The sequence below is a fragment of the Rhizobium sp. SVR5-2C genome, assembly GCF_056755115.1.
Map to the genome: position 1 here is coordinate 1 of NZ_JBNDHT010000010.1, position 55,433 is coordinate 55,433.

57 protein-coding genes and 5 pseudogenes (1 of these 62 running past the window's edge) are annotated in these 55,433 nt (G+C 58.4%); 26 read left to right on the top strand and 36 right to left on the bottom strand.

Features of this window, described 5'->3' with window-relative positions:
* Positions 1–264: 264 nt before the first annotated feature.
* Positions 265–724, top strand: a pseudogene (locus tag ACPYOI_RS04665) (IS6 family transposase); the annotation flags it as partial.
* Between the two features lie 45 nt (positions 725–769).
* Here ACPYOI_RS04665 and ACPYOI_RS04670 read toward each other — a convergent pair.
* From ACPYOI_RS04670 to ACPYOI_RS04685, 4 genes are all read right to left on the bottom strand, one after another.
* Entirely contained in the window at positions 770–874 is a 105-nt protein-coding gene (locus tag ACPYOI_RS04670; RefSeq protein WP_481418755.1) for a glycosyl hydrolase 108 family protein, read from the bottom strand.
* 362 nt (positions 875–1,236) lie between these two features.
* The gene (locus tag ACPYOI_RS04675; protein WP_481418754.1) at positions 1,237–1,419 is read right to left on the bottom strand and encodes a hypothetical protein; all 183 of its coding nucleotides are present in this window, start codon (positions 1,417–1,419) and stop codon (positions 1,237–1,239) included.
* A 373-nt stretch (positions 1,420–1,792) separates the two neighbouring features.
* Entirely contained in the window at positions 1,793–3,445 is a 1,653-nt protein-coding gene (locus ACPYOI_RS04680; RefSeq protein ID WP_481418753.1) for a heparinase II/III family protein, read from the bottom strand.
* A gap of 209 nt (positions 3,446–3,654) precedes the next feature.
* Positions 3,655–4,122 carry a hypothetical protein gene (locus tag ACPYOI_RS04685; RefSeq protein WP_481422579.1) on the bottom strand — a complete coding sequence of 156 codons (468 nt, stop codon included), beginning with the start codon at positions 4,120–4,122 and terminating at the stop codon, positions 3,655–3,657.
* 11 nt (positions 4,123–4,133) lie between these two features.
* Here ACPYOI_RS04685 and ACPYOI_RS04690 point away from each other — a divergent pair, with 11 nt between their 5' ends.
* Both ACPYOI_RS04690 and ACPYOI_RS04695 read left to right on the top strand, forming a co-directional pair.
* A complete protein-coding gene (locus tag ACPYOI_RS04690) occupies positions 4,134–4,307 on the top strand; it encodes a hypothetical protein (protein ID WP_481418751.1) in 174 nt (57 codons plus the stop codon).
* 209 nt (positions 4,308–4,516) lie between these two features.
* Positions 4,517–4,972, top strand: a complete 456-nt coding sequence (locus ACPYOI_RS04695) for a YybH family protein (protein ID WP_481418750.1) — start codon at positions 4,517–4,519, stop codon at positions 4,970–4,972.
* 62 nt (positions 4,973–5,034) lie between these two features.
* Here the strand turns inward: ACPYOI_RS04695 and ACPYOI_RS04700 are convergent.
* The 12 genes and pseudogenes from ACPYOI_RS04700 to ACPYOI_RS04755 all read right to left on the bottom strand — a co-directional run.
* Positions 5,035–5,817: pseudogene (locus tag ACPYOI_RS04700) on the bottom strand (sugar phosphate isomerase/epimerase family protein); the annotation flags it as partial.
* Positions 5,818–5,875: 58 nt separating this feature from the next.
* Positions 5,876–7,600 carry an FAD-dependent oxidoreductase gene (locus ACPYOI_RS04705; RefSeq protein ID WP_481422580.1) on the bottom strand — a complete coding sequence of 575 codons (1,725 nt, stop codon included), beginning with the start codon at positions 7,598–7,600 and terminating at the stop codon, positions 5,876–5,878.
* A gap of 57 nt (positions 7,601–7,657) precedes the next feature.
* Positions 7,658–8,380, bottom strand: a complete 723-nt coding sequence (locus tag ACPYOI_RS04710; protein ID WP_481418756.1) for an amino acid ABC transporter ATP-binding protein — start codon at positions 8,378–8,380, stop codon at positions 7,658–7,660.
* Between the two features lie 75 nt (positions 8,381–8,455).
* Positions 8,456–9,100 carry an amino acid ABC transporter permease gene (locus ACPYOI_RS04715; RefSeq protein ID WP_481422581.1) on the bottom strand — a complete coding sequence of 215 codons (645 nt, stop codon included), beginning with the start codon at positions 9,098–9,100 and terminating at the stop codon, positions 8,456–8,458.
* Between the two features lie 12 nt (positions 9,101–9,112).
* Complete coding sequence (locus ACPYOI_RS04720) at positions 9,113–9,781, bottom strand: amino acid ABC transporter permease (RefSeq protein ID WP_481418747.1); 669 nt, start codon at positions 9,779–9,781, stop codon at positions 9,113–9,115.
* Positions 9,782–9,802: 21 nt separating this feature from the next.
* Positions 9,803–10,630 carry an aldo/keto reductase gene (locus ACPYOI_RS04725; protein ID WP_481422582.1) on the bottom strand — a complete coding sequence of 276 codons (828 nt, stop codon included), beginning with the start codon at positions 10,628–10,630 and terminating at the stop codon, positions 9,803–9,805.
* Positions 10,627–11,454, bottom strand: coding sequence for a sugar phosphate isomerase/epimerase family protein (locus ACPYOI_RS04730; protein WP_481422583.1), 828 nt, complete (start codon positions 11,452–11,454; stop codon positions 10,627–10,629). The genes ACPYOI_RS04725 and ACPYOI_RS04730 overlap by 4 nt, the downstream gene beginning before the upstream one ends.
* A complete protein-coding gene (locus ACPYOI_RS04735) occupies positions 11,451–12,512 on the bottom strand; it encodes a Gfo/Idh/MocA family protein (RefSeq protein ID WP_481418744.1) in 1,062 nt (353 codons plus the stop codon). Before ACPYOI_RS04735 ends, ACPYOI_RS04730 begins: the two co-directional genes overlap by 4 nt.
* Positions 12,509–12,943, bottom strand: a complete 435-nt coding sequence (aroQ, locus tag ACPYOI_RS04740; protein ID WP_481422584.1) for a type II 3-dehydroquinate dehydratase — start codon at positions 12,941–12,943, stop codon at positions 12,509–12,511. Before aroQ ends, ACPYOI_RS04735 begins: the two co-directional genes overlap by 4 nt.
* Positions 12,944–13,036: 93 nt before the next feature.
* A complete protein-coding gene (locus ACPYOI_RS04745; RefSeq protein WP_481418742.1) occupies positions 13,037–13,870 on the bottom strand; it encodes a transporter substrate-binding domain-containing protein in 834 nt (277 codons plus the stop codon).
* A 266-nt stretch (positions 13,871–14,136) separates the two neighbouring features.
* The gene (locus ACPYOI_RS04750) at positions 14,137–15,042 is read right to left on the bottom strand and encodes an NAD-dependent epimerase/dehydratase family protein (protein WP_481418741.1); all 906 of its coding nucleotides are present in this window, start codon (positions 15,040–15,042) and stop codon (positions 14,137–14,139) included.
* Complete coding sequence (locus ACPYOI_RS04755) at positions 15,039–15,737, bottom strand: hypothetical protein (protein WP_481418740.1); 699 nt, start codon at positions 15,735–15,737, stop codon at positions 15,039–15,041. The genes ACPYOI_RS04750 and ACPYOI_RS04755 overlap by 4 nt, the downstream gene beginning before the upstream one ends.
* A gap of 158 nt (positions 15,738–15,895) precedes the next feature.
* Here ACPYOI_RS04755 and ACPYOI_RS04760 point away from each other — a divergent pair, with 158 nt between their 5' ends.
* From ACPYOI_RS04760 to ACPYOI_RS04770, 3 genes are all read left to right on the top strand, one after another.
* Positions 15,896–16,633 (top strand): SDR family NAD(P)-dependent oxidoreductase, encoded by a 738-nt coding sequence (locus tag ACPYOI_RS04760; RefSeq protein ID WP_481418739.1) that lies wholly within the window; start codon positions 15,896–15,898, stop codon positions 16,631–16,633.
* Between the two features lie 9 nt (positions 16,634–16,642).
* Entirely contained in the window at positions 16,643–17,461 is an 819-nt protein-coding gene (locus tag ACPYOI_RS04765) for a sugar phosphate isomerase/epimerase family protein (RefSeq protein ID WP_481422585.1), read from the top strand.
* Positions 17,462–17,582: 121 nt separating this feature from the next.
* The gene (locus ACPYOI_RS04770; protein ID WP_481418737.1) at positions 17,583–18,296 is read left to right on the top strand and encodes a GntR family transcriptional regulator; all 714 of its coding nucleotides are present in this window, start codon (positions 17,583–17,585) and stop codon (positions 18,294–18,296) included.
* Between the two features lie 28 nt (positions 18,297–18,324).
* Here ACPYOI_RS04770 and ACPYOI_RS04775 read toward each other — a convergent pair whose 3' ends face one another.
* Together ACPYOI_RS04775 and ACPYOI_RS04780 are read right to left on the bottom strand one after the other, a co-directional pair.
* A complete protein-coding gene (locus ACPYOI_RS04775; protein ID WP_481422586.1) occupies positions 18,325–19,497 on the bottom strand; it encodes a M24 family metallopeptidase in 1,173 nt (390 codons plus the stop codon).
* Complete coding sequence (locus ACPYOI_RS04780) at positions 19,494–20,339, bottom strand: sugar phosphate isomerase/epimerase family protein (RefSeq protein ID WP_481418735.1); 846 nt, start codon at positions 20,337–20,339, stop codon at positions 19,494–19,496. Before ACPYOI_RS04780 ends, ACPYOI_RS04775 begins: the two co-directional genes overlap by 4 nt.
* Positions 20,340–20,535: 196 nt before the next feature.
* On the opposite strand from ACPYOI_RS04780, the gene ACPYOI_RS04785 reads away from it, so the two are divergent.
* Both ACPYOI_RS04785 and ACPYOI_RS04790 read left to right on the top strand, forming a co-directional pair.
* Entirely contained in the window at positions 20,536–21,534 is a 999-nt protein-coding gene (locus ACPYOI_RS04785) for an alcohol dehydrogenase catalytic domain-containing protein (protein WP_481422587.1), read from the top strand.
* A gap of 91 nt (positions 21,535–21,625) precedes the next feature.
* Complete coding sequence (locus ACPYOI_RS04790; RefSeq protein WP_481418733.1) at positions 21,626–22,327, top strand: GntR family transcriptional regulator; 702 nt, start codon at positions 21,626–21,628, stop codon at positions 22,325–22,327.
* Positions 22,328–22,365: 38 nt separating this feature from the next.
* On the opposite strand, the gene ACPYOI_RS04795 is transcribed toward ACPYOI_RS04790, so the two are convergent.
* The 5 genes from ACPYOI_RS04795 to ACPYOI_RS04815 form a co-directional block, all read right to left on the bottom strand.
* Positions 22,366–23,355 (bottom strand): 2-hydroxyacid dehydrogenase, encoded by a 990-nt coding sequence (locus tag ACPYOI_RS04795; RefSeq protein ID WP_481418732.1) that lies wholly within the window; start codon positions 23,353–23,355, stop codon positions 22,366–22,368.
* Positions 23,352–24,260, bottom strand: coding sequence for an amidohydrolase family protein (locus ACPYOI_RS04800; RefSeq protein WP_481422588.1), 909 nt, complete (start codon positions 24,258–24,260; stop codon positions 23,352–23,354). The genes ACPYOI_RS04795 and ACPYOI_RS04800 overlap by 4 nt, the downstream gene beginning before the upstream one ends.
* Positions 24,257–25,594, bottom strand: coding sequence for an MFS transporter (locus ACPYOI_RS04805; protein WP_481418730.1), 1,338 nt, complete (start codon positions 25,592–25,594; stop codon positions 24,257–24,259). Before ACPYOI_RS04805 ends, ACPYOI_RS04800 begins: the two co-directional genes overlap by 4 nt.
* 129 nt (positions 25,595–25,723) lie before the next feature.
* The gene (locus tag ACPYOI_RS04810) at positions 25,724–26,413 is read right to left on the bottom strand and encodes an RraA family protein (RefSeq protein WP_481418729.1); all 690 of its coding nucleotides are present in this window, start codon (positions 26,411–26,413) and stop codon (positions 25,724–25,726) included.
* A gap of 28 nt (positions 26,414–26,441) precedes the next feature.
* Positions 26,442–27,314, bottom strand: coding sequence for an NAD(P)-dependent oxidoreductase (locus ACPYOI_RS04815; protein WP_481418728.1), 873 nt, complete (start codon positions 27,312–27,314; stop codon positions 26,442–26,444).
* Between the two features lie 261 nt (positions 27,315–27,575).
* Here ACPYOI_RS04815 and ACPYOI_RS04820 point away from each other — a divergent pair, with 261 nt between their 5' ends.
* Complete coding sequence (locus ACPYOI_RS04820) at positions 27,576–28,526, top strand: LysR family transcriptional regulator (RefSeq protein ID WP_481418727.1); 951 nt, start codon at positions 27,576–27,578, stop codon at positions 28,524–28,526.
* A 353-nt stretch (positions 28,527–28,879) separates the two neighbouring features.
* Positions 28,880–29,917, top strand: a complete 1,038-nt coding sequence (locus ACPYOI_RS04825) for an IS110 family RNA-guided transposase (protein WP_481422589.1) — start codon at positions 28,880–28,882, stop codon at positions 29,915–29,917.
* A gap of 607 nt (positions 29,918–30,524) precedes the next feature.
* Here ACPYOI_RS04825 and ACPYOI_RS04830 read toward each other — a convergent pair.
* From ACPYOI_RS04830 to cynR, 4 genes are all read right to left on the bottom strand, one after another.
* Positions 30,525–30,782 (bottom strand): carboxymuconolactone decarboxylase family protein, encoded by a 258-nt coding sequence (locus ACPYOI_RS04830; RefSeq protein WP_481422590.1) that lies wholly within the window; start codon positions 30,780–30,782, stop codon positions 30,525–30,527.
* On the bottom strand, positions 30,779–31,060 hold the full coding sequence (locus ACPYOI_RS04835; protein WP_481422591.1) for a carboxymuconolactone decarboxylase family protein: 282 nt from the start codon (positions 31,058–31,060) through the stop codon (positions 30,779–30,781). Before ACPYOI_RS04835 ends, ACPYOI_RS04830 begins: the two co-directional genes overlap by 4 nt.
* 274 nt (positions 31,061–31,334) lie before the next feature.
* Positions 31,335–32,354 carry an MBL fold metallo-hydrolase gene (locus ACPYOI_RS04840; RefSeq protein WP_481422592.1) on the bottom strand — a complete coding sequence of 340 codons (1,020 nt, stop codon included), beginning with the start codon at positions 32,352–32,354 and terminating at the stop codon, positions 31,335–31,337.
* Between the two features lie 611 nt (positions 32,355–32,965).
* Positions 32,966–33,853: a transcriptional regulator CynR gene (cynR, locus tag ACPYOI_RS04845; RefSeq protein WP_481422593.1), complete on the bottom strand. Its 888-nt coding sequence runs from the start codon at positions 33,851–33,853 to the stop codon at positions 32,966–32,968.
* A gap of 543 nt (positions 33,854–34,396) precedes the next feature.
* On the opposite strand from cynR, the gene ACPYOI_RS04850 reads away from it, so the two are divergent.
* Positions 34,397–35,047 carry an HD domain-containing protein gene (locus ACPYOI_RS04850; RefSeq protein ID WP_481422594.1) on the top strand — a complete coding sequence of 217 codons (651 nt, stop codon included), beginning with the start codon at positions 34,397–34,399 and terminating at the stop codon, positions 35,045–35,047.
* Here the strand turns inward: ACPYOI_RS04850 and ACPYOI_RS04855 are convergent.
* Positions 35,019–36,011 carry a GlxA family transcriptional regulator gene (locus ACPYOI_RS04855; protein ID WP_481422595.1) on the bottom strand — a complete coding sequence of 331 codons (993 nt, stop codon included), beginning with the start codon at positions 36,009–36,011 and terminating at the stop codon, positions 35,019–35,021. The two genes, ACPYOI_RS04850 and ACPYOI_RS04855, sit on opposite strands and share 29 nt — an antisense overlap.
* 701 nt (positions 36,012–36,712) lie before the next feature.
* Here ACPYOI_RS04855 and ACPYOI_RS04860 point away from each other — a divergent pair.
* The 4 genes from ACPYOI_RS04860 to ACPYOI_RS04875 all read left to right on the top strand — a co-directional run bounded on the left by ACPYOI_RS04860 (position 36,713) and on the right by ACPYOI_RS04875 (position 39,221).
* The gene (locus ACPYOI_RS04860; RefSeq protein ID WP_481422596.1) at positions 36,713–37,132 is read left to right on the top strand and encodes a DUF5602 domain-containing protein; all 420 of its coding nucleotides are present in this window, start codon (positions 36,713–36,715) and stop codon (positions 37,130–37,132) included.
* 110 nt (positions 37,133–37,242) lie between these two features.
* A complete protein-coding gene (locus tag ACPYOI_RS04865) occupies positions 37,243–37,668 on the top strand; it encodes a plastocyanin/azurin family copper-binding protein (RefSeq protein ID WP_481422597.1) in 426 nt (141 codons plus the stop codon).
* 231 nt (positions 37,669–37,899) lie between these two features.
* Positions 37,900–38,586, top strand: coding sequence for a sigma-70 family RNA polymerase sigma factor (locus tag ACPYOI_RS04870; RefSeq protein WP_481422598.1), 687 nt, complete (start codon positions 37,900–37,902; stop codon positions 38,584–38,586).
* On the top strand, positions 38,583–39,221 hold the full coding sequence (locus tag ACPYOI_RS04875) for an NrsF family protein (protein WP_481422599.1): 639 nt from the start codon (positions 38,583–38,585) through the stop codon (positions 39,219–39,221). Before ACPYOI_RS04870 ends, ACPYOI_RS04875 begins: the two co-directional genes overlap by 4 nt.
* A gap of 192 nt (positions 39,222–39,413) precedes the next feature.
* Here the strand turns inward: ACPYOI_RS04875 and ACPYOI_RS04880 are convergent.
* Positions 39,414–40,337 (bottom strand): annotated as a pseudogene (locus tag ACPYOI_RS04880) (DUF1403 family protein).
* A gap of 164 nt (positions 40,338–40,501) precedes the next feature.
* Positions 40,502–41,371: a LysR substrate-binding domain-containing protein gene (locus tag ACPYOI_RS04885; protein ID WP_481422600.1), complete on the bottom strand. Its 870-nt coding sequence runs from the start codon at positions 41,369–41,371 to the stop codon at positions 40,502–40,504.
* 103 nt (positions 41,372–41,474) lie between these two features.
* Between ACPYOI_RS04885 and ACPYOI_RS04890 the strand changes: the two genes are divergently transcribed.
* Positions 41,475–42,347 carry an urea carboxylase-associated family protein gene (locus ACPYOI_RS04890; protein ID WP_481422601.1) on the top strand — a complete coding sequence of 291 codons (873 nt, stop codon included), beginning with the start codon at positions 41,475–41,477 and terminating at the stop codon, positions 42,345–42,347.
* A gap of 182 nt (positions 42,348–42,529) precedes the next feature.
* Here ACPYOI_RS04890 and ctlX read toward each other — a convergent pair whose 3' ends face one another.
* Positions 42,530–43,468, bottom strand: coding sequence for a citrulline utilization hydrolase CtlX (gene ctlX / locus ACPYOI_RS04895; RefSeq protein WP_481422602.1), 939 nt, complete (start codon positions 43,466–43,468; stop codon positions 42,530–42,532).
* A gap of 7 nt (positions 43,469–43,475) precedes the next feature.
* Positions 43,476–44,525 (bottom strand): ornithine cyclodeaminase, encoded by a 1,050-nt coding sequence (locus ACPYOI_RS04900; RefSeq protein ID WP_481422603.1) that lies wholly within the window; start codon positions 44,523–44,525, stop codon positions 43,476–43,478.
* Between the two features lie 201 nt (positions 44,526–44,726).
* Between ACPYOI_RS04900 and ACPYOI_RS04905 the strand changes: the two genes are divergently transcribed.
* The 6 genes from ACPYOI_RS04905 to ACPYOI_RS04930 all read left to right on the top strand — a co-directional run bounded on the left by ACPYOI_RS04905 (position 44,727) and on the right by ACPYOI_RS04930 (position 49,780).
* Entirely contained in the window at positions 44,727–45,653 is a 927-nt protein-coding gene (locus ACPYOI_RS04905; protein WP_481422604.1) for a LysR substrate-binding domain-containing protein, read from the top strand.
* A gap of 174 nt (positions 45,654–45,827) precedes the next feature.
* Complete coding sequence (locus tag ACPYOI_RS04910; protein ID WP_481422638.1) at positions 45,828–46,598, top strand: ABC transporter ATP-binding protein; 771 nt, start codon at positions 45,828–45,830, stop codon at positions 46,596–46,598.
* A gap of 44 nt (positions 46,599–46,642) precedes the next feature.
* Positions 46,643–47,410 (top strand): transporter substrate-binding domain-containing protein, encoded by a 768-nt coding sequence (locus ACPYOI_RS04915; protein WP_481422605.1) that lies wholly within the window; start codon positions 46,643–46,645, stop codon positions 47,408–47,410.
* A 4-nt stretch (positions 47,411–47,414) separates the two neighbouring features.
* On the top strand, positions 47,415–48,104 hold the full coding sequence (locus ACPYOI_RS04920; protein WP_481422606.1) for an ABC transporter permease: 690 nt from the start codon (positions 47,415–47,417) through the stop codon (positions 48,102–48,104).
* Positions 48,101–48,796, top strand: a complete 696-nt coding sequence (locus ACPYOI_RS04925) for an ABC transporter permease (RefSeq protein WP_481422607.1) — start codon at positions 48,101–48,103, stop codon at positions 48,794–48,796. The genes ACPYOI_RS04920 and ACPYOI_RS04925 overlap by 4 nt, the downstream gene beginning before the upstream one ends.
* A 24-nt stretch (positions 48,797–48,820) precedes the next feature.
* Positions 48,821–49,780 carry an arginase family protein gene (locus tag ACPYOI_RS04930; protein WP_481422608.1) on the top strand — a complete coding sequence of 320 codons (960 nt, stop codon included), beginning with the start codon at positions 48,821–48,823 and terminating at the stop codon, positions 49,778–49,780.
* 162 nt (positions 49,781–49,942) lie between these two features.
* On the opposite strand, the gene ACPYOI_RS04935 is transcribed toward ACPYOI_RS04930, so the two are convergent.
* Complete coding sequence (locus ACPYOI_RS04935; RefSeq protein ID WP_481422609.1) at positions 49,943–50,398, bottom strand: Lrp/AsnC family transcriptional regulator; 456 nt, start codon at positions 50,396–50,398, stop codon at positions 49,943–49,945.
* Between the two features lie 462 nt (positions 50,399–50,860).
* On the opposite strand from ACPYOI_RS04935, the pseudogene ACPYOI_RS04940 reads away from it, so the two are divergent.
* The 3 genes and pseudogenes from ACPYOI_RS04940 to ACPYOI_RS04950 all read left to right on the top strand — a co-directional run bounded on the left by ACPYOI_RS04940 (position 50,861) and on the right by ACPYOI_RS04950 (position 53,295).
* A pseudogene (locus ACPYOI_RS04940) lies at positions 50,861–51,624 on the top strand (IS5 family transposase).
* Between the two features lie 86 nt (positions 51,625–51,710).
* A protein-coding gene (locus ACPYOI_RS04945; protein WP_481422610.1) for an IS5 family transposase occupies positions 51,711–52,447 on the top strand; the annotation gives its coding sequence in 2 pieces (ribosomal slippage) (positions 51,711–52,047 and positions 52,047–52,447; 738 coding nt in all).
* Positions 52,448–52,537: 90 nt separating this feature from the next.
* Positions 52,538–53,295 (top strand): IS5 family transposase gene (locus tag ACPYOI_RS04950; RefSeq protein WP_481422611.1). Its coding sequence is split into 2 segments (ribosomal slippage): positions 52,538–52,874 and positions 52,874–53,295, totalling 759 coding nucleotides; the frame shifts between segments, so codons are not numbered across the junction.
* 8 nt (positions 53,296–53,303) lie between these two features.
* Here the strand turns inward: ACPYOI_RS04950 and ACPYOI_RS04955 are convergent.
* Entirely contained in the window at positions 53,304–53,546 is a 243-nt protein-coding gene (locus ACPYOI_RS04955) for a carboxymuconolactone decarboxylase family protein (protein WP_481422612.1), read from the bottom strand.
* 186 nt (positions 53,547–53,732) lie between these two features.
* Positions 53,733–54,089: a hypothetical protein gene (locus ACPYOI_RS04960; protein ID WP_481422613.1), complete on the bottom strand. Its 357-nt coding sequence runs from the start codon at positions 54,087–54,089 to the stop codon at positions 53,733–53,735.
* Between the two features lie 144 nt (positions 54,090–54,233).
* Here ACPYOI_RS04960 and trxA point away from each other — a divergent pair.
* A pseudogene (gene trxA / locus ACPYOI_RS04965) lies at positions 54,234–54,556 on the top strand (thioredoxin).
* Positions 54,557–54,834: 278 nt separating this feature from the next.
* Here trxA and ACPYOI_RS04970 read toward each other — a convergent pair.
* Positions 54,835–55,433: the final stretch of an aspartate ammonia-lyase gene (locus ACPYOI_RS04970; RefSeq protein WP_481422614.1), read on the bottom strand. Its footprint extends 943 nt past the window's final position; the window shows 599 of its 1,542 coding nt (coding positions 944–1,542); its start codon lies beyond the right edge, outside the window; it ends in the stop codon at positions 54,835–54,837.

The window sequence follows — 55,433 nt, forward strand, 5'->3', positions numbered from 1 at the left end:
TCTGTCCTTCAGCTCTCCAACCTACGCTCTGGAGCATCGAACGATACTTGGCTCGATGGGCTTCGGGAAAGTACAAGCCCTTCCGTAGGCACAAGCGGCGATCCCGACATTGGCTTTTGCGCATCGCGCAGCGCCAACCTCGGCTGTTCGCCCATTGGCCTCTGCTTCATGGATACGGCCGAACAATGGGAGCCGGATGATGCGAGAGTATCACGTCCGGTTCTGAGAGAGCGCGGGGTGAAACTCCCCTGCGCCACTCGCCTGGTCGTGACGATCGGCGGGAGAAGACATTGGCTCTGGCGCGCCGTCGATCAGGACGGTTACGTGCTCGACGAGATCGTCCAGACCCGCCGCAACACCAAGGCTGCTAAACGCCTGCTGATCCGGCTGATGAAGAACCAGGGAGGCCTGTCGAAGCGCATTGTCGCCGACAAGCTTCGCTCCTAGGGCGCGGCACAGCGTCAGATCATGCCCACGGTCGAGCATCGACCGCTCAAGGGGCTGAACAATCGCGCCGAAAAATTCGCATTTGCCACTGCGAAAACGGGAACGGCTGATGCAACGGTTTCGCTCGCCAGGCGCGCTGCAACGCTTCACAAGCGTCTTCTCGGCAGTCCGAAATCTCTTCGTGCCGCCGCGCTCGAAACACTCAGCTATCGCTGTCCATCTACACCGCCTCAGGGCGATCGCACATTGGAAGGCCGTGGCCGAGACAGTTGCCTGACCCACACGTCTTGTCGAACGCGTACTTCAAGAACTTAACCTGACATCACCCGCCGCCGGGATCCTTCGGATTGTTGGAATAGCCGCCTTCGATGATAAGCACCTTGGCGAGAGAGCGCGCGAATTCATTTGCGCGGTCGAGGACCTGCATTGTTGATCTCCAAAAATATGATGATGTGTCGGACAGAGACGTGTCCGGTGGATATTAACCGGACGCTATCCTTGCCGGATCATTGCGGTGGATCGATCGACATGCGCCGATCAAGTTGTCGGCGCTCGTGAACCCCAGCGCGGCACCAGGAGACCCGGCAACCCACCAACAACCCTATGCCGGGTCTCCTTCACGGAGCTGCGTAGAGGTTTTGGCGGTTCATTTCTGGTTCCTTTTGGCAACAAAAAAGGCCCCCGCGAGGGAGCCTTATAGAAGCAAGGCAGCAGACATGCTGCTCGTGAGATGACCAGCCTAGCGGGTGGTAATAGCCCCGCCGATAACTGCGCCGAGCGCGAAAGCTGCTACTGGATACCAAAGCCCATCGCTGTGGCGTCGATACCCATGGCGGTGTTCGTGATACCCGCGATATCCGTGGTAGTAGCCGCGGCGACCGTGTTCACGGTGAACGTAGCGGTCATGCCGATCGCGACTGACGGAGCCGTGATGTGGCCGCCGGTGATGGTCGTCGCGGACCTGAACCACATCGATATTTTCAACGATTACAGGACGAATAGACTGCAAGGGAGCGGCAGAGACAGACGTCAAAGAAGTGGCGCCGATGCAAATCGCGACGATCCCGGTGCAAACTGCTTTCATCACATTCATTTCAATTCCTTCGCTATTTTTGCGGAGGGACGTTGGACCTGCGCTTATTAACGTAAGGTGAACACGCCCTCCCTGCGGCAAAAGGAGACTCAGTAGCACCCCAGACTTTCTGCCGGGTCTCCGCCTCCCCGGAACCTCGAGGCCGCGTAGAGTTTTGAGCTGTTGATTGACTTTCCGATGTGGGAAAAGAAAAGCCGCCCAAAGGACGACTTTCGTTCGTCTCAATTTTGAGTTCGATTCAGACGAGGCGCGCTACGAGGATGAAGCATCAAGATTGATTTGCCATGTGATGTTAAGGTCTCTCCCATGGCAGATCGCGCGAACGACGGTGGTAGCCATCTTCTCGAGATATTTTAGGCTTATCCAGCCAAGCGGCGGATCTTCTTGCCCCCTGACACTTTCGACTCGGCATCCGTCCTGCTCAACCCGGCCGACAATGCGCTTTCCATTGGCAAGCGGCAGTTCAAAACCGTGATCGGTCATCGACGGAATAAGATCGGGAGGAAAGACAAGCGTACTGACAAAGTCTCTGGCGTTGTCGGACGTAATCGCGTCCGCAATAACGAGGGATCGAGCTGGCGCATAGGTGATCTTCCGCGCCTGCGTGAACCCAAGATTTGGGAAGTCGGCAGCGCCCGACACCATGAAGTCGTTTTTCCCGACTTCCAAGGGTTTCAAGCTCGATCCATTGAGTTTTACGTCATCCGGCGTCTGCGGCTTGCCAGCGATGCTGATGGTATTGTGTGCGGCTGCGCTCTTGAAGTAGTTCCGGTAAGCGTTCTTGTTATAGGAGAACTTTCCGCTGTCTACGAAGATTTGCCGGCCGTGTTCAAACAGCTCAAAACTCAGGTTGTCGGCGTGCTTGTGCCCACTTTTGACATCATTCATGCCGGTAACAAAGAGCATGGAGTCATGCTGCGGCGGATTTGACCGGATAACAATGTAACCAGATTTTGACCAGTCGCGTACTGAGAACTCTTTCCCGTTATCCATTCTGACGGCATCCTTGTCCGGAGCCTTTAAGGGAACACCTCTACCTTCCGTGTCACCAACCTGTACGACATTGCCATCCGGAAAAATAAGGTAAGGCCATGCTTCATGGGCTAGGTCTAACTTCCGCCGCAGATCAGGCAAGTTGAACCTGTCGGCGCCACCGACGTTCTCGATCGCAGTCAAAGCGAACCTATGATACTGGGGCGAATTTTCCCGATGTATCCCCTCGTCCGTGAACTGGCTGCCAGCGATCTTGGCATACATCTTCGCGGCAAATGCTCGCCCCCTACGGCACTCGGAAAGATCGGCGAACTCTTGGCAGAGCATGTCGAGGCCGACAGTTTGAAAGAGCCCATGGTTGCCGGAGCTTATGAAATCCTCTTCCTGCAAGCGGTTCGCATGAACCACTGCTAGTTTCCGAAGGATGCTTCGGTCTTCCGAGGAGGGGTTCCACTCACCCATTACGATCTGTTCTTCAAGGAAAGCCAAATGCATGGCTCTTAGACCCGCTGCCATGTCGTACCAACTGAACTTGGTCGTTTTGCCTTCAACCAAATGAAAGTAATACCAGTCACGGATGTAGGTCATGGTCTCGTCGAGGTACGCCGCATTGCCGGTTTTCGAATACCGATCAAGAATCGGATCCGTCATTCTCCACGCATGGAGGTGAAAGCGCCAATTCCTGTCGCGGAACGGATCTGCGTCCCAGTCCAATGGTAGGCTGAGCGGCCATGATGCGAGGTCCCGCCGGGGCTTGAAGCCTGTAGCCTTCTGTTGCCCGTAATCCGTCGGAATGTTGAGCGATATCGAATTCAAAGTGATTGGCATATCTTTTGGAGCAGGCTCCCCACCGGTGCCGGAAGCCGCTACGAACAAGCCAACAGTGGTGGCAATGAAAGAGAGTTTTCGCATTGGCTTACCATGCCCCGAGACATGCCTCCCCTTTTTTACACAAACGCAACGACAGGCAACAGCTTCAGGCAATCACGATTGCTCGATTATGTTTGCCGGATAGATGAATACCTCTAGGCGGCCGTAATCCTGCTCAACCTTACGGATTTAGCCAGCGGCGGCTGGATGAGACCTGTTCGGAACGATGACCGCTGTTGGCAAACCAGACTTTACTCACCATCTTCGCTCTCCCCCGTTAAAGGAGTCGGCCACACTACCGCGTCTGCCGCCGCCTGCGCGTCCTCAACTGTGTCTGCTGCATCGATCGCCGCTTTTGTCGCCCGGCGAGCGTTTCGGATTGCTGCGCCGATAGGCAGCCACGCGTCATACATCCTCGCAACGAGCGTCGCCACGGTGAGATACGCCTTCGCTTGCGCGGCGGAACGGCTGCCGAAGTTCACGATTACTATCAGCAGTTCCTTCAAGAGAACGACAGGCTGATGGTGTCCGAGTTGACGCACAACCATAAGCACGAGCGATACCACAAAGACACGGGCAGCTGGATCGAAGCAAATCCTCCATTCCGATAACTCTAAGAAATTCCCAAAGCCTCTGTGGACACCGAGAAACTTGCCTTTGGCGAGCGCTTGAGCGAACTTCTCATGCCATGCGTTTTTCAGATGGCATGGCTTAACCATGGGAGCGTCTCATGAAAGACGACGAGATCGAGCGCCTGGCGAAGCTATTGTGGGAACAAGAAAATCCATCGAAGCCGTGGCTCACGCCAGCGTCGCGGAGCGTGCTCGTGCAGGATGTAGTGACCGGTGCCTCCGAAGAGGATCGAGAGCGCTACAGAAACAGAGTCAGAAACGGCGAAAGATGAGCCTTCGCCGTGGCGAAGTAGAATAGCCGAACTCCAACAAACGTCGGAGTACACGCTCCTTCAGAAGCGTCAGTTCGGCCACCATGCGTTGCCCGTGGCGATGCGATTAGGAATTAACCGCAGCGTTGTTTGCTCTGACCAGGCTGCCGGTATAAAGTTGTGCCCATAGGCCAAGAACAAGTGCCGGAATCGCCCAAGGGAGGACTTCGATGCGCTACTTTCTAGTGTCTTTTTGTTTCATCGCACTCGTTATCGGCGCTGGTGAACCTGCCGGTGCCCAGACAGCTCAATCAAGCATAGAGGCGAACATTGCCGACTTCGTCGCCAAGTTTTCCGCTAAGGATGCGAAAGGCCTGGGTCAACACTATACCGAAGACGCAGTAGCGTTTCCCCCCAACGAGAACCGGGTCGCCGGCCGCGAAAGCATTCAGACGATGTGGCAGGGCTGGATTGATGCCGGATTGACCGATTTGACACTGAAAGCGGCGCAGGTCGAGGAGAGTGGCAATTTCGCGTATGAGGAGGGCACCTACTCGATCAAAATCCCCGGCAAGGACGGCAAGACCAGCGAGGAAACCGGCAAATACATTGTCGTATGGAAGAAGGGCGACGACGGCGAATGGCGACTGCATCGGGATATCTGGAATACGAACCCTGCTAAGTAGGGTTCATGCGCGGTCGCTCGGGCTCATCATCGCCATTGCTTGGTTGAAGCTTGGTGCCGGGCTACCGATCGGTATCCATCGAGCGCGATCGCATTCGTGGATCCGCCGCGGAACTGGTCGTTGAAAATCTCAAGCGAAAGATAATCGTCGTAACCGGTTGCGGAGACGGCCTTCATGAAGTCAAGGACCGGCAAGTCGCCTTCGCCGGGCATATTGCGGAAATGGCGGCTCCAATAAAGCAGATCCATGTCGATCAACGGCGCATCGGCAAGCTGGACGATGAAGATTTTCTCCTTTGGAATTGACCGGATGGAGTTGACGTCGATCCTGCGGGAAAGCGTGTGGAAGCTATCGAGGATCAGGCCGATATTCGGATGATCGGCGCGGCGGACGATTTCCCATGCGTCACGGTGATCATGGATGTGGCGCCCCCAGGCGAGGGCTTCGAAACCGACCCGCATTCCGCGTTTGGCAGCGCGCTCGCCGAGCTCGTGGAAGTCGGCGGCGGCACGGTCGATCCCGCCGATTGCAACGGGCGACACGTTCGAGCAGACAAGGACCAGATCCGCGCCCATCTCCTGCATGAGGTCGAATTTGCGCTCGGCGCGATCGAAAGTTCTCGTCCTGAAGGGCTCGGGCATGCCCTCGAAGTCACGGAATGGCTGGAAGAGTGTGATCTCGAGCCCAAAATCTCGTACCATCCGGCCGACATTCCGCGGACTTTCATCAAAAATCAGGAAATCGTTTTCGAATATCTCGACGCCGTCAAAACCAGCCTTCGCGATCGCTTCGAGCTTCTCTTTCAGATCACCGCTGATCGACACGGTCGCAATGGACGTCTTCATAGCGTTTTCTCCATCCTAGCTGTGACTGCACATCAGGCTCGCGGATATCGCCGCAGCGTCATGCGCTTGTCTTCGAACGGACCGCCCGCCGCGCTGCATCGCGCCCGCTCAAAGCACCGAAGACGATGGCAGGCCCAAGCGTGATCCCCGGGCCGGGATAGGCGCCGCCCATGATCGACTGCAGGTCGTTTCCGCAGGCATAAAGACCTTCGATTGCCGTCCCGTCGCGGCGCAAAAGCCGACCGTCTTCGTCTCCGACGAGGCCTGTCGCCGATCCGATATCGCCCGGCCACAGACGGACCGCGTAAAAGGGAGGGGTTTCAAGTCGACCAAGGCTCGGGTTCGGTCCGTGTGTGGGATCGCCGTTGGCCTTTTCATAGACCGTCGTGCCCCGCGAAAAGTCGGGATCGATCCCGGTTTTCGCATAGGCATTCATGCGCACCACACTGTCTTTCAGACCAACGGCATCGATACCGAGCCCGGCTGCCAGCTCTTCCGGTGTTCTTCCCTCGGTGAGATAGCCGTCGGCAAGGAAAGGCTGGATGTCGGCCCCTCCGGGACGGATCATTCCCAGTCCGTATTTTTTCAGTGCCTTGGCATCGGCGACAAGATAGGCCGGTATATGGCTGCCATCCCTGTTGAGCGCGTACATCGCCGAGACAAAGCGGTGATAACTGGTGCTTTCATTGACGAACCGACGACCGTCGCGCCCCACCGAAATGATGCCAGGTTTGGACCGGTCGAAGACGAAGTGCGGGAAGATCGCCATCGATCCATCCTTGCGGCGCCGCCGCGACACCGGCGCCCAGAAGCAGGGCTGCTGCGCCGTATCGCCGTGATAGGCACCAGCGGCAAAGGCAAGCTCATGCAGCATGCCTTTGCTTCCTGGTGCGGCAGGGCTGAATTCCGGCTGCGGGTCGGGCAGTTTTTCGCGACGCAGCCGCTCGTGCTGCGCAAATCCGCCCGAGGCCAGGATCGTTCCACCCCCCACCCTGATTGTCCGTTCGGTTCCGTTCTGGCGCAGCGTCAGTCCATTGACGCCCTTATCGTTCATAGAGAAGGCGGTTGTTTCGGCTTCCGTGAGGATGTCGACGTCAAGTTCCAGGGCGGCAGTCAGCATACGCCCGATCAGCGCATTTCCCATGACGAGGCGCGTGCCGCGGCCAAAACGTAGCCTGCCGATGTAATACCGGGCGATCAGCTGCGCCGAATAGGCTGTCGATTTCAACGATTTCCCGAGTTTCAGCAAATGGGCAATGTCGTCACGATCGATGATCATGCCGCCAAGCACTGTGAATTCCGGAATCGCCGGACGGATCAGTTTCAGGTTTGCACCAAGACGGGCCGCTTCGAACGGCACCGGCTCCAGCGCTCGACCGAAAGTGGAGGCGCCATCCAGTTCAGCCATGTAATCCGGGTGGAAGGGACGGGCCCGAAACAATACGCCCGCCTTGTCTTCAAGGGCGTCGATAACACCAGGCCCAGCGCGCAGAAAGGCATCGCGGAGTGCTGCCGCACTTTGATTGCCGACGGCGCGATCCAGGAAACTCGATACTTTGTCGTAGCTGTCCTTCGCACCGATCGCATCCGAGTGGCGTGTCAGCGGTATCCAGGTCGTTCCCGCTGAAAAGGCAGAAGTCCCCCCAAGATATTCGCAGCTTTCAACAAGTAGCACGCGCGCGCCCTCCAGTGCTGCAAAGATCGCGGCGGAGAGTCCCCCGGCCCCTCCCCCAAGAACAGCCACGTCATAGGTTTGACCGGTTTCAGCCAATGTCCGGTGCATGCGATGCCTCCCGCATCTCAAATGTCGCGTGAATTTTCAGACGATGCCGGCAAGCCTTCAGTGATGGGCGAGAATTTCGCCGAGGAAAGCTCGCGTCCGCTTGTGCTTAGGTGCCCGGAAGAAATTTTCGGGATCGTTTTCCTCGACGATCTCGCCGTCGGCCATGAAGATGACCCGATCGGCGACCTGGCGCGCGAAACCCATTTCGTGGGTCACGCAGATCATCGTCATTCCGTCACGGGCGAGCCCGACCATGGTGTCGAGAACTTCCTTGACCATTTCAGGATCGAGCGCCGATGTCGGTTCATCGAACAGCATGGCCTTTGGCTCCATGCACAATGCTCGGGCGATGGCAACGCGCTGTTGCTGTCCGCCCGACAGTTGCGCTGGATACTTGTGAGCCTGATCGCCGATACGAACGCGATCAAGATATTTGCGAGCTGTGGCTTCGGCATCGGCCCGCGACAGTTTTCGCACCCGCATCGGCGCGAGCGTGCAGTTTTCCAGGACCGTCTTGTGCGGGAAGAGATTGAATTGCTGAAACACCATACCGACTTCGCGGCGCACCGCGTCCACGGCCTTCTGGTCATCCTTCACGCGATGTCCCGCCACAAGGATCTCACCGCCCTGGCTTGCTTCCAGGCGATTGATGCAGCGGATCAGGGTTGACTTTCCCGACCCGGACGGACCGCAAAGCACGATCTTCTCACCCTTTGAGACAGTCAGGCTGACCTTCTTGAGTGCGTGAAAGGCGCCGTACCACTTTTCCACCTCGTGCATGACCACCATGGGCTGGTTGGTGTTCTGCTCGCTCGCGGCGCTGATCGACTTGGTATTGGTCACGATTGTTCCTTTCTATTTGGAGGCGATGGCGGCCATGCGCCGCTCGATGCCACGGCCCCACAGGGATAGCGGCCAGCACATCACGAAATACAGCGCACCCACGACGGCAAAGACGAGGAGCGGTTTGTAAATCTGGTTTGAGACGATCGAACCGGCACGCGTGAGCTCGATGAATCCGACGATCGCAGCAAGCGACGTGCCCTTCAGAAGCTGCACGAGAAAACCGACGGTCGCCGGCAGCGACAATCTGAATGCCTGGGGCATGATCACATCGACCATCAGGCTGCGCGTATGGAGACCGAGCGCATCGGCGGCTTCCGTCTGGCCTTTCGGAACGGCTTGTATGGCACCCCGCCAGATATCGCCGAGAAACGCAGAAGCGTGGGCGGTGAGCGCGATGCTGACGGCACCCCAGGCCGGCAAATCGAAGCCAAGCAGCGGAAGGCTGAAGTAAGCAACGAACAATTGCATCAACAGTGGCGTGCCCTGGAAAAGGCCGATCCAGCCGATGGCAAGCATACGGATCCAAAAGACCTTCGACACGCGCGCCAGCGCCACGACGATACCGAACGCAATACCACCCACAAAGCCGATTGCCGTGAGGATAAGCGTCCAGCCAAGCCCTTGCAGAAGGTAGGTAATTTCCTGCATTCCCATCTCGCGTCCTCCTCAACGTTGTGGATAGTTGAAGGCCCGGTGGCCGATTGCCGCCAGGAGCCACATGGTGACCAGCGAGATCACCAGGTAGATGCCTGTCAGCGTGAAATACGTTTCGAAACTGCGGAAGGTCTCGGCCTCGATCCGCTGCCCGACGGAGGTCAATTCGTAGGCGGAGATCGAGGTGCAGATCGCCGTTGTCAGGGTCAGCAGGATGAATTGACCGGCCAATGACGGGTAGATGGCACGAAGGGCGGGTTTGAGGATGATCAGCCGGAAGATCTCGTGCTTGTGCAACCCGAGCGCCAGCCCCGCTTCGGTCTGCCCTTTTGGAATGCTTTCGACGCCGCCACGAATGATTTCAATCGCATAGGCGCCGCCGTTCAAGCCCAAGGCAAGGATGGCGGTGACGGTAGGGTTCAACCTGATGCCGGCGAGCGGCAATGCGAAGAAAATGAAGTAGATCTGGACGAGAAACGGCGTGTTGCGTGTCACCTCGACAAAGGCCGTAACCAGAAAAGAGGGCACCCGCATGTGGGATCTAAGGATCACGACGCCGAACACGCCGATGATGGTAGCGATGGCCATGCCGGTAACGGCGAGAAACAGGGTTCCCAATGCGCCGAAGGCCAGGCTTTGCCAAACGTCGGTGACCACGCTGAAATCAAGTGTCATTCTCATCCCTCCCCGCGAGCTTGCGGCTCAATCCCATTCCGGTTCCCAATCGAAGCGGGTATAGCGCTCGCCACGGGCAAGGCCGTGGATCGCCGCCATGTCTTCCGGCGAAAGCTCGAAATCGAAAATGTCGCGGTTGGACTGGATGTTTTCGAGCCTGGACGATCGCGGGATCGCTCCGACATTGGCCTGCTGGATATGCCAGCGCAGGGTGATCTGGCCGGCCGACTTGCCGTATTTTCGGCCAAGGTCATTCAGGAGGTCGGAGGAAAAGACCTTGCCGCGCGCGATCGGTTGGTAGGCGTTCAGCAGCATGTCGGCCTGGCGCATGCGCGACAGCAGTTTTTCCTGCGACAGGAACGGATGATACTCAACCTGATTGCAGAACAGCTCGGCCTTGTGCACATCGAGCGCTTCATTCAACAGGGCGAAGGTGAAGTTGCTGACGCCGATCAATCGGGTCTTGCCTCGTGCCTTGGCCTCAGCATAGGCGGCCAGCGTCTCGCCGAGCGGGGACTCCTTGCTCGGCCAGTGGACCAGCAGAAGGTCGACCTGATCCAATCCCAGCCTTTCGAGACTTTCGTCGACGCGGCGCGCGACGGTTTCGGGCGCCAGATCGTTGAACCAGATCTTGGTGGTGATGAAGAGTTCGTTCCTGGGCACGCCGCTGGCGCGCACCGCCCGGCCGACCTCGACCTCGTTGCCATAACGGATCGCCGTATCGATCTGGCGGTAGCCGAGTTCGATCGCCGTGCGGATTGCGGCCTCGCCTTCCGGTCCTTTCAGCTCGAATGTGCCGAAGCCGAGTGCAGGCACGGCCTCGCCTTGAATTGTTTTGGTTGTCGGATCGATCATTTTACATTCCTGGTATCGGTTGGATTCAACACGTTCAGCGAAGCCATTCTTGCTCGCTTTGCCCAGATTGCCGGCGACAATCCGGCGGACTGGCGATCATTCGGGATCTCGACTGCGATCGGCAGATCCGCGGGAAGTGCCGCAAACATTGCACCAAGATCGAGCGCGCCGTCACCCGGCATCAGCCTCGCGTGACGGGCCGTGTAGTTCAGCGCCTCGCGGCTATCCGGGATTTCGGCGGGCGCATCACAGATCTGGGCGTAATGCAGCCATTCCCGGGGTACGGCGGCAATCTCGTCCACGCGCGTCCTGGACCTCGAGACGTGGAGTGCGTCGATGATGACGCCCTGATTGGGCTGGCCGGCCGCCTGCAGCACCCGCAGCGCCGCGGCAAGGTCGCGAAGTTCTGACTGAGGCATGAATTCGAGATTTATGGAGAGGCCGAAATCGCTCGCCGCCTCACAAAGGGCGACGAAGGACGCCGTCAGGCGCGCCTCATCCGGATCATCGCCGGCAACGAGAACGGCCTGTGCTCCAAGGCGAGCGGAACATTCGAGAAACGGCAGAAGCGGATCGGGATCAAAGTCCGCAGCGAGGCGAACGATCTCTATGTCGAAAACACCGATACCGCTGTCTTCGATGAGATTTCGTAGCGACCGTAGCCTTGCGGGGTCGTCCATCAGTGGGAAGGCGAGCCCTCCGGGTAGCGCCGGAAGAAGGCGGAATCCCACATAGTCATAGCCTGCATCGGCGGCCGCCCGCACGGATTCTTCCGGCCCGGTACCGAGGCATGTGAGAAAGGAAAGCGATAGTTTTCTGGTCATGCCGCAACCTTGCCCGCAGCGAGCATTTCAGTGAGCGTAACCGTTCGGTCCTCGCGCGCCGCCAGGTCGACCGCAAGGGTTCCGGCAAGCGTCGCCATGCCGTCGCGCGCGGTAATGAGCGGCGCTGCTTTACCATTGATGACATCGACGAAATGATCGAGCTGATTGACATAGGTCAGCGATCCGTCACCCGGACGATGCTCGCGAACCAGCGGATGCTGCCAATGCTCATTCTCGTTGGCATGGCGCCAGAGATACATGTCCGACACCGAAAGTGCCGCCTTCCGGCCTGTCAGAAACAGGCATGGCCCGGGCTGCGTCGGATGATAGAGTGCCTGGCCCGACGTATACTCCCAAGCCCAGGGGCTGACGGCGCCGTCCGAGATGAGGAACGTGCCAAGGGCACCGTTGACGAAGCGGATCGAAATGCTGGCCGTGTCTTCAACCTCGAAGCCACGTCGCGCGGACGAGGTAAAGGCGCGGATGCTTTCGATTTCGCCCACCAGATGGCGCAGCACGTCGATATCATGGATCAGGTTGATGAGCAGAACACCGCCACCGATCTTTCGGCGCCATTCGGTGTTGAAATAGTCGTCGGGCTTGTCGAACAGGGTCATGCCATTGACGGCAACGAGCGGGCCGAGTTCGCCTTTCTCGATCGCCTGCTTGGCAGCACGGATATCGGGACTGTGGCGGCGCTGATGTCCAACCAGAACTGGAACGCCCGACCGTTCGGATGCTTCGACGATGCGCGCAGCCGACGCAATGCTTTCTGCAATCGGCTTTTCGACCATGCACGGGATACCGCGCGAGATGCAGGCAAGTGCCGCCGGCGCATGAAGGTGGTTCGGCAAAGCGATAACAGCACCGTCCGGTTTCGTTTCGTCCAGCATGCGATCGAAATCGGTGAAGTGCGGCACGCCAAGGCGGTTTGCCAGTTGCGCGGCCTCCGGCGCCGGATCGCAGATCGCGACAATCTCGGCAGTGCGGTGCGAATTCAGAAGATCGGCATGTTCGCGGCCGATGAGGCCGGCACCCATAAGAGCAATACGCGTCATGCTATCATCTCCGCCATTGCGCGCAAGGCGAGGCGGTAGCCGTAGGCTCCGAAACCGGCCATGACCGCGGTTGCCGTCACTGACACCAGCGACTTGTGATAGATCGCTTCGCGCTGATGTACGTTTGAAATGTGAAGTTCGATCTTCGGGCCGCTGAACATCTTCAGGGCATCGAGGATGGCGATAGAGGTAAAGGTGTGGGCGGCTGGATTAATGATGATTCCGGCGGCCTGCTCGCGGGCGGCATGGATCGCCTCGATGATCTCGCCTTCGAAATTCGACTGGCGAAAATCGATGGAAATTCCAAGCTCGGCAGCGTCCGACCTGCACCAGCTTCGGATCTCGTCCAAAGTGGTATGACCGTAAATTTCCGGCTCGCGCTGGCCGAGCAGATTGAGGTTCGGCCCGTTTAATATGAAGATATTCCGCATAGAAAGTTTCCCGCTGCTGAACGGGTACGCGGCCGGCGAACGTGGCCGCGCACTCTTTTTGTCACGATCTCGATGAAAAGGGTTCAGCCGTGCTTATTGGACGGTGAACGGCACACCTTCGAGCGTCTTGGGGAAGTCAGGCAGCTTGTCATCGCCAAGCCACTTCTTGTTGATGGCCTCGAGGCGGCCGTCAGCGCGGATCTTGTCGATGAACTGGTTCAGCCAGGCGTTGATCTCCTTGTCGCCAAGCTTGGTCGTCACGCCCATCCATTGCTCGTTGAAGACCACCTTCTGCTCGAAATCGTTGCCAGGTGCAGCCTTGTCCAGATTGAGCTTGTAGGTCGTGTTGCCGCCAATGGCATCGACCTGGCCGGACACCAGCGCCTGCATGTTGGACGCATCGTCATCAAAGCGGCGGATATTCGGGATGTCGCCGAGTGCCGCGGTGATCGCCTTGTCCTGCGCAGCCCCGCGCGGCACGCCGATGCGAAGATCCTTGGCGTCCTGAATGGTGGTGATCTTGTTCTTCGCACTGGACAGAAGGATGATCTTCAAGCCGGCATAAGGCTCAGAGAACTGCACGGCTTTGGCACGATCGGGATACATGCCCATCACGGCCATCTGCAGATCGACCTTGCCGGTCAAGAGGTTCGGAATGCGTGCGGGAACAGCGTTCGGAACGAACTCGACCTTGACCCCCAGCTCCTCGGCAATCAGCCGTCCGACTTCGACATCGTATCCGATGTTCTTGCCGGAAGCGTCGATGGAGCCCCAGGGAGCCTGCTCGCCCATGACGCCGATGCGGACGACGCCCGCTTCCTTGATTTTTTCCAGCGCCTGAGCCTGTGCACCGGATGCCGCAAGCGCCATGCCAACGCCGGCCACGAGGGCGAGTGCAGTGGTCCGGAATGAGAATTTACCCAACATGAAATGTCCTCCTTCGATTTGATGCTGTGGTGGATTCGAAACGGCAAAACTCCTCTTTCGCCATTCCACGCAGTTGCCCGCGCCTTCATTAGCCAACCGGATCGTTGCAACACTGCACTTACGGAAACGGAGTTGGCCAAATTCAAGATGATGACAGAGCCGGTGCCTCACCGACTGCGAGACAGAGAGGCGCGCATGGCGCATGTCTTTCTGCATGCGCCTGAGCCAGGACGGCCTCGTTTCGATACTGTGGTGCCGAGCCGCCATCAGGACCTCGTCGCCATCGCTCGGTAATGGGCGATCGTTTCCGAAATGCCCTGTCGCAGCGGCGTGAATGGTATCGCCCCAAGCACTGTTTCGTTGTCCGTCGGGGCCATGTTCGGCGCCATCGGCACGACGGGTCCTGCATAGTCGATCTTCGCACCCTCAATCTCCGCGAGGATTGCCGCGATCACATCAGGCACATCTTCCGTCGCGCCGCCCAGGGTGAGCGCATGCGCGCCTTCAAACGGCCGGGTTGCAGCCGCTGCAAAGGCAGCCGCGACATCGGCGACATAAACCAGATCCTGCAGACCCGAATATCCGATCGTGTAGGCGTTGCCGGCAACCGCCTCCCGGCAGGCAAGCGTCGGGCCGGCGGTGAGCCCGCTCTCGCGCCCGGGACCGTAGACGACCGTTGGGCGCAGGCCGATGCTTGCAATGCCTGCGTCCCGCCAATAAGCGCGCGCGCTTCCTTCGCAGGCCAGCTTGAACGCACCATATTGCGTGACCGGATAGGGTGCCGCTCCGTCATCCGGGCCGAATACCGCTGCGCTGCTTGCGTAGGCGATACGGCGAATTCCATTGGCCTTGGCCGCTTCAAAGACATTCAGCGTGCCGATCAGATTGACTTTGGCGCCGAGAACGGGATCGTTCATACAGGCAGGGGTCAATAAAGCTGCAAGATGGATGATGGAGGAGCAGCCGCGAGCCGCTTCGGCAAGCGCCGCACCATCGGTGATATCGCCTTGGAACCAGTCGACGCGCTCCGCCACTTCGCCGGCAATCTCCCGCAAGATGCGCCGATCGGTCGTGCGATCGAAGATGCGAACCTCATGACCCTGCCCTGCCAGCGCCTTCAGGATCCAGCCGCCTAGGAAACCGGCGCCGCCGGTGAGCAATATCGGGCTCATGCGGACGCCTTCATATTTTCGGCCGTCAAAGAGAAGGCGGTTTCGTAGATGTTGCTGATCGGAGCGGTCAGGACGCCACTGGCGATTGCCAGCTGCTCGGCTTGCGGCAAGGCGGATCGCAGGCCCGGGCTCGACGATCCCTCGATGAGGATCACGACGTCGAAGCCGCTTTCGTTCATCTCTTCGCGGAGCTCGGTTTCGCGTGTGCGCACGCTCGAAACCTCGTTTCGGGAAACACCGATATGAACGCAGGACACGCCGTCTAGCGTCAGGATGTGTTGAGCAAGCGACTGGGCTTCGGCCCTCAACCGCTCTTCAGCACCGTCTCCCGACAGGTCCAGGCGGACCGTCGCCATGCTGCCGCCATCGCCATAACCGGCCGTTGCAATTTTTTCACAGGCGACCCGCAGGAAATTCTGGAAACTCGGAGCGATCTTCGCCGTCCACGGCGTCGGGTTGTTGAGACGTTCGAGGTAGGCCGGAGACCGGAAAGTATCGAGGCTCTCTCCAGCATAGATAGTTCCGAAGACATGACGCGAGGCGCCGGGCGCCTGCAAACGCTTGCCCATCGTGAAGCCGGGAATCGATAGGCGCTCCGGCATATGCTCGCGGGTGTGCCACTCGATATAGGTACGATCTGCGCCTTCGGCGATGTCATGCCACATCGCAAGAAAGGCGGAGCCCTTTAATCCCATTCCTACCTCCTCCGACATGCCACTTCTGGTTTTCACCAGCTTGACAATCACGTCATTTCCAACTCATGTAGGATACTAGAATGTTAGTATGTTGCAAAAGTCAAGCGCGTCGTTGTCGATTGACCAAGATGGGCGAATGAAAGGTGGAGGACGTCACAATGGAAAAAGAAGCTGCACGCGTCGCAATCGTGACAGGAGGAGCCGGCGGTCTCGGGTTTCCGATTTCAGCTCGCCTGGCGGCGAAAGGCCACAAGGTCGCTCTTTGGGATATCGATCGCGAACGCGTCGAAGCGGCAGCTGCAAAACTGCCGGGTGCCCGGGGTTATGTCGTCGACGTGACGGATCCGGCTGCGGTCGACGCCGCAACGGCACAAGTCGCCGCCGACATGGGTCCACTCGGTATTCTCGTCACCGCTGCTGGCCACAATGGACCGGTGGAAAGCTTCGAGAAATATCCGCGCGACGGCTGGCGATTCGTGATGTCGCTCAATCTTGATGCGGTCTTCCATTGCTGCCAGTCAGCAGTCCGCGAAATGTTGAAGACAGGTTACGGTCGAATCGTCAATATTGCCTCGATCGCCGGGAAGGAAGGTAACCCCAATGCCGTGGCTTACTCGGCATCGAAAGCCGGCGTGATCGGCCTGACGAAATCGGTCGGTAAGGAACTGGCGACGACTGAGATCCGCGTCAATTGCGTTGCGCCCGCTGCCATCGAAACCGAGATGATGAACCAGCTGACGCCTGAGTTCATCGCCTATGTAACGTCCAAGATTCCTGTCGGCCGCCTTGGTCAGGCAGATGAGGTCGCAGCCCTGGTTTCATGGCTTGCATCCGAAGAATGCTCCTTCTCGACGGGGGCGGTCTTCGACGTCTCCGGCGGCCGCGCAACCTATTGAGATCAGACCATGTACAAACGATATCCTCTCTCGCTTGCCTTCCTCACCGTATTCGGCTGCCCGCCCATCGAACATGTGAAGGTCGCTGCGGCATCCGGCTACGATATGGCCGGTTTGCGACTGATCGCCCCGCATGGACTGGATCTCGCCCACCCGATCGTCGGAAACCGGCCGTTGATCCGCGAGATCATACAGGCGGGCGATGACCTCGGCATCTCCTATTATGACGGTGAAGTCTTTACGTTGTTGCCGCAGACCGACGTCGAAAGCTGGCTACCCGTGATCGAGACGGCTGCCGAATTCGGCATCCCCGTCATGCAGATCACCTGCGAGGACCCAGACCTGTCCCGGGCGGGCGACAAGCTCGGCCAGATCGCCGATGCGGCGGCAAGCCACGACATGAAGATGGCGATCGAATTCATGCGCTGGCGCTCGACAGCGACAATCCAGGATGCCGCCCGTCTCGCAGCCGCATCCGGTCGAGACAATGTCGGCATTCTTCTCGATGCGCTGCATCTGTCGCGCTCCGGCGGAAATCCCACTGATGTCGCAGCCCTGCCGGAAGGGCTGGTTCTCTACCTTCAGCTCTGTGATGCACCCGCCCAACAGCCGGCCGACAACGCCGCCTGCATATCCGAGGCAAGGACCGCGCGCATGTTTCCGGGCGATGGCGGCCTTTGGCTGAATGAGCTCATGTCGGTCCTTCCACGGGACATCGTCATCAGTGTCGAAACACCTCACAAGGGTGATTCAGCGTTGAGTTTTGGTGAGCGTGCCGAAAAGGGGATGGCAGCAACGCGCCGTTTTCTGGATGCCCTTCAGAGCTAACGGGCGACGGCGGACTGGTTTCGGAGTATTGCAACTCTAGGGATTGGCATCGTAGAGAATCGGCGATGCTCTGCGGATGGTCGCCTGATGCGATCGATAGAACAGATTGGGAGGCGCGGGAATGGAGTTGAGACCAAAATCCTCGCTGGGCGCTCGTGTGACCGAGCGGTTGCGACGAGCCATCGTCGACGGAGAGCTCGAACTAGGGGATGCGCTATCCGAGGATAAGCTGGCGACAACCCTTGGCGTCAGCAGAAGCCCGGTCAAAGAGGCGTTTGCGACGCTCGAGCAACAGGGGCTGATCGATGTGCGCCCGCAAAGGGGCAGCTTCGTCTTCATGCCGACGCGCGAAGACACCCAGAACCTTTGCGAATTCCGCAAGACGATTGAACTCGAAGCGCTGAGCCTTGCAATGCAGCGGCGCCGGGACGAAACACTCGCAGCCATGCGCGCTGCTGCCGAAGACATGAGCGCTGCCTGCGAAGCCGGCGACAGCTTGCGCAGTGTTCGTGCCGACGACCGCTTTCATGAAGTGTCGCTGGAATATTGCGGCAATCCCTATCTCATCAATGCCTATCGCCTGGTGTCGAGCAAGGTTGCGGCCCTACGCTCGCATCGGTCGACGCTCCCGACCCGAAAGCAGGCAAGCGCCGAACATCTTGTTATCGTCGAGATGCTGGAAGCCGGGCAGATGAAGAAGGCGCTGGACAACCTCCGCACGCACATCCTGATGATGGTAGAGCGCTACAATACGGAGACGGAGCCAGGCAGGGCCACAGGCGGCCGCGCCGCCCGCAGCCCGACACTGGACCATATCGGACCGCTTCCTGATTAAGCGGTCCGGCTCGGCCTTTATAGGCCGATCAATGGCCGCATCGGTTCCAGCCTCGTCCGGCGTCACCGAAGGCTTTCCATCCGGACTCGGTGACGGCCACTGTATCTTCGAGCTTGATGAAACCGAGGCGCGGATGCTGCCAGGTGGTTTCGATCGACAAGACCATGCCCGTTTCCAGCGCCAGCGCTCGGTGCGCGGCCGGATAGGGAATCGGCCCGTCGTCGAGAAGCCTTGGCGCCTCGTGGGAAATCAAACCCATTCCATGCGCAACAAAGCTCATGCGCCCGTCGCGCTCGGATGAGAGGAACGGTGCGGTCGCGGCGAAAATCTCCTGGCCGATCGCACCGGTACGGATCGGGCGGCGAGCCGCCTGCTGGATCTCCTCGATGAATGCCAACGCGTCTTCCAGTTCCGACGAAGGTTCGCCGAGAATACCCATGCGGCAAAGATCGCCGATATAGCCGTGATAGTTTCCGCCCGAATCGAGCGACACGATATCGCCTGCCTGCACCCGCTGCTCGGACGGCGCCCGATTGAGGCTGTTGCCGGCAGTGATCAGGCAATATTCGAAAAGCAGGCCGCGTTGCGTTTCCTCTCGGCGCAGGATATCGACGATATCGTGCTTAGTCTGCCCCGGCTCAATCTTGGAAAACGTCGCCAGCATGGCGTCAATCACGCCCTCGGAAGCGTGTCTAAGATGATCAAGCTCGGGTGCGGTCTTGATTGCGCGCAACGTCTCCAGGACTTCGACGCAATCGGAAATCGCCGCCTGCGGACAAGCGGAACGAAGGATCTGAAACGCATCGGCAGGCAGAAAACCCAGTTCCGCGCCGATGGCTGATGGCGAGATGCCGCAAGCGCTCATCCGGTCAAGGCAATAACGCATCGCATCGGCCGATCCCCGTGCCTTCAGATCGAGATCAGGCCAGAAGCGGCCGAGATCGCGCTCGTAGACCTCATTGGGATTGCCGATATAGGTGGCAAGGTCGGGGCGGCCCCGCGGATAGATCAGGATCGGTAGATAACGGCTGAGACCCGTCGCATCCATGTAATCGAACATGAAGAAGCGATAGCCGCCAAGCAGATATTGGACATTATGCTTGGATGATACGAGGAGGACGTCGAGGCCCCTCTCCTCCATCAACCGGTCGAGCAATCCACTATCGAATGGCGGCGTTGCCGCGGGTTGCAGAGCATTCATTGTCCACTCTCATTTCTTTCCGTTATTCGGGCAGTATCGAGTTGCTCCATCCATGCCCTGCAGACGTTCAAAGTTCTCCTGCTCCAAGCTAGGGGCCCCAAGGCCTTCAGCTGCGAATGGTTCGGCACCTCGACACTGACGATCAGGTCGTCGGGCAAGGCATTGACGAGGCCGGAGACATCGATGCCGCCCTCACCTGGCAAGAGGCGCGCCTGTCGTGCGGTAAACAGCAATTCTTCGCGGCTTGTCGGAATGTCGGCAGGTGCGTCGCAGATCTGGAAATAACTCATGCGGGCCGGATCGATGGCGGCGATATCGGCAAGCTTGGTCGCAGAGCGCGCGACGTGGATGAGGTCGATCAACATCTCTGCGTTGTCGCGTGCTGCGTTGGCGACGATCCGGCTGGCTGCGGCGGCATTGTTGAGTGCCGTCCAGGGGGTGAATTCGAGATTGACGGTCAGGCCATATTGCGCTGCCGCATCGCATAGCTGCCCGTAAGTCTCGGTCATTCGCGCTTCATCGGGATCATCCCCGGCGACGACGATCGTACGGGCGCCGACCTCTGCGGAAGCTTCGAGCATCGGAAGCCAGAGTTCACATTGCGCGACACCATCGATCCGGGCGATTTCAACGTCGAGAACCGTGACACCGGTATCGGCGATCCGTCTCTTCGTTTCGCGAAGCATGGCCGGGTCGTTCATCAGTGGGAATGCCTGGCCGCCCGGCATAGAGGGCATCATGCGGATGCCTGCCAGATCATAGCCAGCCGCAGCGGCGAATTCGATCATGTCCGGCGGGCTGGTTTCCAACGTCATATAGGAAAGCGAATACAGTCTCCTCACGCGCGTTCATCCGTTTTCATTGGTGGAGGGCTTCGTTTGAGCGTTTTCATTGGTGGAGGGCTTCGTTTGAGGTGAATTGGTCGTCTGCCAGCGTTCCTACCCATTTCGTCGAATTCTCTGACATACAGTACCTCAGTTATTGACATACAGTACCTCAGTTGGCAAGCATCAGGCAGTCGTCGGTGAGGAGGATTCAATGAGGGCGCTGGTCTATCTCGGTAAGGAAAATATGAAGCTGCAGCTCATGGATGAACCTCAACCAGGTCCAGGTGAGGTGGCCCTCAAGGTCCAGGCCTGCGGAATATGTGGTTCCGACATGCATGGTTATCATGGTTATGATCCGCGCCGCGTTCCGCCCATGATCATGGGCCACGAGATGGCCGGCATCGTCGAAACCGGCGCGATGGCCGGACGGCGCGCAACCGTCAATCCATTGATAACCTGCGGGCGATGCAACCAGTGCCTGTCCGGGACGCCGCAGCTTTGCGAGAAGCAGAAAAATATCGGGCTTCCACCACATGCCGGCGCCTTTGCCGAAAGGATCGTGGTGCCGGAAGCCAACCTCGTGGAGATTCCAGACAGCATGGACTTCGTGACCGCAGCACTCACCGAGCCCGTGGCAGTGTCCTATCACGCGGTGGGGATCGGCATCGCCGGCCTGCGTCGTCCGCTCTCAGCCGCCAAGGTTGCCGTTCTCGCCGGCGGCGCGATCGGGCTTGCGACGGCGCTTGTTGCCATTTCGCAGGGCGCGGAGACGGTGATGCTCGGGGAGACAAGCGCGATGCGACGCCAAACAGCATCCGCCGCCAGTGCGGCCATCCTCGCTTATGATCCGGACGGGCCGTCTGCTCCCGCTCCTGGATCCATCGATCTCGTCTTTGACGCCGTCGGCGCAAAGGCGACCCGGGAAGCCGCCTTCAGGATGGCGCGGCGGGGAGGTACGATCGTGCATCTCGGCCTCCTTCCCGGCTCGGAGGGCGTGGACGTGCGGCGGATGACCCTTTCGGAAATCGCGTTCCTCGGTTCCTACTGCTATTCAATGGCCGATTTTCGCGAGACCGTTTCTCTGCTTGCCTCTGGCCGCCTTGGGCCGCTCAACTGGATCGAGACCCGCCCGATGTCTGACGGTGCGAAAGCCTTCGCCGATATTGACCGGGGAGACGTGGATGCGGCAAAAATCATCCTGATAAATTGACACCTTGCCAGCCCGCAGCCCATTCCATAGGTCCGCCCGCTGCTGGACGGATTCGGAATTTGAGATAAAAGAGGCCATGGACGAGGCGGGCATGAAGGCAAACAGGAACATCAATCCGCTAAAGAAGAGCCCGATCAGCCGGCAGCAATCGCTTGCCGCCATCGTGGCCGACCGGCTCAAGGCGTCCATTCTCAATCGCGAACTCTCCCTCGGCGAGGCTCTCTCGGAGGAAAAGATCGCGACTGCCATGGACGTCAGCCGGACGCCGGTACGTGAAGCGCTGACGATCTTGCAGTTGCAGGGGCTGATCGTGATTCTGCCGCGCCGCGGCAGTTTCGTTTTCAAGCCGACACGCGAAGACCTTCATTCACTGGTCGAATACCGCCTCCATCTGGAAATGCTGACGGCAGGTTGGGCCGTGGAACGGTCGCCGCAGGCTCTTTCCCGCGCCATGTTGAAAGCGCTCAATGCAATGCAGATCGCCCGCGAAAGCGACGACTCCCTCGCCTATGCTGAAGCGGATACTGAATTTCACGATGCCATCTTCGAACATTGCGGCAATCCGCTTTTCGTCGAGGCCTTCGACATTGTTGCAGGCCGCATGGCGGCTCTTCGCACGCATCTTTCCGATGCGCTTGGACTGCATCGGCAGAAGACCTTCGAGGAGCACCAGCAGATGGTTGAGGCCGTAAAGTTGAAGGATGTGGATCGCCTCCGCGGGTTGCTTCGCAGCCATATCGAGGCGATGGAGACGAATTACGCAGCTGCCCTGCAGATGCTTTCGGCGCCATGAAACGCTGAAAGATCTCGGAAATTGGTGAGCGTCAATGATCAACGGCCGTATCGAAATCGAGTCGCGAAAGCGGCATTCAGTGCGCCGTCCGGCAACTCCCCTCTTGCCAGCTGTCCGATCTGCTCCACGACACATTCCGCCTGATACCGGCGCGCTTCGGCGGTAACGCCGCCGATATGCGGCGTCACCACCACATCGTCACGATTGTGAAAACGTTCACTGGGCTTCTGGTCGGAACCGAGCCCGACATCCAGCGCCGCTCCAGCAATCCTGCGATTGTCGAGCGCCGCAGCCAAGGCGTCCTCATCGACCAGCATCCCGCGCGACAGGTTTATGAAGTAGGCGCCTCTTTTCATCGCGCCAAATTGAGCGGCGCCGAAAAGCCCTGCGGTTTCGGGCGTGGCCGCAGCGAGACAGACGACGAAATCCGAAATCTCCAGCAGGTCATCAAGAAGGAGCTTCGTGACGGACGGGTCGGTCTCGTCGGAATGCGGATCGAAGATGACCACCCGTAATCCCAGCGACAGTGCCATGTCCGCAAGCCTGCGGCCTATTCGCCCGTAGCCAGCAATGCCCAATGTCTTTCCCCGAAGCTGAATGCCGAGCCGGATCGGCATGGCAGCGACGGACGGCGACCGGCCGTAGCGGGAAATGCCGCGCGCCAGTTCGAGCATGAGCGCCAATCCCAGTTCGGCGACAGCGTCCGAGAATCCGGCCGACGCCCTCGTTACGAGGACTCCATGCCTCGATGCCGCATCGATATCGATCGTGCTGACATCGACCGCCGATCTCACGAATGCGAGCAGCGCTTTCGAAGACTCGAACGTCTCCGCCATGCCAGGAACCGACCGGTGTGCGACGATGATCTGGCATCCTTCCGCAGCTTCAGCGAGGTCCGCGCCGGCCTGCGTTTCATCCTGCTGGTTATAGATGAGATCGACATACTTCCCGAGAAGCGCCAGACAATCCGGGGGAAACGCATTGGCGAGTTCGGCAGGTGTGTGGGTGATGTAGGCGCGAAGTCTCAAGATGCGGCATCCGGTTTACGGTTTTGCGAAACAGGTGGAGAGAAACCGTAGAGATTGGAAGGATTTTCCACCAGAATTCTATAGCGCAGTTCGGCCGTGGGCGCCCATTCACCCAACATATTGAAGAGGGCAACGTCATCCGGAAGGGGCATTTCGCCGGCAAGGGCCGCCGGATGCGGCCAGTCCGTTCCCCACAATAGCCGCTCTGGCGCCGCTGCGATCCATGCCCGGGCAATCGCCGAGGTATCGGGGTAGAGATCCGGGCCGTCCATGCTGTCGAGATAGACGCCAGAGAGCTTGATCCATGTGCGGCCCGCGTCCACCAGCTGGCGAAGTGTATTCCACGACGGATCGCTCATGCTGCCGGGCTGCGGTAACCGACCCATATGATCGATCACCACGGGAATGTTGAGGGCGATCAGCCGCGGCGCAAGCGTTGCCAGAAGCGGGGCGCGCGCGTTCAGCTGTACATGCCAGCCGAAGGCCTCCACCCGCCGCGCCAGAAGTTCCAGCACGTCGAGGCTCTGTCCCACATCCCGAGCCGGGCTGAACCGGATCGCCCGCACGCCCAGCTCATGCATATGAGCCAACTCATGCTGGCTCATCATCTCGGTGATCACCGCAACGCCCCTTGCCTCCGAACCCATGAGCTGCAGGTGATGCAGCAGGCAGGCATTGTCGGTGCCGTAGGTCGATGGCTGGACGACGACGCAACGACGGAGTCCGAGCCTTTCCTGAACGTTCCTGTAGCGCTCGAGCGTTGCTCCTTGCGGACGTAGCTTGGCCTGCGGATCGATGGCGAACCTGATATCATAGAGATGAATATGGGCATCGACCGATCCGGTAGGTGCAGTCCAGCTGGGTATCGCTTCGGCACCGCTCGGCGTCTCCAGGTTGCTCATCATACGCGATCTCGCATGCCGAGCCTGTCGGTCGTGAGCGCTAGAAGCCCACCCAGGAAGACGACCACCGAAAGGAACACCAGCGCATCGACATGGCTGCCGGTGTACGATTTGATCCAGCCCATCACGAAGGGTGCCACGAAGCCGGACAGATTCCCCAGCGAACTGACAAGCGCAAGCCCGCCCACGCTGACGCCACCGCTGAGCCCTTCGGTCATCAGCGAAAGTGATGGTCCCTTGACAGCGTAGATGCCAATACCTGCTATCGCGACCAGCGTCATCTGAACCGAGAGGCTGTCGCTGAACACGCAGGAAGCCATGGCGGCGGCAGCAAGAAAGCACGGAATTGCGGTAAACCAGCGCCGTTCAAACCGGCGGTCGGAGAGATAGCCCCAAACGACCATCGCGATACATCCGAGCGCAAACGGAATGGCGCTCAGCAGGCCGACGACGACATTGCTGACGCCGAAGCCCTTGATAATCTGCGGCAACCAAAAGCTCAGGCCGACACTGGATGCGGTGGTGGTAAAGTAAAGGAGCGCGTAGAAAAGTACGCGGCGATCGGCAAGCAGCCCAAGACCGAAGCCGTGCCGGGAGACATAGGCGCCTTGAACATTCTCCCGGTCGAGGCGCGCCTGCAGGACCTGACGTTCACGCACGGTCAGCCACCTGGATTCCGCCGGACGATCTTCGAGATAGGACAGGCAGAACAGCCCGAGCAGGACAGCAGGCAAAGCCTCGAGAATGTAGAGCCACTGCCACCCGTGCAAGCCGAGGACGCCGTCCATGCCAAGGATAGCGCCGGAGATCGGCCCGCCTATCGTGCTCGAGAGCGGGATACCGACCTGAAACGTGGCGATGATGCGGGCCCTATATTGCCGTGGAAACCAGAATGTCAGGAACAGCAGCACGCCGGGGAAGAACCCGGCCTCGGCCGCGCCGAGCAGGATTCGCATAGCATAGAAGGAATAGGGGCCAACAACAAAGGCCATCAATCCAGCGATCAGCCCGAAGGTGATCATGATCCGCGAAATCCAGAGGCGCGCGCCGACGCGCATCATGATCTTGTTGCTCGGATATTCGCAGAGAAAATATGACAGGAAGAAGATGCTGACGCCGAAGGAATATTCGATCGTGTTTATGCCGATCGCCTGGTTGGCGGTAATCGACGCGAAGCCGAGGTTGACGCGATCGAGATAGGCAAGCAGCTGCGCGACGATCAGAAGCGGCACAAGCCGAACCGCGAGCTTCCAGGCAATCGCCTTGATTTCCTGCTCGCTCTCATCACTGCTGTCGACGGCAATCGTCGACCCTGAAATTCCATTTTGGTTCAACATCCGAACCTCCTCCTTAGATTCATGTAAAGCCGATCCTCAAGCCTGTCGGCAAGGCTCTCTCTCCGGATTGAAATGCAAACAGCAGGCGGCTTCGCATCAGACAAGCCCGCTCGATTGCCACGCTTTCGATCAGCGATAGCTGTCTTCGATGATCTCGCAGCCCTTCGCTGCAAGCTCCTTGTCGATCCATGACGTATCCAGCGTTCCGGCAAGGATCGACTTCATCTTCTCGGTCTCCGCAGCCTGTTTCTTCCTGGTCTTTTCCAGAATGCCGGTTGCATCGCCGGGGGGAACGACCACGATACCGTCGTCGTCGCCGACCAGGATATCGCCCGGCATGATGACGACGCTGCCGAGTGAGATCGGCACATTGATTTCGCCCGGCCCCTCCTTGTAGGGACCTGCCGGAGTGACGCCGGCCGCAAAGATCGGCAGGTCCATCTCACGAAGCGTGGCAAGGTCACGGATTGCACCGTCGATAATGATACCGCCGAGCTTCTTCTGCGCGGCCGCCTGCATCATCAGCTCACCGGTGATCGAATTGGTGAGGTCGCCATGGGCATCGAAGGCGATCACATCGCCAGGCTGAGCCATGTCGAGTGCCTTGTGCAGCAGGAGGTTGTCGCCGGCACGCGACTTGACGGTGAAGGCAGGCCCAAGAAGGTTGCCCTTGCTGATCTTGCGAATGCGGGCATCCAGCATGGAAGCGCGGTTCATGCAGTCGCCGATATTGGCGACCGGAAGATCCCTGAAGCCGTCGATGAGGCTAGCAGACGGTCGATCGATCCGCGTGAAAATTCGAAAACCGGGGTTCGGCATGGAAGTCATCCCTTTGCTTGGAAGATCACTAGGCTTGCAGCGCTGAGAAAATCTCGCGGTAGTCGGCGGGCGGCTTGCCCTGGAAATGCTCCTTGAAGCGGTGCTTCACGCACCAGGCGAGCTTTTCCTTGGTGGCGCGCGACATCGTGTCATCGACGCCGAGGCTCTGCAGCGTCGCGATCACCTCGTCCATCTCGTGTTCGCGACGCTCGGCGTGGATGACGCCGCGGGCGATGAGGTCGTTGGCGTTCTGCAGGAAATCGCCGCCGGTAATCGAGGCGCGGATCGAGGCCAGCACGTCGTCTTCGAGACCGAACTGCCGTCCGGCGATCACCGCCTCCAGAAGCAGCATGACGTACCCCTTCATGAAGATGCTGCGGAACATCTTCGAGGCCGACGCCTTGCCGGCAGGGCCATCCAGGGCTGTCACCTTCATGCCGTAGCGATTGCAGAAATCCGCAAAGGCGGCGGCGCCCTTTCCTGACGCCAGCATCGGTACCTTGTGCCTGTTGCCAGGCACCGTGCCCATGACGGCAACATCGACGAAGGTGGCACGCGGCGAGACGATTTGATCGACCGCCACCTTGGTATCCGGTCCGGCGGAGTTGATGTCCACGTATAGCTGGTCCGGCCGAAGCAGGGGTGCGCATTGTTCCGCGACCGGCAGCGCCATGTTGGCGCTGATAGAACAGATGACGATATCGACCTTTTCGACGAGGGCTTGAAGTGATGACTCGAGGACGACATCGGCTTTTGCCGCGCGCGTCCTTATCAATTCTCCTGACGGCCCCTTCTCCCAGGCAGCGTCGTAGGCGCGGATTCCCGCCAGATGCTCGTCGCGCAGACCTTCCGCAATATTGAAGGATGCCTCGCCGAAGCCGAGGAAGCCGATAGTCTTCATCGTGTCGAACCTTTTTTGCCGATTGAACGACGGCCGGCCAGGAAACTGCTCCCAGGTCGCAATAGCCGCCGATAATTTTTTTGCGGGAACACAGCGCAGCCTGCAGGCTGACATAGGGAGAGCTGAGCCGGGCTCAGCGATAGATCGTCACTCCTCCATAGAGATAGCCGCCCATGACCGCCCTTCTTGTGCAAGCATGGTCATCCGCCACCGGATTCATAACTTGCATTTCTCAACCGATCTTCCGAGACGGCTGCATTCTTGAACGAGCCCATTATTGACTGGATAAAAGACCTTCGTCTATTTGTAACATTTCAACCATCCATTACTTTTGGTTATCGAATGGACATTCGCGATATACGCTACTTCCTAAAGGTCGCAGACTATTGTCATCTCGGCAGGGCCGCCGACGAGCTGCATATTTCCCAGCCGGCGCTTTCCAAATGCATCAGTCGCCTCGAGCAATCCTACGGCGTTCAGCTGTTCAACAGGGTCGGTAGGGGGATCACATTGACCGAATCCGGGCAACTACTGCGTGAGCGTTACCAGTTGCTGCAGCAGGATTTGCAGGAGATACAGCGGGAGGTTTCGTCTTATCGCAGCGGCATCGCCGGCGTCGTGCGAGTCGGCTGCTCCGCGTCGATCGCTTCTTTCGTCCTACCGGAAATTTGCCGGACGATGCAGGAAAGGGCACCGGACCTTCGTCTTGAAATCCGCGTCGGCATGGACGACGTGCTGCAGGAAGCCTTGCGCGCCGGCGTAATTGATATCGCCATCAGCCCACACCGCACCGGCCAGACCGACGATGCGATAGTATCGGCCCGTCTTCTATCGGACACTGTCGTCGTCGTGGCGCGCAACGGTCATCCGCTGGCCGGGAGGAAGGCTTCTCTGGAGGCGATGACTGGCTATGGATGGGTATTGCCGATGCCGTCGGTTTCGACCCGACAATGGCTTGATGCAGTCTTTCTCAAGGCCGGTCTGGCACGGCCGGAAACGATCATAACCGCCGCGCCACTGGTTGCTGCTCCCGCTATCATGATGAAAACAGATCTGTTGAGCTTCATGTCCCGGCGGAACCTTGAGACAGGAGAGATCACCGAGATTGAAAACCCCTCCACCACATTGCACCGCTTCTTTGACATCAGCCATCGCGCCAGGAGTTTCATGTCGCCAGCTGTTCGTTATTTCATTACGCTTTTAGAGCGGTAGCCCTTGTAAATCGCAAGGTCTCCCACTGACGCTTTTCATCACAGAATGCTGAAAGCCAAACTTCGGGCAATACAGTGATCGACGTCCGTTTTGCTCGTCATTGAACAAACAATGCGACTCGGCTTACCCATTGAGGAAATCAACGATGCGGCCGTCGCATAAATGAAGAAGTCATAATATTCGAGCGCAGAGCTGATCCAACCTCTTGCAGTAGCTTTCTTGATCCGCGAACTCTCGAATTCTCACGTGCCACTGCCTCGCTCTGGTCGCCTTGATGCTGGAGTGGACGGCCCCTGAACGGCATCGAAATGTGCCAGAATGAGCTGTTAAGATCTCAATCGAAGGGGCCGCCCATGGACAAGATTATTCGTATTGGCATGGATACGTCAAAGCATGTGTTTCAGATGCATGGCGTGAATGCTGCAGAGAAGCCGGTCTTGCGTAAGAAGATGCGACGCAAGGAGATGATCAACTTCTTCACCACCTGCCCGCCACCCGTAATCGCCATTGAGGCCTGCGGCGGCTCTCATCATTGGGCACGGCTGCTTACGTCATTCGGGCATGAGGTAAAAATGATCGCGCCACAACTCGCTAAGCCCTACGTCAAGCGTAACAAAAACGACGCCGCGGACGCCGAAGGGCTGTGCGAGGCAATGAGCCGCCCGACGATGCGGTTTGTTCCGGTTAAGACGGTTGATGACCAAGCGGCACTCATGCTGCTCAGCGTCCGTACCCGCCTGATAACCAACCGCACCCAGCTCGCGAACGCTATTCGGGGTTACGCCAACGAATTCGGCATTTCCGCAGCCAAGGGGCTGGCACACATTCCTCTACTGCTTGAAAGGATACAAACCGACGGGACTGTGCCAGAGCTTGCCCGGGAATTGTTCGTGAGCCAGGCCGAGGAATACGCCCAGCTGGAAAAGAAGATTGCTGATGTGGAGGCGAAGGTAAGAACATGGCAGCGCAACGACGAACGCAGCATACGTCTCAACACAATTCCCGGCATCGGCCCAATCGGTGCGGCGCTCTTGATCATGAAGACACCGGCGCCGGCGCTATTCCGATCCGGCCGCCAGTTTGCAGCCTGGATAGGGTTAACGCCAAAAGATCACTCGACCGGCGGCAAACTGCGGCTCGGTTGTATCACGCGAGCCGGCGATGAAGCACTGCGGGCAGCCTTGGTGGTTGGAGCAACCGCTGTGATTCACCACGCGCGGCGATCTGGTAAGGCCTCACCATGGCTGATGGAACTGCTTAAGCGCAAGCCCCCAAAGTTGGCAGCTGTCGCACTTGCCAACAAGATGGCGCGCATGGCCTGGAAGCTCATGGTTTCCGGGGAGACATACAACACAAAATCGGCGCCAATCCTAATGGGGGGCGCGGCATGAAGATCGGCAACCAAGAACCGGTGAAATCCTAATCTTCACTGAGTGTTGCTGATGCCAGAACTTGCAAGATAGAAGAAGATGGTGTGATCGATCGATCCGGAACACAGGATACCCGCTGATCCCATTGGCAGTTAGAGGCCGACTTGATGTTTGGGACCTGTGTTGCGGAAACCATCTTGGCCAGCGTTCATGTGCGAACGCAGCAACAGGCCGGACATATGGACGCAAGCGATCAGATCAAAATTATCTCAAAATATCTTGCGAGCTAGGGGCCGTCCACATATGGGATCAGAACCGTCGATACTTTGACAGCGTCGAGCCAAGCCTTTGGATTAGCCCAACCTCTGCGGCATAAGCCCCTATTACGGAACTGCGCTTGGCTTCTCGCTCGATCGCCATGTCTATTCGAGTTTCCCGCCTTGAACTAATCCGACGTGACGCGGCCCTTCTGTCTGATAAGCGAGCCGCGCCCTACCGAACTCGCTGGCCGCCAACTTTCGCCAAAAGCCTCTGCTGGCCTGCGTGGCGCGGGATTCGATGCTCCGGCGAATAGCCCAGCGGAGGCACTAGCGTGCTCACCGAATTGTCGTTACGGCAGCCTAGCGCATCAATCCGCAGCGGGAAAATCTAGTGTCGTATCGTTGATGCGGTTGAACAGATTGGTGAAAACAATGCTCGCGATCGACATCGTGACGTCGACAATCTGCGCATCCGTGACACCCGCCTGCTGAACTGCCGTGACCACATCGGCTGGAACCGTTCCGGTTGTTGTGAGCAGATGGTGCGTAAATTTCGCTATTGCATCATTGCGCGCATCACCCGACGGCTGCGCCTGCCGCAGCGCAAGAATGGCTTCTCGGCTCATGCCGATTTTTTTCCCACCATAGTGTGGGCGGCCAGGCAATAGTCACAACCGGTGGTGTGGCTGACGACGAGTTTGACGACTTCGATATCCTTGGCGCTTAGAGTGCTTCTCTTGAGCGACGCTTCCAGACTCAAGACCGCTTCCAGTGCAATCGGGCTATTGCCGCCGATTCCAACATAGGAATTAGGGACCTTGCCGACCGCGCTTTTAACCGCGCTGAACAGTTCAGCCGTGCGGCCTGTGGCCTCAGACAATGATATCGTATGAAGACGAGCCATGATGAATTCCTTTCGTGCTGCGTCTGGGGAGGATCTGTGTCAACGGCTTGTTGCCGCAGGACTATTCGTAGCTGTTTTGCCGTTGCCGTGCTGACGGTCGGGACAAGTGCTTAAAAGGCAGGCCAATTGGGCGATCGCCGTCAGATTTAAGCCCGGGATCCGCACACTCTGTCCATATCGACGGAAGCAATGGATCCAAGAACGCTCGCGCAGACCACCGCGGCAACTGCTTGGGAAAGCAGTTGCATGATTTTACCTGCCATTGATTTTTTGATTAGAGACCGGCGTAGACCATCTTTGTGAACTGATCGCCATTGAACACGAAATTCCCCCACTTGGCGTCGAAAGCGGCCGTCGGCTTTGCGGCTATAATTTCGTCGAGCGATTTTCCCTGTTGTTTCAGGGTGGCCACGCGGTTGCGCACCGTGACCAGCATGTCGCGAAATGCAATCAGGTCGGTGCGCGTGCCGACCTGACCGTGGCCGGGGACGACGATGGTATGGTCGGTGGTTCGCGCGACGGCCTTCTCGGCCCACTTGATCGCGCCATCGATATTACCGCCATCTTCATTGTCGATATATGGATAGATGCCATTCCAGAATGTATCGCCCAGCGCCAGCGTATCCTCCTTCTTGAAGTAGACCCATAGATCTCCATCGGTATGACCATCACCAAAGTTTTCGACTTCGATCTTCGTGTCATCGAAGTCGAACGTCTTTTTGTTGTCGATAAGCAATGTCGGACGCGCGCCCGGCGGCACAGGATCGAAAGTCCAGTTCCAGGCGTTGACATGGGTGGTCTCGGTTAGATGCTTAAACGTATTTTTATGCGCTATGACCGTGGCACCGGCTGCATGCAGCCACGCATCACCATCAGTATGATCCCAGTGCCAATGCGTGTTCACTACGTATTTAAGGGGAGCCGGACTGATGCGGTTGAGTGCGTCCTGCAGCTTTTGTTGCGACTTGCTGATCCCGGCGTCGACGAGGAATTTCCCTTCGTTACCGGACAGGACAGTGATGTTGCCACCGGACCCCATCAGCACGGTGAGATTTTCACGTAGCGGATTGACAACGAGATCTGCGTCTGCGCGCTTGAGATATCGAGAACCGGCGCCGGTATGAAAGTAATCGTCTTGCGTAGCTCCGTTTGATTGAGCAGGTTGGCTGACGGTATCGGCAAAGGCCGCCGAAGAGGCCAATAGAGCGCCGGAAGCGATGGAAATCGAGACCAATAGTGTCGATAATCTGCTGGATTTTTTGATGCTCGGCTTCATTTTGAGGAATGGTTTCATTTGTTTCTCCTTGGTCGAGCGTCGCGAGGCGTTCCCGTTGGTACTTGCGCAGATGGGGGTGAATCTCGGCGCGGGAATGCAGCGGCAAACCCTGTCAGATTGCCGTGTTTTCCAGCCGTAAGAAGAGGTTTCAACAGGCCTGTAGCGAAGCGCCCTTGGTCAAGCCAGCCTGCGACTTTTCCTCGCGCAGCCAAGCTTCCAGGTGATGCTCATAACCTGATCCTTGTGATCGTCCGCGCGTCGCCAAACGAATTGGTGCCCTCAGGCTCACAGGTTTGTCGCGTGCCCCCTCGACAGGGACTCGAGCATATCAAGCTGTTGTCGAGGCGAGCTGAGTGAGGCGCATCGCCGTAGTCTTATGACGAGGATATTCTATTCATAAGAGCTTTCTCTATTCGACTGTCTGTTCAGGCGAATATGCACGCGGATGGCAACAAATGCCAATACCATCTTGTTATCAAGGGGATTGCATTTTCTCATAGCGTTCGGCCGTGCCACGCCGGCGTCTCCGCCGGCTATGCGCCTGATCGACAGGAGTGCAAGCACCCCCTTGCGCAAGCCGCCACGCGGTAAGAACGCCGTGCGATACAGCCAAAATGCATAAGGGGAATTTAACTTTCCAGCGTGCTGGTGTAAGCCTCCGTCACCGCAGCGAAGGCCCGCGCCGCGGCACTATGATATCCGTCGCGACGCCAGAGAAGTGCTGCGCGACGAGTCTCAATCTCAGGCTCCAGTCGAATGATGTGTAGACCGGCCTGCGAGCGCGCGATTGTTTCCGGGAGAATGGTCGCCAGGCCGGCGAAACGCACGATGTCTGCGATAGCGGCTATGGAATTCGCCTCGACCGCCACCTCGGCGCGAACTCCGATCCGACGCAAATAGCGATCCACCATGACGCGGGTGGCGAATGCACGACCCAATAGGGCAAGCGGCACCGTGGTCAGGGCGGCGGCATCTATCCTACCGCTTCCACACGCTGCCGGATGATCAGACCCTACCAGCAGTGAAAGTCGTTCGGAATGCAACGGTATCTCTTCGATATCCTCTGAGACTATGCCGGTGAAGGCAATGCCGACGTCCAGCGCATCCGCTGACAGAGCCTGCTCCATCGCCTCCTGCGCTATCTCTGTGACCTTCAACGTCACCCTTGGATATAACGCGCGGAATTGCTGCACCACCGGGCCGAGCAAATAGATGGCGAAGGAGGGAGTGAAACCCAGACGAAGCTCGCCGGCGGAAAGGTCCTGAACATCCCGCACCGCCCGCTCGCCGGCCTGCAACTCGGCGAGCGCCTTCTGTACGTGACGCAAGTAGATCTCGCCCACATCGGTCGCCCGCACGATCCGACCACTGCGATCGAGCAATTGCACCCCCATCCGTTCCTCGAGCTCGCGGATCCGTCGGGAAAGGGCAGGCTGTGACAGGTGCAACACTGCCGCCGCGCGCGTGAAGCTGCCGTGATCAGCTACAGCCTTCAAATAAAGAAGCGCTCGTTCCATGTATTACCTTGATCTATTAGCATCGTGTAGAACCCTGGACCTGATATCGACGTGCTGTGATCCTCTCACCTAGAGGGGCGGATCCGCGTCGCTCAGGCTTAGATGGTTTGAGGCGGCTGGTACGGTTTCCTTTTTTGCAGGCTCGGAAGCACCGTGATGGGGTTGAACATCTGATGAGCCACTAGATCTTGCAGCGCCGCAGGGCAACGACGTCATGCCTGCGCTCTGGATATTGAAGTTGTCGCTTACCGGCGCGGCGTTTCGTTTACATTTGTCAGAGTTGGTCGAATTTCGTTGCTCATCATGATGTCCCATCGCTGTGTGGAGCAACAGGTGGCATTTCTATCGGCATAAGAATTATAACAAATCTATCGCATCATCAGCGACGTCCTGTAGAGAGCAATCGTTTTAATTGGCAGAGATACTCCTCTATTTGGCAGCAACATGCCCTTCGCCCGTATTGCGGTCTTGACAATCGTCTTAAGGCGGGGCCACCCGAGGTGGTACACCCTATCAAGCCTTCTAGGATTAATGAGGTTTTCAATGAGTAATGAACCGAAGGTCATCGCTGGGATCAAAATGCCCGACAGCGCGATGGCGAAAGCTGCCAAGGAACTCGTTCGCGATACCGAAACCGATCTGCTCTTCCATCATTCGAGCCGCGTCTTTCTTTTCGGCGCTCTGACCGGTGAGCGGAAGATTCTGAAGTATGACCCCGAGCTCCTCTATATCGGAGCAATGTTCCATGACATGGGGATCATGGACGACTATGCGAGTGATACCGAGCGCTTCGAAGTAGATGGCGCCAACGCGGCCAAGGAATTCCTTTCGTCATACGACGTTTCGGAACGCGACGTCGATGACGTTTGGGACTCCATCGCCCTGCATACGACACCCGGTATCCCGCAGCACAAGCGCCCGACGGTCGCTTTGGTCACCGCCGGTGTCGAGATGGACGTGCTTGGCATTGCGTATGACGATTTCACAGACGCACAACGTCATGAAGTTTGTACGTGTCACCCCCGCGGGCTGAAATTCAAACATGGTATCCTTTCATCGTTCTGCTTAGGCACAATTCGCAAGCCGGGTACAACCTTCGGCAACGTGAAGGCGGATGTCCTGTCTTATATGGACCCGACCTACAAGCGCGAAAACTTCGTCGATATCATTCTGAATTCGAAGTGGGAAAGCTAAATTTACTGTCAGCTGAGAACTGATCTCGGTATTGGGCAGGCAATATGCCAAGCCGTTTGACAAAGGCCTCGCGCATTCGCTTCACATTTCCGAAGCCGCATTCGTGCGCGATGACCTTGAGCGGCTTGGCGCTTCCTTCCAGTAAACGACGAGCGGCATCCATACGCGCGCTCTCCACAAAATGCGCCGGTGTCGAGCCTGTCTCGGCGACAAACGTGCGCGCGAAGTTCCGCGTACTCATGCAGCTCACCTCAGCCAACTCACCCACTGAAAGGGTGTTGCCGAGATTTTTCATGACATAGTCGGTCACCTTTGCGATCGGCGAACCGGCATCATTGGAAATGTCAATGTACGGACTGAATTGAGACTGTCCACCAAGGCGCTGAGCCACCACGACGAGTCGTTTTGCAACTGCGAGGGAAACTACTGGCCCGTGATCATCACGGACCAGGGCCAATGCCATATCGATGCCCGCCGTTACCCCGGCAGAGGTTATCATCCGACCGTCCTTCAAAAAAATTCTATCAAGATCCACTCGCGCCATCGGGAACCGCATCGCGAGTTGTCTTGCATTCTGCCAATGCGTTGTCACATCCTTATTGTCGAGAAGCCCCGCCGCGCCCAAAAGAAATGCACCGGTACAAATTGAACCGTAGACCTTACTAACCGCGGCGAGCCGTCGGATGCATCTGGCCATTTCTGCAGGCGTCTCAAATTCAGGCAGATGCGGCCCGCCGGCAACCAAGAAAAGATCAAAGGGGCCGGTAGCGTCCTCATACGTCAAATGAGACTGAAGAAGCTGCCCGTTAGAAGCTCTGATTGGCGAAGTATTCTCGGCGATAGTCGTTACCTGATATCCAGCATCCTCTCCTACAAGGCGATTCGCCTCCGCGAACACGTCCAGCGGCCCGGACACGTCCAACGCTTGAACACCGTCGAACAGAAGCACCCCAACAGTCTTCATCGATACCAAACCTAACCATCTGGACAGCTTGAGTACTGGCTGAAGCTCGTACTGGCAAGGCGAGGTCGGCGCCTTTGTTGCCTATTCCGGTGCAGCGCTGATCGCTTGAATCAAAGACGTTGAACCTCGTAAATACTTCAACGCATAACGGCCCAAGCTATGAGATTCAAACTCCCTATCGGTTCAGAGAAAGCAAGAACGCTCTCGTCGGCGACCGCGGCGCAATGTCCTGCACGCCGTCCCCAGTTGCCCAATCGTTGCGCCGTCCGTAGAGTAAAAGCACGATCATTAGAGACCATGGAGAAAAGCTTCGCTCGAGAATATGATGTGGAGAAGTCGCGAGACACATTATTCCTCCAAGTAACCACCATCAAATGTCGTCGGGCCCCCCATACGATTTGAAAATCTAAGACCGCTATTTCAGCCTCTCGGCCAAGACGGCGAGATCACATTGCTGTCCCGGCATTGGGTTCTGACATCGTCCCGCCGAGTGCCCGACAGCGATCGAAGCAAGCGCGAAAGGGATGTCTTACGAACCTAACATACCCGGACTCAACCTCCCACAGACACGCCGTTTCCGATCCCGATAAAACGCTCCTTCTACACCGCTGAATTTTTTTCTGTCGCGCTGTAAGAAGCGCCCTTCGCTGGCGAAGAGGAAGGCGCAGGTCAATCCGGCCTGTTCAAATCGGAGATTCTCCATGACGTTTCGTCTGTTCGCCGCAACGCTCGCCGTAATCGCGGTCTCGTCTCTTCCGGCACTATCCCATGACATGGTTGAGAAGTCGCCGCCGGCGGCACCCTACAAGGCCGTGAGCGGCCTCGTCAAATTGCCGGATTTCATTCCCGGCATGGGCCAGCTCTTCGTCGATCCGACCACCGTTCCCGCCGGTCCCTTTCTTGCCTATGATCACTCGGGCAAGCTCGTCAGCACCATCTACATGCTGCCGATCAAGGATTTTAAGCCGGACATGAATCTGGGCAGCCTGAAGGCCCCCGGCGGCAAGGTCGATCACATCACGGTCAACTATAATGCCGGCCATCCGGGCGTCGAGGAACCTCATATCCATGTCATCCTCTGGCATGTCCCGGTCGCCGACGAAGCTCTGGTCGCGAAATGACCCTGCGCCGCCGCCGGTTTCTGGTCAGGGGTAGCGAGGTCATCGCTACCCTAGCCCTCTCGCCTCTCTTGCCCCGCTTGGCCCGGGCCGGAGATATCGTCGATATCGAAATGACCAGTCGTGCCGACGGCTCCGATGTCTGGTTCGATCCGCTTGGGGTCTGGATCTTTCCCGGGCAGACGGTGCGGTGGACCAATCGCGATCCGGGAGATTCCCATACGGCGACGGCCTACCACCCTGACATCAAGGGCCGCCCACGCCGGATACCCAAAGCCGCCAAACCGTGGGACTCGGATTTCCTATTGCCGGATGAAAGCTATTCCGTCACCCTCACCAAGCCAGGGGTCTATGACTATTACTGCCGGCCGCACGAGCACGCCGGCATGGTCGGACGCATTGTTGTCGGTGATATCAATGGCACCGACTGGTGGACCGACCCCAAGATGGCCTCAGACCCCGATTTGCCGGCCCCTGCGTTGCATGTGTTCCCGACGGTGCAACAGATCATAGAGCGAAAGATCGTTCGCCACGGCTGATGAAGCCCTGCTTCAATAACATTAGTTAACCCATCCGGAGATCTATATCTCCGGATACTTATTCGAATAAGCCGCTCATGAACATTAGCGAAGATTCGGTGAATGGCCGAATTTGTTAGAAGAATGGCCGCATTCGGCGGAACTATACAATTGACGCTCCCGAGGGGCTTGAGGATATCCATTCCAAACCTTCAGCGCGGTCGAACGCGCGCTTCCCGGAGCCTGCCTCTCATGCACCCAGTTCAACGACTGACCTGCAGCTTTCAGAAATGGATCGGCCTCGCCGCCGCCTACCCATCACAGGGGCCGTTTCATGCGGCGGCAAGTCCGGACGAAATAAGGTCGGCGCAGGCCGCGAGACGCAAGTCGCTGCAACAGGCGCGCGAAGAAGGTTGGGCGGCCGCGATGCGCGCCGGCCTGACGGGCGATACCCACGCCTATGGCTGGTTTTTGGAGGATGCGACCCCCTATGTCAGGGCCGTCGTTCGCCGCCGCGCCGGCAATCGGTCGGCAGCCGACGTGGAAGACATCGTGCAGGATGTGCTGCTCGCGCTGCATCTCAAGCGCGGCAGTTGGAACCAGTCTCTGCCGATCGGTCCGTGGATCAGTACTCTAACGCGCAACAAGATCGTCGATGCTCACCGCAAGACGAAATCGAAGGCCCATATCCCCATCGACGACCTCGCCGATGTGCTGCCGGCAACGCAGGAGGAGAGTAGCGGCGATCCCGACCCAGACATCAGCGGCCTCTTGTCACGTCTGCGACCGCAGCAACGCGAAGTCGTTCAGATGATTTCCGTCGACGGCATTAGCGTGCGTGACGCCGCCTCGCGGCTGCGCATGAGCGAAGGCGCGGTCTACGTCACACTGCATCGGGCATTCAAGGCATTGGCCGCGCTTTATCGGGGGAACGCATGATGAAAACTGAAGAGCTAATCCGCCACCTCGCAAAAGACTCGACGCTCCGCTGGCCGTTCCAGCGCGTTTTCGCACTCGCCTTAGCTGCTGGTCTTGCCATCACCGTGCTGATCTACGCCGCCCTGGTCGGCCCCCGGCCCGATGTGCTGCAAGCGGCCGAAACCACGCGTTTTCTGTTCAAATTCATCGTCACCCTGTCGATGGCGATCACGGCCGCCTTGCTCGTCGCCCGGCAATCCCAACCGGGAAGCCCGCTCGGCCTCTGGGGGCTCGCCCCTACCACCGGGCCGCTCCTGCTCATCGCCGGCGTCATCGCCGAACTGATCGCCTCGCCGCCCTCCGCCTGGGCCGGCCTGGCGATCGGCTCGAATTCACTGATGTGCCTGACCCTCATCCCGGTGCTAGCCGCCGGCCCACTCTTCTGCTTGCTCATTGCGCTCCGCCACGGCGCCCCCACCCATCCCGGCGTTGCCGGCGCCACTGCCGGCCTGCTCGCGAGCGCTATCGCCGCCACCTTCTATGCCTCTCGCTGCACCGATGACAGCCCGCTATTTGTGGCGACCTGGTACCCCTTAGCGAGCGCATTTATGGTTGTAACGGGATACGCGATAGGACTTCGCACGCTGCGATGGTAGCTTCGAAAGATCGCACGAAAAGATCGACTGTACTGAGCTGAGCCAACGTTAGAGCTCACGACGCGCGCTCTCGTAACCGCCGCCAGGCGCACCTTTGGTATTGGAAAGATTCTTGCGGATGACATTGGCCGGGATGCTTATTGCCGCTCTTTTCGCCTGTACTGGTCTTGACTGCGCTTGCCACCGCTATCGTCACAACCCGAATATGCGGAAGGAGGACCGGCCGGGCAGCTCGCGGACGGCCTCAAAACCTTCCAGCCGCTCAAACAGCCGCGTCGCCGCCCAGCGCGAAAGGGTGCTGCCAGGTACTGAGGCCGGAACGGCATCCTCGTTCAACAGCTTGCGGATGACCGCCTCAGCGCCTTTGTCCGAACTTTTGGCGCTACTGCCAGAAGCCGCGATGCAGACGATCAAACTCGGCGGCGGAGCGCCGTGCGGCGTCGACGCCGCCAACCAATGCCCAGCAGATCGCTTTCCGATAAGCCGGTTCAACCGGGCCGCACGCGACCACGGCGGCCAATGGTGCGGAAGGCGGAGCCAAAACGCTCGGAAAGCAGCAGCGGTAAGGGCCTCGACTATTTCAGCCTTTGCGCCAGCACACCTCGGCCAGTCCGAGCGATAGCACCTTAGCGTCCGGGCGAACGGCAGAGATCGCCGCTATCAGGTCCGCCACGACAAGAGGTGCCGCCCGCCCGGATTAATTCTTAGAACCGACTATCTCGGGAGCCGAGGCCAGGCCGTCATCCCAACGAAACCCAAGAGGTCGACAATCTCCTTAACGAGTGGCGTAGTGATGGTCCCGGATCGGCGCGTCAGCATTCGTGCGGCCAAAAACAGCTTGCCGGCTGGACCTGGATCCTCACCCGCAGCCGTTAGCAAAACCTCGTCGCGGATCGCGTTTTCCTCCTCGGTGCGAGCAAGCATTCTGGCAGCGACAATGGCCGATTTCAGGACCAGGCGATCGCGCCAGCAGCCAAGCCATGGCGGGTCGGCACGGATCAGATCGTCGAGCGATTTCAGGGTGATACCGGGGGCGAATGCGGCGTCTGATTCAGCGACCTCGTGAGTTCGCGGTCGTGTCCAGCTTGGCAGGCGAGGCGACCAGGTCGGGGTCATTGGAGCGGAAGGAGCGAGCGGTTCATGCGAAGGAGCAGAGATCATATGCGCGGTTTATGCCAGTAAATCGCTACAAGCCGCGCGGCCAGTCGGTAAAGAAAAATGACCGAAATCTTGCATTATCGGACGTCACGGTAGAACCCGGAGCACGATCGAAGCGTCGGCTAGCGCAAGACTTCGTCGAACAGCGCTTCGACCCAATTGCCGAAGCGCTCCGCTGCCGAGGAATTGTCGGCCTGTCTAACCAACCAGTATCCCTTCTGAACGTTTGTCGCGCGGTCGTCCAGAATGACGAGCGATCCCGCGTCGATTTCTTCTCGCACGAGCGAGGTTGGGCAGAGACCGATACCTTGCCCTCCGAGTACGGAGCCGATCATCAGCGTAAAATCTGCGAAGAGCGGACCATTGATGGCGGCCAGTCGAACTCCGCCCTCAGCGAACCATCGCCGCCAGACATCGGTCGTTTCGTCATGCAGCAGTGGAGCGTTGACCAGTCCTTCTGCTCTGAAGTCCGGGTGCCGTGCTGCGAAGTCGGTTGAGCAAGTCGGTCTGACTTCGCCAGACAAGAGTTTGTGCCAGTCCGCTGCGCGACGCTCGCCGTAACATATCCGTAGATCCACAGTGGCGTCATCAAATTGAGTGCTGTGGTGGCCATAGAGAAGATGAAGTCGTACGTGGGGCTCGATGGCTGAAAAGAGCGGAAGCCGGGGGATGAGCCAGCGGATCGCTATTGAGGGAATGCATTCCACAGTGACGGTATCGAGCTCTTTTCGACCGCGTATAAGCCGAGCTCCTTCTTCAATGTTGCGAAGGCTGTCGGCGACGATGCGAGCAAACTCTCGACCCGCGACGGTCAGAGCCACTCCCCGCCGCGCTCTTACAAAAACCGAGCTGCCGAGCCAATGTTCAACTGCCCGAACATGCTGGCTAACCGCTGCAGGGGTCATATTGAGTTCCGCGGCGGCCTTAACGTAATTCTCGTGCTTAGCGGCAGAGGCGAAGGCACGGAGGGATTTGAGGGGAGCAAGAGACATTGGGGAAGGCTAAGCTGAGCTTAGCCTAAGAGCAAGCGTTTCCGGGGTTGTGACGGCGGTATCATGCGCTATGAAGCAGTTAAAAGATCTATAGGAGTTTTGAATGTCGACTGTGAACGACGCCCTAGCGCCCGAAGACGCCGACGAAAGGCGCTCAAAGCATCTCGTTCTGGTGTACCCTAGCGACCGCCTTCCTAAAGTTGACCTCGAAACGCTCAAAGTGGCCAGGAAGTCGATGCAGAGAATCGACGAGATTATTGTGGCACCGCGTGACGCGAACTTCTTTCGGGTGCCCAGAGGACACTTCTTCCGAATCACTTCGATCGAAGGTCCTCAGGTTGGCGACTTCAATCTTTGGAACGCCAACGATCTCTCCGAGAGATTTTTCAGCGGTAAGACACGAGCACTGCATGGGACCCATGTCGGCGTAGGCGATCAACTATGGACTAACCTCCCGTACATGAGGCCAATGGCGACCATCACGCACGACACGCTCGGTTGGTATGGCTATGATGATGATGGGGCAGGCGTTCACGATGTTATCGGCACACGATGCGATCCCTATACCAACCGCCTGTTGAACGGGAGCGACTATCATCATTGCTGTCATTCAAATTTGACGCGTGCTCTGGCCAAGGCCAAAAATCTTGAACTTGCAGATGCCGAGCCACACGTGCACGATGTGCTCAACGTGTTTATGTGCACTGGGTTCACAAAGGATACTCATCAGTACTTCATGAAGGCGAGCCCGGTTCGGCCTGAAGACTACGTTGAGCTATTCGCCGAGATTGATCTCCTCGGCGCGCTTTCGGCCTGTCCTGGTGGCGATTGCGGTTCCGAGCATTCGAGCGACCAGGCAGCGTGCTATCCGCTCAAAGTCGAAATTTTCCGCCCGGATCCAGAGACATTGGCCAACTATCGGTATCCGGAAATTAATCCGTATCCTCGAAGCCATGGGGTGGTACAAGCCGGATAGCCGGCGCGGTTTACTGCCGCGATGATTGTGGCTGTTTCCATGCGCCGTTCCCCGAAGTTACATCAGCACTTTTTGATAGGCACCTTTCTGGGCATTAAGGCAAAAAGCCCAAATAGCTCCGACGCTACGGCTTCTATCCAGAGTGTTGATATTGAGGCTGACAGGCATGCGACCCTAACGAATTAGATCGCGACCTCCCTAGGCGTCAGATGCACGCCAGCGAGTGTGCAACGAACCGACCCGCCCGCTTTCTCGATCGTCGGGATGTGCAGGGGTACAATCCTAAGGACGCTTTCTATCGTCGTGCGCTGAGCGGCGGTGAGCACTTTTGCCGCAGTCGTAGACAACGCCAGCACACGGCTTCGCGCGCCCTGCAGCTCCAGCGCGTTGGCCGCGAAACTCGCGATCTGAGCAGGCGTCAGCTCGATGACAGCCCGTCCGGACGTGGTCAGCCTCTGAACGATCTCCGCTCGCCGCGCCGAATCGGTGATCATTTCGCTCCCGATCAACGCCACGTCGGTGCCGACGCACATGAGAACGTTGGTATGGTAGACGGGGGTACCGTGTTCGTCCCTGGCATCGAAGACCATTGGCTCGAAATTGAAATGGGTCGCGAAACGCTCTAGCGCGATAGGATCGGTTCGATCCGAACGAACCGCGTATGCTACGCGGTCGACGTGGTCGAGTACCATTGCGCCGGTACCCTCAAGGTACAGCCCGTCGACCTCTAGACCGGAGTAGTCGATGATGTCCTGGACGCGATAGCGCCTTTTGAGGAATTCAATGACGTCGGAGCGCCGTTCGCGCCGCCGGTTTTCCGCCTTCATCGGGTAGATAGCCACATGGCCACCAGAATGCGTGGAGAACCAGTTGTTCGGAAACACCGAGTCCGGCGTGTCGTTGCCGCGGTCTTCGAAGAGGTGAACGGTGACGCCTTGCTCGCGCAACGTCTCGACCGCCGCCGTTATCTCGTCGTAGGCTTCGCGGGAGAAATCGTCGCCCGCACCGGACGGAGCCTGGAATACGTTGTCGATAGCGGTTTCGGTGTTGACGGTGAAGTTGTGCGGGCGAACCATGACGACTGCCGAAGGTGCCTGGACCGAGAAATTCTGTCTGCTCATTTCGCTCTCACTTCGCTCTGAGATACATGCCGAAGAGATCCCGCGGATCATCCGGGTCGGCGATCATGTCGAGGTTTTGGAAAAGTCCGGCCTCCAACATCTTTTCGCGGACGTAGCGTAGCGCCGAGAAATCTTCGACTGCAAAGCCCACGCTATCGAACAGCGTGATCTGCCTTGCGTCACGGCGTCCGGGGGCCTCGCCAGTCACTACCTTCCAAAATTCAGTGACGGGATAGTCCGCATCCATCTGCTGGATCTCGCCTTCCACCCGGGTCTGCGGCTCGTATTCCACGAATGTGTCGGCGCGCAGCAGGATGTCGGGGTGGAGCTCGGTCTTGCCCGGGCAGTCGCCGCCGATAGCGTTGATGTGGACACCTTCACCGATCATGTTGTCCGTGAGGATCGTCGCGTATTGCTTGTCGGCCGTGCAGGTGGTGATGATGTCGGCACTCTCCACAGCGGCCTGGGCTGAGGCGGAGACAATTACATTCAGTCCGGTGCCCGCGAGGTTGCGCCTGGTCTTCTCGGTCGCCGCGGGGTCTATGTCGTAGAGGCGCACGTTCGAGATCCCCACGACCCCTTTCATGGCCAGCGCCTGAAACTCAGCCTGGGCACCGTTGCCGATCAGGGCAAGCGTCGCAGCGCCCTGCGGAGCGAGATGGCGGACGGCCATGGCCGAAGCCGCTGCGGTCCTGAGCGCGGTCAACATCGTCATCTCCGTTATCAACACTGGATATCCGGTCGAAACGTCCGCCAGTAAGCCAAAGGCCGTCACTGTCTGTAGGCCGCCACGCGTGTTGTTGGGATGACCGTTGACGTATTTGAAGCCGTAGGTCGATCCGTCCGAAGTTGGCATTAGTTCGATGACACCGTCGGTCGAGTGCGAGGCGATGCGCGGTGTCTTGTCGAAGGACGGCCATCTGCGAAAGTCGGCTTCGATGGCGTCGGTTAGCTCGACCAGCATCGTTTCTAAGCCGACCTGGTGAATGAGTTTCAACATATTCTCGACGCTGATGAACGGAACATAAGCCTTAGGCGAAGGCGCGAGTGCGGGCATCCGGTTTCTCCTTGTTGTAAAGAAATCCTAGAGTGACGGAATGGCTATCGAAATGGGCAAAGCCAGCAATATCCGTCAGCTGTTTGGACATTTTGCAAGGTGACGCCGAACGTTTTGCAAACCGGCCCGATAGCTGACGGCCCGGTCTTTCCCACGTATCTAGATAGGGTATGCTTTCCCGAAAAAGATCGAGAGCGCTCCGTGACCAACCTCAAAAACCTGCCGTTACCCACTCTCAAGACTTTCGAGGCCGCCGCTCGTCATCAAAGCCTCGCGAAGGCGGCCGCCGAGCTCAACTTGACGGACAGCGCCGTCAGCCATCAGATACGTCGCCTTGAGCTTGCTCTGGGATGCGATCTCTTTGTCAAGTCCGGACGTGGCGTGGTACTCAGCGACGCAGGACGCATCTTTGCTCGGACCGTCTCGAACGCCATGCAGGACATCCTCGGCACGGCGCTTCTGCTCGCGGACGCCGACCAGATCCACGGACGGCTCGACATCGCCTGCCCGCCGATGTTCGCCAATACCTGGCTTGCCAAGCACCTGAACGACTTCTGCCAGGCTCATCCGACGATCGAATGCCATATTCGACTGGTGGAAAACCAGCGCGTGCACGAGCTCCCGGATATCGACGTCGGCATCTCGTTCGGATCGGGAGGCTGGGTCGACAAATGGTGGTCCCTGCTCGCCCACGTAAACGTGACTCCGGTTTGCAGTCCCATTCTCTTCGAAAGGACGGGTAGACAGATTCTGCAGCCGCGCGACTTCCGGCACGTGACCCTCCTGCACCAGGACGACGGCTTGGAGTGGCGGCGATGGTTCACAGAAGCGGGTGCCGCCGACGCCGACAAAGAAGCGACCCACCTATACTGCAGCGACCTCGGGATGGCTATCGATCTCGCGATCCACGGAACAGGGGCAGCCCTTGTCAGCGACACCCTGTCCGGGAGCGATTTCAAGAGGGGCATACTTGTGAAGCCTGTCCCCATATCGATCGACGCCTTCGGCGGCTGGCACGTTGTGTGCAACAACACGAGCATTCGCAGATCCGCTCCGCGTCTGTTCCTGAGATGGCTTCTTCTCGAGTTTGACCGCGGAGCGGCACTGGCCACTCTGCCTGCCATTTAGGCCATTCCCCTGATTTATGGTCATGATTTCGCGAAGGCTATTGAGTCAGGAAACGACGACTCATGATATCATATCATGGATGACGTGATGAATGGTCATTTGCGCAATCGTCCCGATCCCGCAAGTATGCCGCCAACAAGAAGCGGCATCGACCGCACGGGAACTCTGGAAACAATGCTTAAATTAGACGCGCACGAAATCCGTAAATCCTACGGCACCCACGAAGTTCTTCGCGGCGTGTCCCTCAAGGCGGATGCCGGGGACGTCATCAGCGTTATCGGAGCCAGCGGATCGGGCAAGAGCACGTTTCTCCGCTGCGTCAACTTCCTGGAGCGTCCGAATAGCGGTACCATCGCTATCGACGGCGAAGTGCTAGCGACCCGCAAGGACCGTCACGGAACAATTCAGCCGTCCAACAAGCAGCAACTGCGACGCGTCCGCAGCAAACTCGCGATGGTGTTCCAGAACTTCTGCCTGTGGTCGCATATGAACGTTCTTTCGAACGTCATCGAGGCACCGATGAGCGTACTCGGCCTCAACAGGAAGGAAGCCGAGGAACGCGCCAAGGCGAACCTGGCGAAGGTCGGCCTCGACAGCAAGGTCCTCGACAAATACCCCGCGCATCTCTCGGGTGGTCAACAGCAGCGCGTGGCCATCGCGCGGGCATTGAGTATGAACCCCGAAGTCATCCTTTTTGACGAACCCACCTCGGCGCTCGATCCCGAACTGGTCGCCGAAGTGCTCAGAGTCATGCAATCGCTGGCCGAGGAAGGGCGCACGATGGTCGTCGTCACCCACGAAATGGGTTTCGCTAAAAACGCATCGAGCCGGGTCGTCTTTCTCCATGAGGGAAAAGTCGAAGAAGAAGGGTCACCAGACGCCGTTTTCGGTCGGGCCGATAGTCCACGGCTGCGGCAATTCCTGGCAGGCCGCCTCAAGCACTAGTACGTCAATCGTGACATACAGCAACGACAGCAGAGGAACTACTAATGAGACTTCCGATTCAATCCGTTCTCGCAGCCGTACTTGTGGCTTCGGTCATCGCTCCGCCGACGTTCGCAGCCGAGAAGGTCAAGATTGCAACGGACGCTACCTTCCCGCCGTTCGAATCTGTCGACGCCCGCGGCAAGGTTGTTGGGTACGACGTCGAATTGATGGAAGCTGTCTGCAAGGCGGCGAAGCTCGACTGCGACATCTTCAATGCCGCGTGGGACGGCATGATCCCCGGCCTCATCGACGGCAAGTACGATGCCCTGATTTCGCAGCTCACCGTCACCGAGAAGCGCCGCAAGGTCATTGCGTTCAGCGACATCTACGAACACCCGGTGTTTCGCTTTGTCGCTAAAAAGGGCGCGAACCTCGAAATCACGCCGGACGGCCTCAAGGGCAAGACCATTGCCGTCCAGACCGGAACTCCGATGGACGCATACGTCACGTCGCACTTCCCGGACGCGACCATCAAGCGCTACGACAGCGGCAGCGCTCCCTACCTCGAGCTCGCCGCCGGCCGCGCCGACCTGCATATCAGCTACCAGGCGCAGATCATCCACAGCTTCCTCAAGAGCGAGGACGGCAAGGGCTTCGAACTTGTCGGCCCACAACTGACCGGTAAGGACGCCAAGGAATTCGGCGAAGGCGTCGCGATCGCAATCAACAAGAAGAACACCGATCTGCTTGCGAAGGTGAACGAGGGCCTTGCGGCCATCAAGGCGGATGGGACGCTCAAGGCGCTCGACGCGAAGTACTTCGGCGAGTGAGCCGATGACATCGGAGTACATCACGACGGTACTGACGGCAGGGTCGACGACTCTGCTCGTCGGTCTGGCATCTCTGATCCTGGCGACCGTGATCGGTCTCGCCGGAGCATATGCCAAGACATCCGAGCACCGGCCGGCAAGGTTGATCGCGGGCGGATACACATTCCTGGTACGCGGAATTCCCGACCTCGTCGTGATGTTGCTCATTTTCTACAGCCTGCCCGCCCTCCTGAACGAAGTCTGCGACGCATTCGCATGGGATTACCGGGTCGAGTTTTCGGCAGTCACCGCCGGCATCACCAGTCTTGCCCTCATCTTCGGCGCATACATGACGGAAACCTTCAAGACGGCATTGCAGAACATCCCGCACGGGCAGATCGAGGCCGCCCACGCCTGTGGCTTGTCCGGGTGGCGGACGTTCCACCGGATCGTGCTTCCCCAGCTCATCCGCCTCGCCTTGCCGGGCTTCGCCAACAACTGGCTCGTCCTCGCAAAGGGCACCGCGCTGGTCTCCCTGATAGGTCTTCAGGACGTTATGTTCCGTGCGAAAGGAGCAGCCGAAGCCACTGGAAAACCATTCACTTTCTATCTTGTCGCGGCGGGATTCTACCTCCTCCTCACCTTGGTGTCGATGGCAGTCCTCGGATTGGTCGCGAAACGGTTCAGCGTCGGAGAAAAGGTATTGCAGCGATGAACTGGGACGTCATCCGTGACAACTTTCCGCTCTACCTCGAAGGCGCGAAGCTGACGCTTCTTCTGACATTCGCGGCGCACGGCATTTCGTTTGCGCTCGCGCTGCCTCTCGCCTTTGCTCGCAACAACGACAACACATTGGTGCGGCTTGCCGTTCTCGCGTACTCATGTGTGTTTCGTGGCACGCCGCTGCTTGTGCAGTTGTTCCTTATCTATTTCGGCCTCGCGCAGTTCGAACTCCTGCGGACGAGCGTGGTCTGGCCGTGGCTGTCAAGTCCAATGGTCTGCGTCCTTGCCGCCTTCGTCCTCAACAGCACTGCCTATACGACCGAGATTTTCGCGGGCGGCCTCCGGCATATTCCCGTCGGAGAAATCGAAGCCGCGCGTGCATACGGCATGTCCCCCTGGGTGCAGGCCCGGCGTATCCTTATTCCCGCGATGCTTTCAAGGTCCCTGCCGCTTTATGGCAACGAGGTGATCATGATGCTGCACGCGACTTCGCTCGCCAGCACGGTGACTCTCCTTGAGGTGACGGGCGTGGCGCGCACGATCACCCTGAACGACTACATCCAGCTCGAGCCATACCTGACGGCCGCGGCCATTTATCTCGCCTTCACTTTCGTACTCGTTTCTGCGTTCCAACTCGCCCAGCATCGGTGGGCCGGCTACCTCGAACATGGACGCAACCGCTGACCACCCGAACCACGGAGAACTACAATGAAAGAAAAGCCGGACCTCGGCGCGCTCTTCGGCGCAACGTCGGAAACATCCACGTTCCTCGGGCTGGAAAGTTGCACGGATCTTGGGACCCTGAGCGCCCCCGTCGCAATCCTGGGCGTTCCGTGCGCTACTCCCTATGCTTCCGTCGGAGCCTACTGCAAGAAAGGCCCGGACGCGCTTCGCCACGCCACTTCCTCGTTGACGGCCAACATCGACCGCCACGACTTCGACCACGGCGGCCGCGTCTTCATAGAAGGTTTAGGGCGGCCCGTCGACTGCGGCGACCTCGAATTCGACGAGCGTGACGGCGCCGCCAACCGCGCAAGGATTTCCGAGGCGGTGTCCACTATCGTCGGCCGTGGCGCGACGCCCGTGCTTCTGGGCGGCGACGACTCCATTCCGATCCCGATGATCGAAGCGCTAGGCACGTCGATGCCGGGAAAGAAGTTTACAATCCTCCAGATCGACGCCCACATCGACTGGCGCGACGTCCATATGGGTGAAAGCCAAGGCCTCTCCTCGACGATGCGCCGGGCGTCAGAAATGGAGCATGTCGAGCGCATCATCCAGGTAGGAGCCCGCGGCATCGGTTCGGCCGCAACGTCGGATTACGAGGACGCCGTCTCGTGGGGGGTGGAATTCGTGACGGCATATGAGCTCCACAAGAACGGCGTCTCCACCGTCCTCGAAAAGATTCCGGAGGGCAGCGAGATCATCGTCTGCATCGACGCTGATGCTCTCGATCCCGCCCTTGTTCCGAGCGTCATCGGCAGAGCGCCGGGCGGCCTGAGCTACTATGAGGCTGTCGACTTAATCAAAGGCGCTGCCAGCCGCGGCCGCATCGCAGCGATGGACTTCGTCGAGTTCATGCCGGAGCGGGACGTCGATGGGATTGGCGCGCTTACATTCGCCCGTCTCGTCACGAGCGCCCTGGGTGTTCTCGTCCGCCAGAAGTGATTGACCCGATTGCGTGTACGACATCTTCTGACCTCGCCACTGTGGGAATGCTCCCTTAAGGTAGGATTCTAAGCTTCGCAGAATACTCGTTGGCAATCCCAAGCCAGACCTCGCAACCCGCACGTTCCGTAGGTACTCCCTTATGATTTCGAAGAACCTGTATCAAACCGAACTGAGCAGCAGGCTGGTTTCACTATTTGAAACGCCCTCGATCATGCGAACCTCTCGTAAAACTCGATCAAAGTCGGCAAGGCTTGCAACCCTGATGTTGGCGACGAGATCCCAGTTTCCATTCGTCGTGTGCAAGGAGCAGATTTCCGGTAGACCGCGAAGCTTCCGGATTACCTGCGTGGTCGATTTGCCCACGACCTCCACCATCATGATGGCGTGAACGGTGCCGCTCTCGTAGTCTTCGCGAACGCGCACCGTAAAACCCAAAAGTGTTCCTGATGCGATGAGACGATCAAGCCTGTTCTGAACTGTTCCTCTCGCGACGCCGAGCGCCTCCGAAAGCTTGGAAAGCGAGGCACGTCCGTCCGTCCGCAGATGCGCGATGAGGCGCTTGTCGAGATCGTCTGGAATGTATTTGGCGGTTTCCTGCATTTTGGTCCCCAACATACATGGGCTCCCAGGGGCGTCAGATCTTGAAGCATTGACGATCTGGTATCACGATGGTGACCCGGAATCATTAGGCCAGAACGACTAATCACCCAATGTTTTTCTTCGACCTAGACTATGCAGTCGCCTTTCGCGGCAGCAGCGACGACCTGTTTGATGTCCACAACCATTGCTGCTCGGCCAGGTCGATGGTCGCACCATGTGATCGCCAAAGGAGCCGCGTCGCATTGAATTCGCTGGCCGCCAACTTGAAGCCTTTACTGATCCGCGTGGCGCGGGATTCGATGCTCCGGCGAATAGCCCAGCGGAGGCACTAGCGTGCTCACCGATGCCCTCACCAATTGTCGTTACGGCAGCCTAGCGCATCAATCCGCAGCGGGAAAATCTAGGCCGCAAACTCATAAACGGGGTTTTGTAAGCGAGCGGATGATGATTCAATGAGGCCTGATTTGGAGGCCTCGCGTGACCCGGCGTCGTTTCGACCTGACAGATTTCGAATGGGCGATTATTCAGCTCTTATTGCCGAACAAGAGTCGCGGCGTACCTCGGGTCGATGACCGGCGGGTGATCAACGGCATTTTGTGGCGGTTCCGCACAGGCTCGCCTTGGGCGGACGTACCGGAGCGATATGGGCCTTACACCACGTGCTACAACCGCTTCGTGCGATGGAGAAAAGCGGGTGTTTGGGATCATGTCTTGCGCGAGATCGCAAAAGCCTTCGACGGCGACATTGTCATGATCGACAGTTCCTGTGTCCGCGTTCATCAGCACGCGGCCACGGGAAAAAGGGGGATCGAGACAATGGCTGCATGGGACGTTCCCGCGGCGGCCTGACGACGAAAATCCACGCGGTCGTCGACGCCGACGGCAGACCGATCAGCCTTGATCTGACAGCGGGGCAAGCCCACGATATCAGGATGGCAGAACCGATGCTGCAGGACATGCGCGAAGGCGCGATCCTCCTTGCTGACCGCGCCTACGACACCAATGCCTTGCGAGACTTGGCCAAAGAAAAACGGGCTTGGGCCAACATTCCGGCAAAACGGAACCGCAAGGCCAGCTTTCCTTTCAGCGCATGGGTCTATCGCCAACGCAATCTGATCGAACGCTTCTTCAACAAACTCAAACAGTTCCGCGGCATCGCAACCAGATACGACAAAGACCCGCGCAACTTTCTCGCCGCCATCAAGCTGGCTGCAACGCGCATCTGGATCAGGTCGTTATGAGTCTATGCCCTAGGATGTGGACCCAAACAAAAGACTGATTCTGCTCGCATTTTTGTTTCTCGATTGAGTCGAGGAGGATCAAAGCTATGACGAAGTCATTGTTCTGGCTTTCAGACGAGGCGTGGAAAGCACTTGAACCGTATCTGCCCAAGAACCAGCCCGGTGCGCCTCGGGTTGATGATCGACGGGTTATCTCCGGCATATTGCATGTGCTCAAGGTGGGTTGCCGCTGGCGCGATGTGCCCGAAGTCTACGGGCCTGCCAAGACGATCTACAACCGCTATCACCGCTGGTCTCAGCGCCATGTCTGGCAACGCATCTTTGAGAAGATGGCAGCGGCTGGCCCGGTGCCGCAAGAGTTGTCCATCGATAGCACGCACATCAAGGCGCACCGTTCGGCACAGGGCTCAAAAGGGGGGCGTGGGCGCAAGCGATTGGCACGTCGCGTGGCGGAAGAACGAGCAATTGCGGCAGACCGGTCGCCTTCGCCCTGACGCCGGGAAACATCGCCGACATCAAGATGGCTATTCCTCTGCTGGAGGCAATCCGGCCGACAAAGCGTCTTCTGGCAGACAAAGCTTACGATGCCGACAGCCTGCGGGATTGGCTCCGTCATGCCCGGATCACCGCAGTCATCCCGTCATCGGCAGCACGGAAGACACCCTATCCACTGGACCGAAAAACATACCGCCGCAGGAACGTCATCGAGCGCCTCTTCTGTAGGCTCAAGAACTGGCGGCGCATAGCAACCCGATACGACCGCCTCGCCAGCAACTATCTTGCAGCTCTGGCTCTCGTTTCAGCAGTCATCGCTTGGAGTTGAATGAGTCCTCATCCTAGGATGTGGACCCAAACAAAAGACTGATTCTGCTCGCATTTTTGTTTCTCGATTGAGTCGAGGAGGATCAAAGCTATGACGAAGTCATTGTTCTGGCTTTCAGACGAGGCGTGGAAAGCACTTGAACCGTATCTGCCCAAGAACCAGCCCGGTGCGCCTCGGGTTGATGATCGACGGGTTATCTCCGGCATATTGCATGTGCTCAAGGTGGGTTGCCGCTGGCGCGATGTGCCCGAAGTCTACGGGCCTGCCAAGACGATCTACAACCGCTATCACCGCTGGTCTCAGCGCCATGTCTGGCAACGCATCTTTGAGAAGATGGCAGCGGCTGGCCCGGTGCCGCAAGAGTTGTCCATCGATAGCACGCACATCAAGGCGCACCGTTCGGCACAGGGCTCAAAAGGGGGGCGTGGGCGCAAGCGATTGGCACGTCGCGTGGCGGAAGAACGAGCAAAATCCATTGTTTGGCCGATGATTGCGGCAGACCGGTCGCCTTCGCCCTGACGCCGGGAAACATCGCCGACATCAAGATGGCTATTCCTCTGCTGGAGGCAATCCGGCCGACAAAGCGTCTTCTGGCAGACAAAGCTTACGATGCCGACAGCCTGCGGGATTGGCTCCGTCATGCCCGGATCACCGCAGTCATCCCGTCATCGGCAGCACGGAAGACACCCTATCCACTGGACCGAAAAACATACCGCCGCAGGAACGTCATCGAGCGCCTCTTCTGTAGGCTCAAGAACTGGCGGCGCATAGCAACCCGATACGACCGCCTCGCCAGCAACTATCTTGCAGCTCTGGCTCTCGTTTCAGCAGTCATCGCTTGGAGTTGAATGAGTCCTCATCCTAGTGTCGTATCGTTGATGCGGTTGAACAGATTGGTGAAAACAATGCTCGCGATCGACATCGTGACGTCGACAATCTGCGCATCCGTGACACCCGCCTGCTGAACTGCCGTGACCACATCGGCTGGAACCGTTCCGGTTGTTGTGAGCAGATGGTGCGTAAATTTCGCTATTGCATCATTGCGCGCATCACCCGACGGCTGCGCCTGCCGCAGCGCCAGAATGGCTTCTCGGCTCATGCCGAGTTTTTTCCCACCACAGTGTGGGCGGCCACCAATAGTTTTGCGGCCGCCTGTACCATCTTCGCTGCGAAGGCCACAGTCGTCTCGCCGCCTGAAAGAACAACGGCGGGTCGTTCGAACGGTCTGTTACGGAGCACGACCTCGCAGGCGATGGCCGCATGCACCAAAGCGACATCACGCGCTTCACCTCGACGGCGTCCGAAAGAACGTGGGGATGAACACCATCGAGGCGGCAGCGGATGTTGCGGGCTCAAGGGAACGGACGAAGAAGCGACGATCCATTGCATGTCGCGCGCAAACAAAAGGTCGTCCGGCATGGGCGTACCAGCCGCTGTAGAATTCAGATGGTTGGTCGCCGCTGAAAGAAGGATGAGGCGATAGTGATCGAGCTTTGGTCGCGGCCGCCGGGCGACTGCCTTTGAGGGAGGAGAGGTGCTCGCGGAAATTCATCGCGGCGATCGGCGCAACCGGAGGCAAGAGGGCTTTCGTTGACCGCAGTCTCGTCTTCCGCCCGCGCTTGCCCTCGGCAAATTCCTTCATGCCTGCGCAGCCGGCCACCGAATCTTTCGATCTCTAGACGTTTGGAGTGCCAATTGATCCGTGCGGCCATGCTGTTGAGCAGGCGGGGCATTCATGGTTCGGTGTTCGAGGAGTAGGTTCACGACATCAACTGGAGTGAACGAAATGTCATCACCTGCAATCGTCAAAATAGACCAGAGCAATTTCCAAGCAGAGGTTTTCGAGGCGACGATCCCCGTCGTTGTTGATTTTGGGCCTCATGGTGCGGTCCGCGCAAGATGATCGCCCCGAGCCTCGAGGAAATAGCTAATGAACTCAATGGAGTGGTGAAGGTCGCCAAAATCAACGTCGACGACAACCGGGAGCTGGCCGCACGGGTGCGTTCGATCCCGACGCTGGCTGTCTTCAAGAGCGGTCAGGTTGCTAGCCTGAAAGTGGGAGCCGCTCCAAAGGCGGCACTGTCCGAATGGATTTCAACCGCTGCATAATCACCTGACGAGACTGATAATCACCCTTGTATTCTGGAGCAACGAGCTTTGGGTCAATTTTTGCCTCGGCAGTCAAGACCCTTGCTCTGCTCCAGAAGGGGCTGAGATCTGGCAGAGATAAAGCGGCGCTGATTGCTCTCGCACGAAGAGCCTTCACCCGCTGGCCGATTCCCGCCGAACAAAAAGACCTACAGCAGATCAAGGCGCGTTGGTGTCGAGCGGCCTGGGGCCATGATGTCTGGCAACGTCTGAAGCCATTCCCAGTGCAGAGGCAGCCACTAACTTGTGCGGTCTTCCCCTGATGCCGGTGATTTGACCGAAGGATGTTTGCCGGCTGGTACGTTGCAGCGGGATTCCGTTTGACGAAACACGCGGGACGGAGCCGTCATGGCCTCGGCGCTGAGCAAGTCCTCGAGGTATCGTTCGGATAGTAGACCTTCCTCGAGTACGATATCGGCAACCCGCCGGTGTTCACTCAGCGCGCGTTTCGCGATTCGCGAGGACGTCTCGTAGCCGAGCGCCGGTCCAAGCGCGGTCACCACGGCGACACTACTGTCCAGAAGGGCACGGCAACGTTCGCGATCTGCCTCAATTCCAAGGACGCACCGGCTGGTAAATGTAGACACCGCGTGAGTGAGCTGGCTTATTGCGGAAAGCACTGCATAACCTATCGTGGGCTCAAACGCGTTCAGCTGAAGCTGGCCGGCCTCTGCGCAGAGCGTAACGGTCAAGTCGTAACCGATGACCAGATAGGCAACCTGGTTTACGACCTCAGGGATGACCGGGTTGACCTTTCCCGGCATGATTGAAGAGCCCGCTTGCATGGCCGGTAATCTGATTTCTCCGATACCTCCGCGGGGTCCACTGGCGAGGAGGC

Coding starts and splice junctions, on each gene's coding strand:
- ACPYOI_RS04670 (WP_481418755.1), bottom strand. CDS start 874: ATGCAGGTCCTCGACCGCGCAAATGAATTCGCGCGCTCTCTCGCCAAG.
- ACPYOI_RS04675 (WP_481418754.1), bottom strand. CDS start 1,419: ATGTGGTTCAGGTCCGCGACGACCATCACCGGCGGCCACATCACGGCT.
- ACPYOI_RS04680 (WP_481418753.1), bottom strand. CDS start 3,445: ATGCGAAAACTCTCTTTCATTGCCACCACTGTTGGCTTGTTCGTAGCG.
- ACPYOI_RS04685 (WP_481422579.1), bottom strand. CDS start 4,122: ATGGTTAAGCCATGCCATCTGAAAAACGCATGGCATGAGAAGTTCGCT.
- ACPYOI_RS04690 (WP_481418751.1), top strand. CDS start 4,134: ATGAAAGACGACGAGATCGAGCGCCTGGCGAAGCTATTGTGGGAACAA.
- ACPYOI_RS04695 (WP_481418750.1), top strand. CDS start 4,517: ATGCGCTACTTTCTAGTGTCTTTTTGTTTCATCGCACTCGTTATCGGC.
- ACPYOI_RS04705 (WP_481422580.1), bottom strand. CDS start 7,600: ATGCACCGGACATTGGCTGAAACCGGTCAAACCTATGACGTGGCTGTT.
- ACPYOI_RS04710 (WP_481418756.1), bottom strand. CDS start 8,380: ATGCACGAGGTGGAAAAGTGGTACGGCGCCTTTCACGCACTCAAGAAG.
- ACPYOI_RS04715 (WP_481422581.1), bottom strand. CDS start 9,100: ATGGGAATGCAGGAAATTACCTACCTTCTGCAAGGGCTTGGCTGGACG.
- ACPYOI_RS04720 (WP_481418747.1), bottom strand. CDS start 9,781: ATGAGAATGACACTTGATTTCAGCGTGGTCACCGACGTTTGGCAAAGC.
- ACPYOI_RS04725 (WP_481422582.1), bottom strand. CDS start 10,630: ATGATCGATCCGACAACCAAAACAATTCAAGGCGAGGCCGTGCCTGCA.
- ACPYOI_RS04730 (WP_481422583.1), bottom strand. CDS start 11,454: ATGACCAGAAAACTATCGCTTTCCTTTCTCACATGCCTCGGTACCGGG.
- ACPYOI_RS04735 (WP_481418744.1), bottom strand. CDS start 12,512: ATGACGCGTATTGCTCTTATGGGTGCCGGCCTCATCGGCCGCGAACAT.
- aroQ (WP_481422584.1), bottom strand. CDS start 12,943: ATGCGGAATATCTTCATATTAAACGGGCCGAACCTCAATCTGCTCGGC.
- ACPYOI_RS04745 (WP_481418742.1), bottom strand. CDS start 13,870: ATGTTGGGTAAATTCTCATTCCGGACCACTGCACTCGCCCTCGTGGCC.
- ACPYOI_RS04750 (WP_481418741.1), bottom strand. CDS start 15,042: ATGAGCCCGATATTGCTCACCGGCGGCGCCGGTTTCCTAGGCGGCTGG.
- ACPYOI_RS04755 (WP_481418740.1), bottom strand. CDS start 15,737: ATGGGATTAAAGGGCTCCGCCTTTCTTGCGATGTGGCATGACATCGCC.
- ACPYOI_RS04760 (WP_481418739.1), top strand. CDS start 15,896: ATGGAAAAAGAAGCTGCACGCGTCGCAATCGTGACAGGAGGAGCCGGC.
- ACPYOI_RS04765 (WP_481422585.1), top strand. CDS start 16,643: ATGTACAAACGATATCCTCTCTCGCTTGCCTTCCTCACCGTATTCGGC.
- ACPYOI_RS04770 (WP_481418737.1), top strand. CDS start 17,583: ATGGAGTTGAGACCAAAATCCTCGCTGGGCGCTCGTGTGACCGAGCGG.
- ACPYOI_RS04775 (WP_481422586.1), bottom strand. CDS start 19,497: ATGAATGCTCTGCAACCCGCGGCAACGCCGCCATTCGATAGTGGATTG.
- ACPYOI_RS04785 (WP_481422587.1), top strand. CDS start 20,536: ATGAGGGCGCTGGTCTATCTCGGTAAGGAAAATATGAAGCTGCAGCTC.
- ACPYOI_RS04790 (WP_481418733.1), top strand. CDS start 21,626: ATGAAGGCAAACAGGAACATCAATCCGCTAAAGAAGAGCCCGATCAGC.
- ACPYOI_RS04800 (WP_481422588.1), bottom strand. CDS start 24,260: ATGATGAGCAACCTGGAGACGCCGAGCGGTGCCGAAGCGATACCCAGC.
- ACPYOI_RS04805 (WP_481418730.1), bottom strand. CDS start 25,594: ATGTTGAACCAAAATGGAATTTCAGGGTCGACGATTGCCGTCGACAGC.
- ACPYOI_RS04810 (WP_481418729.1), bottom strand. CDS start 26,413: ATGCCGAACCCCGGTTTTCGAATTTTCACGCGGATCGATCGACCGTCT.
- ACPYOI_RS04815 (WP_481418728.1), bottom strand. CDS start 27,314: ATGAAGACTATCGGCTTCCTCGGCTTCGGCGAGGCATCCTTCAATATT.
- ACPYOI_RS04825 (WP_481422589.1), top strand. CDS start 28,880: ATGGACAAGATTATTCGTATTGGCATGGATACGTCAAAGCATGTGTTT.
- ACPYOI_RS04830 (WP_481422590.1), bottom strand. CDS start 30,782: ATGAGCCGAGAAGCCATTCTTGCGCTGCGGCAGGCGCAGCCGTCGGGT.
- ACPYOI_RS04835 (WP_481422591.1), bottom strand. CDS start 31,060: ATGGCTCGTCTTCATACGATATCATTGTCTGAGGCCACAGGCCGCACG.
- ACPYOI_RS04840 (WP_481422592.1), bottom strand. CDS start 32,354: ATGAAACCATTCCTCAAAATGAAGCCGAGCATCAAAAAATCCAGCAGA.
- cynR (WP_481422593.1), bottom strand. CDS start 33,853: ATGGAACGAGCGCTTCTTTATTTGAAGGCTGTAGCTGATCACGGCAGC.
- ACPYOI_RS04850 (WP_481422594.1), top strand. CDS start 34,397: ATGAGTAATGAACCGAAGGTCATCGCTGGGATCAAAATGCCCGACAGC.
- ACPYOI_RS04855 (WP_481422595.1), bottom strand. CDS start 36,011: ATGAAGACTGTTGGGGTGCTTCTGTTCGACGGTGTTCAAGCGTTGGAC.
- ACPYOI_RS04860 (WP_481422596.1), top strand. CDS start 36,713: ATGACGTTTCGTCTGTTCGCCGCAACGCTCGCCGTAATCGCGGTCTCG.
- ACPYOI_RS04865 (WP_481422597.1), top strand. CDS start 37,243: ATGACCAGTCGTGCCGACGGCTCCGATGTCTGGTTCGATCCGCTTGGG.
- ACPYOI_RS04870 (WP_481422598.1), top strand. CDS start 37,900: ATGCACCCAGTTCAACGACTGACCTGCAGCTTTCAGAAATGGATCGGC.
- ACPYOI_RS04875 (WP_481422599.1), top strand. CDS start 38,583: ATGATGAAAACTGAAGAGCTAATCCGCCACCTCGCAAAAGACTCGACG.
- ACPYOI_RS04885 (WP_481422600.1), bottom strand. CDS start 41,371: ATGTCTCTTGCTCCCCTCAAATCCCTCCGTGCCTTCGCCTCTGCCGCT.
- ACPYOI_RS04890 (WP_481422601.1), top strand. CDS start 41,475: ATGTCGACTGTGAACGACGCCCTAGCGCCCGAAGACGCCGACGAAAGG.
- ctlX (WP_481422602.1), bottom strand. CDS start 43,468: ATGAGCAGACAGAATTTCTCGGTCCAGGCACCTTCGGCAGTCGTCATG.
- ACPYOI_RS04900 (WP_481422603.1), bottom strand. CDS start 44,525: ATGCCCGCACTCGCGCCTTCGCCTAAGGCTTATGTTCCGTTCATCAGC.
- ACPYOI_RS04910 (WP_481422638.1), top strand. CDS start 45,828: ATGCTTAAATTAGACGCGCACGAAATCCGTAAATCCTACGGCACCCAC.
- ACPYOI_RS04915 (WP_481422605.1), top strand. CDS start 46,643: ATGAGACTTCCGATTCAATCCGTTCTCGCAGCCGTACTTGTGGCTTCG.
- ACPYOI_RS04920 (WP_481422606.1), top strand. CDS start 47,415: ATGACATCGGAGTACATCACGACGGTACTGACGGCAGGGTCGACGACT.
- ACPYOI_RS04925 (WP_481422607.1), top strand. CDS start 48,101: ATGAACTGGGACGTCATCCGTGACAACTTTCCGCTCTACCTCGAAGGC.
- ACPYOI_RS04930 (WP_481422608.1), top strand. CDS start 48,821: ATGAAAGAAAAGCCGGACCTCGGCGCGCTCTTCGGCGCAACGTCGGAA.
- ACPYOI_RS04935 (WP_481422609.1), bottom strand. CDS start 50,398: ATGTTGGGGACCAAAATGCAGGAAACCGCCAAATACATTCCAGACGAT.
- ACPYOI_RS04955 (WP_481422612.1), bottom strand. CDS start 53,546: ATGAGCCGAGAAGCCATTCTGGCGCTGCGGCAGGCGCAGCCGTCGGGT.
- ACPYOI_RS04960 (WP_481422613.1), bottom strand. CDS start 54,089: ATGAAGGAATTTGCCGAGGGCAAGCGCGGGCGGAAGACGAGACTGCGG.